This is a genomic window from Nostoc sp. DedQUE07, assembly GCF_034530975.2.
Classification (GTDB): Bacteria; Cyanobacteriota; Cyanobacteriia; order Cyanobacteriales; family Nostocaceae; genus Nostoc.
The window spans coordinates 57,672-115,342 of the sequence record NZ_JAVRCC020000004.1; the positions used below are offsets into that span (position 1 = coordinate 57,672).

49 protein-coding genes, 26 tRNA genes and 1 pseudogene (1 of these 76 only partly in view) are annotated in these 57,671 nt (G+C 41.5%); 52 read left to right on the plus strand and 24 right to left on the minus strand.

Annotation, left to right across the window (positions count from 1 at the left end):
• Window positions 1-783, plus strand: partial view of a serine hydrolase gene (locus RMZ95_RS04360; RefSeq protein WP_322686376.1) — the 3' portion only. 621 nt of this gene lie to the left of the window's left edge; the window shows 783 of its 1,404 coding nt (coding positions 622-1,404); its start codon lies beyond the left edge, outside the window; its stop codon occupies window positions 781-783.
• 801 nt (window positions 784-1,584) lie between these two features.
• Window positions 1,585-1,734, plus strand: coding sequence for a PsaJ protein (locus RMZ95_RS04365; protein WP_322671817.1), 150 nt, complete (start codon window positions 1,585-1,587; stop codon window positions 1,732-1,734).
• Window positions 1,735-1,795: 61 nt separating this feature from the next.
• Here the strand turns inward: RMZ95_RS04365 and purT are convergent, their stop codons facing one another.
• The 5 genes from purT to RMZ95_RS04390 form a co-directional block, all read right to left on the minus strand.
• Window positions 1,796-2,959 carry a formate-dependent phosphoribosylglycinamide formyltransferase gene (purT, locus tag RMZ95_RS04370; protein WP_322686375.1) on the minus strand — a complete coding sequence of 388 codons (1,164 nt, stop codon included), beginning with the start codon at window positions 2,957-2,959 and terminating at the stop codon, window positions 1,796-1,798.
• A 65-nt stretch (window positions 2,960-3,024) separates the two neighbouring features.
• Window positions 3,025-3,507, minus strand: a complete 483-nt coding sequence (locus tag RMZ95_RS04375; RefSeq protein ID WP_322686374.1) for a pentapeptide repeat-containing protein — start codon at window positions 3,505-3,507, stop codon at window positions 3,025-3,027.
• A 148-nt stretch (window positions 3,508-3,655) separates the two neighbouring features.
• Window positions 3,656-5,431 carry an ABC transporter permease subunit gene (locus RMZ95_RS04380; protein ID WP_322686373.1) on the minus strand — a complete coding sequence of 592 codons (1,776 nt, stop codon included), beginning with the start codon at window positions 5,429-5,431 and terminating at the stop codon, window positions 3,656-3,658.
• Window positions 5,432-5,478: 47 nt separating this feature from the next.
• Window positions 5,479-6,429 (minus strand): ABC transporter ATP-binding protein, encoded by a 951-nt coding sequence (locus tag RMZ95_RS04385; RefSeq protein ID WP_322686372.1) that lies wholly within the window; start codon window positions 6,427-6,429, stop codon window positions 5,479-5,481.
• A 385-nt stretch (window positions 6,430-6,814) separates the two neighbouring features.
• Window positions 6,815-7,669 (minus strand): mechanosensitive ion channel family protein, encoded by an 855-nt coding sequence (locus RMZ95_RS04390; protein WP_322686371.1) that lies wholly within the window; start codon window positions 7,667-7,669, stop codon window positions 6,815-6,817.
• A gap of 523 nt (window positions 7,670-8,192) precedes the next feature.
• Here RMZ95_RS04390 and RMZ95_RS04395 point away from each other — a divergent pair.
• Complete coding sequence (locus RMZ95_RS04395; RefSeq protein ID WP_322686370.1) at window positions 8,193-9,464, plus strand: APC family permease; 1,272 nt, start codon at window positions 8,193-8,195, stop codon at window positions 9,462-9,464.
• Window positions 9,465-9,603: 139 nt separating this feature from the next.
• Here the strand turns inward: RMZ95_RS04395 and RMZ95_RS04400 are convergent, their stop codons facing one another.
• The 5 genes from RMZ95_RS04400 to RMZ95_RS04420 form a co-directional block, all read right to left on the minus strand.
• Entirely contained in the window at window positions 9,604-10,884 is a 1,281-nt protein-coding gene (locus tag RMZ95_RS04400) for a HAMP domain-containing sensor histidine kinase (RefSeq protein WP_322686369.1), read from the minus strand.
• A 99-nt stretch (window positions 10,885-10,983) separates the two neighbouring features.
• A complete protein-coding gene (rppA, locus tag RMZ95_RS04405) occupies window positions 10,984-11,664 on the minus strand; it encodes a two-component system response regulator RppA (protein WP_322671844.1) in 681 nt (226 codons plus the stop codon).
• Window positions 11,665-12,134: 470 nt separating this feature from the next.
• Window positions 12,135-14,474 carry a TIR domain-containing protein gene (locus RMZ95_RS04410; RefSeq protein ID WP_322686368.1) on the minus strand — a complete coding sequence of 780 codons (2,340 nt, stop codon included), beginning with the start codon at window positions 14,472-14,474 and terminating at the stop codon, window positions 12,135-12,137.
• A gap of 286 nt (window positions 14,475-14,760) precedes the next feature.
• Window positions 14,761-15,225, minus strand: coding sequence for a hypothetical protein (locus RMZ95_RS04415; protein WP_322686367.1), 465 nt, complete (start codon window positions 15,223-15,225; stop codon window positions 14,761-14,763).
• 138 nt (window positions 15,226-15,363) lie between these two features.
• Complete coding sequence (locus RMZ95_RS04420) at window positions 15,364-15,915, minus strand: hypothetical protein (RefSeq protein WP_322686366.1); 552 nt, start codon at window positions 15,913-15,915, stop codon at window positions 15,364-15,366.
• Window positions 15,916-16,053: 138 nt separating this feature from the next.
• Between RMZ95_RS04420 and RMZ95_RS04425 the strand changes: the two genes are divergently transcribed.
• Together RMZ95_RS04425 and RMZ95_RS04430 are read left to right on the plus strand one after the other, a co-directional pair.
• The gene (locus tag RMZ95_RS04425) at window positions 16,054-16,539 is read left to right on the plus strand and encodes a TIR domain-containing protein (protein WP_322686365.1); all 486 of its coding nucleotides are present in this window, start codon (window positions 16,054-16,056) and stop codon (window positions 16,537-16,539) included.
• Between the two features lie 152 nt (window positions 16,540-16,691).
• Entirely contained in the window at window positions 16,692-17,078 is a 387-nt protein-coding gene (locus tag RMZ95_RS04430) for a hypothetical protein (RefSeq protein WP_322686364.1), read from the plus strand.
• 44 nt (window positions 17,079-17,122) lie between these two features.
• Here the strand turns inward: RMZ95_RS04430 and RMZ95_RS04435 are convergent, their stop codons facing one another.
• Both RMZ95_RS04435 and RMZ95_RS04440 read right to left on the minus strand, forming a co-directional pair.
• Window positions 17,123-17,608, minus strand: a complete 486-nt coding sequence (locus RMZ95_RS04435) for an SRPBCC domain-containing protein (RefSeq protein WP_322686363.1) — start codon at window positions 17,606-17,608, stop codon at window positions 17,123-17,125.
• A 301-nt stretch (window positions 17,609-17,909) separates the two neighbouring features.
• On the minus strand, window positions 17,910-18,335 hold the full coding sequence (locus tag RMZ95_RS04440) for a universal stress protein (RefSeq protein WP_322686362.1): 426 nt from the start codon (window positions 18,333-18,335) through the stop codon (window positions 17,910-17,912).
• Between the two features lie 291 nt (window positions 18,336-18,626).
• Here RMZ95_RS04440 and RMZ95_RS04445 point away from each other — a divergent pair, with 291 nt between their 5' ends.
• The 6 genes from RMZ95_RS04445 (at window position 18,627) to accD (ending at window position 26,095) form a co-directional block, all read left to right on the plus strand.
• Window positions 18,627-19,169, plus strand: a complete 543-nt coding sequence (locus tag RMZ95_RS04445; RefSeq protein ID WP_322686361.1) for a hypothetical protein — start codon at window positions 18,627-18,629, stop codon at window positions 19,167-19,169.
• A gap of 90 nt (window positions 19,170-19,259) precedes the next feature.
• Entirely contained in the window at window positions 19,260-22,010 is a 2,751-nt protein-coding gene (locus tag RMZ95_RS04450; protein ID WP_322686360.1) for an HAD-IC family P-type ATPase, read from the plus strand.
• A gap of 141 nt (window positions 22,011-22,151) precedes the next feature.
• Window positions 22,152-23,240, plus strand: a complete 1,089-nt coding sequence (gene leuB, locus RMZ95_RS04455; RefSeq protein WP_322686359.1) for a 3-isopropylmalate dehydrogenase — start codon at window positions 22,152-22,154, stop codon at window positions 23,238-23,240.
• A gap of 90 nt (window positions 23,241-23,330) precedes the next feature.
• On the plus strand, window positions 23,331-23,591 hold the full coding sequence (locus RMZ95_RS04460; RefSeq protein WP_094347451.1) for a hypothetical protein: 261 nt from the start codon (window positions 23,331-23,333) through the stop codon (window positions 23,589-23,591).
• 136 nt (window positions 23,592-23,727) lie between these two features.
• A complete protein-coding gene (locus RMZ95_RS04465; protein ID WP_322686358.1) occupies window positions 23,728-24,555 on the plus strand; it encodes a prepilin peptidase in 828 nt (275 codons plus the stop codon).
• A 589-nt stretch (window positions 24,556-25,144) separates the two neighbouring features.
• Window positions 25,145-26,095, plus strand: coding sequence for an acetyl-CoA carboxylase, carboxyltransferase subunit beta (gene accD, locus RMZ95_RS04470; RefSeq protein WP_292817165.1), 951 nt, complete (start codon window positions 25,145-25,147; stop codon window positions 26,093-26,095).
• A 205-nt stretch (window positions 26,096-26,300) separates the two neighbouring features.
• On the opposite strand, the gene RMZ95_RS04475 is transcribed toward accD, so the two are convergent.
• The gene (locus RMZ95_RS04475) at window positions 26,301-27,716 is read right to left on the minus strand and encodes an MFS transporter (RefSeq protein WP_322671800.1); all 1,416 of its coding nucleotides are present in this window, start codon (window positions 27,714-27,716) and stop codon (window positions 26,301-26,303) included.
• Between the two features lie 224 nt (window positions 27,717-27,940).
• Here RMZ95_RS04475 and RMZ95_RS04480 point away from each other — a divergent pair, with 224 nt between their 5' ends.
• Window positions 27,941-29,164, plus strand: a complete 1,224-nt coding sequence (locus RMZ95_RS04480) for an ABC transporter substrate-binding protein (protein WP_409882158.1) — start codon at window positions 27,941-27,943, stop codon at window positions 29,162-29,164.
• 16 nt (window positions 29,165-29,180) lie between these two features.
• On the opposite strand, the gene RMZ95_RS04485 is transcribed toward RMZ95_RS04480, so the two are convergent.
• Window positions 29,181-29,573: a type II toxin-antitoxin system VapC family toxin gene (locus RMZ95_RS04485; protein WP_322671798.1), complete on the minus strand. Its 393-nt coding sequence runs from the start codon at window positions 29,571-29,573 to the stop codon at window positions 29,181-29,183.
• On the minus strand, window positions 29,570-29,800 hold the full coding sequence (locus RMZ95_RS04490; RefSeq protein ID WP_322686356.1) for a type II toxin-antitoxin system prevent-host-death family antitoxin: 231 nt from the start codon (window positions 29,798-29,800) through the stop codon (window positions 29,570-29,572). Before RMZ95_RS04490 ends, RMZ95_RS04485 begins: the two co-directional genes overlap by 4 nt.
• Before the next feature lie 69 nt (window positions 29,801-29,869).
• Between RMZ95_RS04490 and RMZ95_RS04495 the strand changes: the two are divergent.
• Window positions 29,870-30,094, plus strand: a pseudogene (locus RMZ95_RS04495) (ABC transporter substrate-binding protein); the annotation flags it as partial.
• A 439-nt stretch (window positions 30,095-30,533) separates the two neighbouring features.
• Here the strand turns inward: RMZ95_RS04495 and RMZ95_RS04500 are convergent.
• Window positions 30,534-31,184 (minus strand): PEP-CTERM sorting domain-containing protein, encoded by a 651-nt coding sequence (locus RMZ95_RS04500; protein WP_322686355.1) that lies wholly within the window; start codon window positions 31,182-31,184, stop codon window positions 30,534-30,536.
• Between the two features lie 344 nt (window positions 31,185-31,528).
• On the opposite strand from RMZ95_RS04500, the gene RMZ95_RS04505 reads away from it, so the two are divergent.
• The 6 genes from RMZ95_RS04505 to petJ all read left to right on the plus strand — a co-directional run bounded on the left by RMZ95_RS04505 (window position 31,529) and on the right by petJ (window position 35,543).
• The gene (locus tag RMZ95_RS04505) at window positions 31,529-32,437 is read left to right on the plus strand and encodes a sugar ABC transporter permease (protein WP_322686354.1); all 909 of its coding nucleotides are present in this window, start codon (window positions 31,529-31,531) and stop codon (window positions 32,435-32,437) included.
• On the plus strand, window positions 32,434-33,270 hold the full coding sequence (locus RMZ95_RS04510; protein WP_322671794.1) for a carbohydrate ABC transporter permease: 837 nt from the start codon (window positions 32,434-32,436) through the stop codon (window positions 33,268-33,270). The genes RMZ95_RS04505 and RMZ95_RS04510 overlap by 4 nt, the downstream gene beginning before the upstream one ends.
• A gap of 181 nt (window positions 33,271-33,451) precedes the next feature.
• Window positions 33,452-33,667: a hypothetical protein gene (locus tag RMZ95_RS04515; protein ID WP_322671793.1), complete on the plus strand. Its 216-nt coding sequence runs from the start codon at window positions 33,452-33,454 to the stop codon at window positions 33,665-33,667.
• Between the two features lie 134 nt (window positions 33,668-33,801).
• Complete coding sequence (gene psbV, locus RMZ95_RS04520) at window positions 33,802-34,293, plus strand: photosystem II cytochrome c-550 (RefSeq protein ID WP_094347444.1); 492 nt, start codon at window positions 33,802-33,804, stop codon at window positions 34,291-34,293.
• Between the two features lie 241 nt (window positions 34,294-34,534).
• Window positions 34,535-34,954, plus strand: coding sequence for a plastocyanin (gene petE / locus RMZ95_RS04525; protein ID WP_322686353.1), 420 nt, complete (start codon window positions 34,535-34,537; stop codon window positions 34,952-34,954).
• Between the two features lie 244 nt (window positions 34,955-35,198).
• The gene (gene petJ, locus RMZ95_RS04530; protein ID WP_322671790.1) at window positions 35,199-35,543 is read left to right on the plus strand and encodes a cytochrome c6 PetJ; all 345 of its coding nucleotides are present in this window, start codon (window positions 35,199-35,201) and stop codon (window positions 35,541-35,543) included.
• A 357-nt stretch (window positions 35,544-35,900) separates the two neighbouring features.
• Here the strand turns inward: petJ and RMZ95_RS04535 are convergent, their stop codons facing one another.
• Window positions 35,901-37,418 (minus strand): hypothetical protein, encoded by a 1,518-nt coding sequence (locus RMZ95_RS04535; RefSeq protein WP_322686352.1) that lies wholly within the window; start codon window positions 37,416-37,418, stop codon window positions 35,901-35,903.
• 615 nt (window positions 37,419-38,033) lie between these two features.
• Here RMZ95_RS04535 and RMZ95_RS04540 point away from each other — a divergent pair.
• Together RMZ95_RS04540 and RMZ95_RS04545 are read left to right on the plus strand one after the other, a co-directional pair.
• Window positions 38,034-38,729, plus strand: a complete 696-nt coding sequence (locus RMZ95_RS04540; protein WP_322686351.1) for a lipase — start codon at window positions 38,034-38,036, stop codon at window positions 38,727-38,729.
• 100 nt (window positions 38,730-38,829) lie between these two features.
• Window positions 38,830-39,462: a cytochrome b N-terminal domain-containing protein gene (locus RMZ95_RS04545; RefSeq protein ID WP_322686350.1), complete on the plus strand. Its 633-nt coding sequence runs from the start codon at window positions 38,830-38,832 to the stop codon at window positions 39,460-39,462.
• A 156-nt stretch (window positions 39,463-39,618) separates the two neighbouring features.
• Here the strand turns inward: RMZ95_RS04545 and RMZ95_RS04550 are convergent, their stop codons facing one another.
• On the minus strand, window positions 39,619-41,538 hold the full coding sequence (locus tag RMZ95_RS04550) for a cation:proton antiporter (RefSeq protein WP_322671786.1): 1,920 nt from the start codon (window positions 41,536-41,538) through the stop codon (window positions 39,619-39,621).
• A 326-nt stretch (window positions 41,539-41,864) separates the two neighbouring features.
• Here RMZ95_RS04550 and RMZ95_RS04555 point away from each other — a divergent pair.
• A tRNA-Glu gene (locus RMZ95_RS04555) sits at window positions 41,865-41,937 on the plus strand.
• Window positions 41,938-42,030: 93 nt separating this feature from the next.
• On the opposite strand, the gene RMZ95_RS04560 is transcribed toward RMZ95_RS04555, so the two are convergent.
• The 3 genes from RMZ95_RS04560 to RMZ95_RS04570 form a co-directional block, all read right to left on the minus strand.
• On the minus strand, window positions 42,031-42,618 hold the full coding sequence (locus RMZ95_RS04560; RefSeq protein ID WP_322686349.1) for an SRPBCC family protein: 588 nt from the start codon (window positions 42,616-42,618) through the stop codon (window positions 42,031-42,033).
• Between the two features lie 8 nt (window positions 42,619-42,626).
• Window positions 42,627-44,645: a GAF domain-containing protein gene (locus tag RMZ95_RS04565; RefSeq protein ID WP_322686348.1), complete on the minus strand. Its 2,019-nt coding sequence runs from the start codon at window positions 44,643-44,645 to the stop codon at window positions 42,627-42,629.
• 858 nt (window positions 44,646-45,503) lie between these two features.
• Window positions 45,504-45,839 (minus strand): hypothetical protein, encoded by a 336-nt coding sequence (locus RMZ95_RS04570; protein WP_094347436.1) that lies wholly within the window; start codon window positions 45,837-45,839, stop codon window positions 45,504-45,506.
• A 437-nt stretch (window positions 45,840-46,276) separates the two neighbouring features.
• Here RMZ95_RS04570 and RMZ95_RS04575 point away from each other — a divergent pair, with 437 nt between their 5' ends.
• Window positions 46,277-46,783 (plus strand): HNH endonuclease, encoded by a 507-nt coding sequence (locus tag RMZ95_RS04575; protein WP_292785521.1) that lies wholly within the window; start codon window positions 46,277-46,279, stop codon window positions 46,781-46,783.
• 16 nt (window positions 46,784-46,799) lie between these two features.
• Window positions 46,800-47,189, plus strand: a complete 390-nt coding sequence (locus tag RMZ95_RS04580) for an alr0857 family protein (protein WP_322671782.1) — start codon at window positions 46,800-46,802, stop codon at window positions 47,187-47,189.
• A 181-nt stretch (window positions 47,190-47,370) separates the two neighbouring features.
• On the opposite strand, the gene RMZ95_RS04585 is transcribed toward RMZ95_RS04580, so the two are convergent.
• On the minus strand, window positions 47,371-48,216 hold the full coding sequence (locus RMZ95_RS04585; RefSeq protein ID WP_322686347.1) for a polysaccharide deacetylase family protein: 846 nt from the start codon (window positions 48,214-48,216) through the stop codon (window positions 47,371-47,373).
• Between the two features lie 496 nt (window positions 48,217-48,712).
• On the opposite strand from RMZ95_RS04585, the gene RMZ95_RS04590 reads away from it, so the two are divergent.
• From RMZ95_RS04590 to RMZ95_RS04705, 24 genes are all read left to right on the plus strand, one after another.
• A tRNA-Asp gene (locus RMZ95_RS04590) sits at window positions 48,713-48,786 on the plus strand.
• 4 nt (window positions 48,787-48,790) lie between these two features.
• Window positions 48,791-48,867 (plus strand) — tRNA-Glu (locus RMZ95_RS04595).
• Window positions 48,868-48,870: 3 nt separating this feature from the next.
• Window positions 48,871-48,943, plus strand: a tRNA-Cys gene (locus tag RMZ95_RS04600).
• Window positions 48,944-48,950: 7 nt separating this feature from the next.
• Window positions 48,951-49,024, plus strand: a tRNA-Ile gene (locus tag RMZ95_RS04605).
• 3 nt (window positions 49,025-49,027) lie between these two features.
• Window positions 49,028-49,099: transfer RNA gene (locus RMZ95_RS04610), tRNA-Trp, on the plus strand.
• A 91-nt stretch (window positions 49,100-49,190) separates the two neighbouring features.
• Window positions 49,191-49,261: transfer RNA gene (locus RMZ95_RS04615), tRNA-Glu, on the plus strand.
• Between the two features lie 7 nt (window positions 49,262-49,268).
• A tRNA-Tyr gene (locus RMZ95_RS04620) sits at window positions 49,269-49,351 on the plus strand.
• 4 nt (window positions 49,352-49,355) lie between these two features.
• Window positions 49,356-49,445: transfer RNA gene (locus RMZ95_RS04625), tRNA-Ser, on the plus strand.
• A gap of 4 nt (window positions 49,446-49,449) precedes the next feature.
• Window positions 49,450-49,524: transfer RNA gene (locus RMZ95_RS04630), tRNA-Arg, on the plus strand.
• A gap of 81 nt (window positions 49,525-49,605) precedes the next feature.
• Window positions 49,606-49,680: transfer RNA gene (locus tag RMZ95_RS04635), tRNA-Phe, on the plus strand.
• 6 nt (window positions 49,681-49,686) lie between these two features.
• Window positions 49,687-49,761 (plus strand) — tRNA-Asn (locus tag RMZ95_RS04640).
• Window positions 49,762-49,766: 5 nt separating this feature from the next.
• Window positions 49,767-49,839, plus strand: a tRNA-Gln gene (locus tag RMZ95_RS04645).
• Window positions 49,840-49,842: 3 nt separating this feature from the next.
• A tRNA-Gln gene (locus RMZ95_RS04650) sits at window positions 49,843-49,918 on the plus strand.
• Window positions 49,919-49,923: 5 nt separating this feature from the next.
• Window positions 49,924-50,000 (plus strand) — tRNA-Leu (locus RMZ95_RS04655).
• Window positions 50,001-50,006: 6 nt separating this feature from the next.
• A tRNA-Leu gene (locus RMZ95_RS04660) sits at window positions 50,007-50,084 on the plus strand.
• Between the two features lies 1 nt (window position 50,085).
• Window positions 50,086-50,159: transfer RNA gene (locus tag RMZ95_RS04665), tRNA-Pro, on the plus strand.
• 3 nt (window positions 50,160-50,162) lie between these two features.
• Window positions 50,163-50,236 (plus strand) — tRNA-Leu (locus RMZ95_RS04670).
• A gap of 4 nt (window positions 50,237-50,240) precedes the next feature.
• Window positions 50,241-50,317: transfer RNA gene (locus RMZ95_RS04675), tRNA-Leu, on the plus strand.
• A 9-nt stretch (window positions 50,318-50,326) separates the two neighbouring features.
• Window positions 50,327-50,399 (plus strand) — tRNA-Pro (locus RMZ95_RS04680).
• 6 nt (window positions 50,400-50,405) lie between these two features.
• A tRNA-Arg gene (locus tag RMZ95_RS04685) sits at window positions 50,406-50,479 on the plus strand.
• Window positions 50,480-50,524: 45 nt separating this feature from the next.
• A tRNA-Ala gene (locus RMZ95_RS04690) sits at window positions 50,525-50,598 on the plus strand.
• Window positions 50,599-50,604: 6 nt separating this feature from the next.
• Window positions 50,605-50,678: transfer RNA gene (locus tag RMZ95_RS04695), tRNA-His, on the plus strand.
• Window positions 50,679-50,685: 7 nt separating this feature from the next.
• Window positions 50,686-50,768 (plus strand) — tRNA-Ser (locus tag RMZ95_RS04700).
• A 136-nt stretch (window positions 50,769-50,904) separates the two neighbouring features.
• A tRNA-Lys gene (locus RMZ95_RS04705) sits at window positions 50,905-50,975 on the plus strand.
• A 100-nt stretch (window positions 50,976-51,075) separates the two neighbouring features.
• Here the strand turns inward: RMZ95_RS04705 and RMZ95_RS04710 are convergent.
• On the minus strand, window positions 51,076-52,164 hold the full coding sequence (locus RMZ95_RS04710) for a glycoside hydrolase family 3 protein (RefSeq protein WP_322686346.1): 1,089 nt from the start codon (window positions 52,162-52,164) through the stop codon (window positions 51,076-51,078).
• 437 nt (window positions 52,165-52,601) lie between these two features.
• Here RMZ95_RS04710 and pds point away from each other — a divergent pair, with 437 nt between their 5' ends.
• The 4 genes from pds (at window position 52,602) to RMZ95_RS04730 (ending at window position 56,690) form a co-directional block, all read left to right on the plus strand.
• The gene (gene pds, locus RMZ95_RS04715; RefSeq protein ID WP_322686345.1) at window positions 52,602-54,041 is read left to right on the plus strand and encodes a 15-cis-phytoene desaturase; all 1,440 of its coding nucleotides are present in this window, start codon (window positions 52,602-52,604) and stop codon (window positions 54,039-54,041) included.
• Window positions 54,025-54,957: a 15-cis-phytoene synthase CrtB gene (gene crtB / locus RMZ95_RS04720; RefSeq protein WP_322671778.1), complete on the plus strand. Its 933-nt coding sequence runs from the start codon at window positions 54,025-54,027 to the stop codon at window positions 54,955-54,957. Before pds ends, crtB begins: the two co-directional genes overlap by 17 nt.
• A 126-nt stretch (window positions 54,958-55,083) precedes the next feature.
• Window positions 55,084-55,175 (plus strand) — tRNA-Ser (locus tag RMZ95_RS04725).
• Between the two features lie 192 nt (window positions 55,176-55,367).
• Complete coding sequence (locus tag RMZ95_RS04730) at window positions 55,368-56,690, plus strand: ABC transporter substrate-binding protein (RefSeq protein ID WP_322671777.1); 1,323 nt, start codon at window positions 55,368-55,370, stop codon at window positions 56,688-56,690.
• A 139-nt stretch (window positions 56,691-56,829) separates the two neighbouring features.
• Here RMZ95_RS04730 and RMZ95_RS04735 read toward each other — a convergent pair whose 3' ends face one another.
• Window positions 56,830-57,651 (minus strand): hypothetical protein, encoded by an 822-nt coding sequence (locus RMZ95_RS04735; RefSeq protein WP_322686344.1) that lies wholly within the window; start codon window positions 57,649-57,651, stop codon window positions 56,830-56,832.
• Between the last annotated feature and the right edge of the window lie 20 nt (window positions 57,652-57,671).

Consider the following 57,671-nt stretch of genomic DNA (forward strand, 5'->3'; position numbering starts at 1 on the left):
AATCGCTACAGCTTTCTGAAAACAGGAATGTTTTTTCTGGATTTGGATACTGGGGATTATTTGGATATTGGAGGCGATCGCGTTTTCCCGGCTGCTAGTACAATTAAACTGCCAATACTTATCGCTTTTTTCCAAGATTTAGATGCTGGTAAAGTCACCCTTCAGGAAAACCTGACGATGCGGCGTGACTTAGTTACCAATGGTTCTGGAAGTATGCAATATGAGCGAGTTGGCAAGAAGTACACAGCTTTGGAAACCATCACTAAGATGATTACCATTAGTGATAATACTGCCACCAACATGATTATCGATCGCTTAGGTGGAGCGGCGAAACTAAATCAGCGTTTCCGTAGTTGGGGACTGAAAGACACGGTAATTCGCCATCTTTTAGCTGATTTGAGAGGAACCAACACCACAAGTTCTCAAGATATGGCGCGGGTGCTGGCTTTAGTTGTGAATAACAAGTTAGTTTCGCCCCAAAGTCGGGAGCAAGCCTTAGATATTCTGCGTCACACCACAATTCATACACTGCTTCCCGCCGGTTTGGGGAAAGGTGCAGTTATCGCCAACAAAACCGGAGATATTGGGTTTCTTATTGGCGATGCGGGATTTGTGACTATGCCCAATGGTAAGCGTTACCTGGCGGCTATCTTCGTTACCCGTCCTTATAAAGACACAAGAGGGAGAGACTTTATCCGTCAAGTTTCCCAATTAGTTTACAATTATCTGAATCAGCCGAATCCAGTTGCTGCGGTTGATTCGCTTAATAGTGTTGCGAAATAGCAGTTCAAAATAGATATTGCTAGGGGCGCATAGCTATCATAGGTGTCAACTTAACGTGAAACCTTTGCAATAGCCTTATATCAAGTCCACTCAATTACTAATTATACCCTTGCAACCCCATCCCACTTTTATCTAGCGACAAAATCTACTTTCACCGCGAACCTACGCTGTACACACAAGTCTGAAATGGCTGAAAAACCCAAGGTTTTACCCCACCCTAACCCTCCCCGTATGTATTGGGGAGAGAATTAGATTTCTTTCTTGCCTAAAATTTAAGTGTTTTGAGTTTCTGTTACAAAACTTGCAAAAGTGAGGGAACTAGATTTCTTTTTTTACCCCAATGCATCGGGGGGTTAAGGGGGGTAATTCGACTTGTGTGTACTACAATCAATTCATATTTTTCACACATAATTTACGTATTTAAAATAACAAATTAGCTTAATATCCTGTTATTTCTTTAGATAGAGGATAAAAATAATTCGCAAAGTTAAATTTAAATTAGGTGCTATTTCATACTCATGGTTTAATTTTTAAAGCTCCTAAAAATATTTTTTAGGAGCTTTTTTAAAATTAAAAACAAAGCAAGTATGTTGGAGATATTTTAGTTATTATCTAATTATCTTGCCAATACTTGAAAAAGAGATGAAAAGTGATATTTCAGATATAAATATCTCTTAAATGGTTATTATGGCATTGTCATTCCGTCCAAAGTGAGAAGTCTTGAAGTATCACAATATCTTTAGTAAGTGCAACAATGCAACCCCAAATAGTTGCAGTTCGGAAAGTTTTTAGGAGCATTATATGCAGAAATCAAACAACCAACAAACATATTTCCTTAAGTATCTTTCCCTAGCACCCGTTCTTGCTGTTCTTTCGATATCAATTGCCTTTTCTACCTGGGCGATTTTTAATTTCATTTTCCCAGACCTTCTCTTTCATCCTATGCCATAAGTCAGTCCGCCATAGGTTCAAACCTATGGCTAATAAACAATTGTGCTAAAGCAGGCTAAATTTAGATAATTGTGATTTTACTTGCAGCTCTAGTAGCCTTTTCCCTAGCCTCTTGGACATTCACACCTTTCGCCAAAGCTACGCCCATTCGCCGATATAGATGAGCATTAGGTTTACCAAATAATTTAATATCTACATCTTTTTCTGATAAAGCATCGGCGACACCACTAAAAGCAATAGAATCAGATTTTTCTGAGGCTAAAATTACTGCACTAGCTGATGCTCCTAGCTGTTCAATATGAGGAATTGGCAAGCCTAAAATAGCTCGCAGATGTAGTTCAAATTCGTTAAGATTTTGTGAGATTAATGTCACCATTCCCGTATCGTGGGGCCTGGGAGAAAGTTCGGAAAAAATCACTTCATCTTTAGTAATGAAAAATTCAACGCCAAAAATTCCGGCTCCTCCTAAAGCATCAGTGACTTTTATAGCTATTTCTTGGGATTTTAAGATTTTATCTTCAGAAATTTCTGCGGGTTGCCACGATTCTTGATAATCACCTCTTTCTTGACGATGACCAATGGGAGAACAGAAAATAGTTGGTGCATTCCACTGTTTAATTGTTAGTAAAGTTATCTCAATTTCAAAGTTAATAAATTCTTCTACGATCGCCTTTTGACTGTCTCCTCTAGAATTAGCGATCGCATAATTCCAAGCCTTCTCAACCTCAGTCTTATCCTGCACTACAGATTGACCTTTCCCAGATGATGACATCACCGGTTTAACAACATTAGGAAAGCCAATTTTATCCGAAACTGAAATCAATTCTTCTAGAGTTGTTGCATAACCATATTTAGCTGTTCTAATGCCCAATTCTTGATGCGCCAGTTCCCGAATTCGATCGCGGTTCATTGTATAGTTAGTAGCAGCCGCAGTCGGAATAACTGTAATCCCTCGTTGTTCAAATTCGATGAGTTTTTCTGTTCTGATTGCTTCAATTTCTGGTATAATAATATTTGGCTGATGTTTTGTCACTACAGCTTCTAAATCATCAGCACTGAGCATAGAAATAACTTCATAAGCATCAGCAACCTGCATCGCTGGAGCATTGGTATAGCGGTCAACGGCAATCACATAATTACCAAGACGTTGAGCAGCGATCGCAAATTCTTTGCCTAGTTCTCCTGAACCCAGCAACATCAATTTTTGGGGCAACTTAATACTCATTAACTTATCCAAGTCAATATCAATTCAATCATCTTATAATTTTTTGTGTTTTCATTACTAACTTTTCAAGAATTAAATATCGCTTTGCGTAATTCTAAATCTTGACGTTGTAGATGATTTAAACCAATACCTACGCCAAACTGACACTTATCTACTAGAGTCTCTAACCAAATAGTCTCGTTCAGAGTTGCACCTCGTAAATCTGCATTTCTCAAGTCGGCTTTCGTAAAATTTACAAATAAAAGGTCTGCATTTACTAAACTACTACCTTGGAGATTTGCTTCTGACAAATTTCCTCGGATGAAGTTGACACCATCTAAAATTAAACCAGATAAATCTGCTCCCATCAGATTAGGAAACTTTAGCTGACTTGGATATTTAAAAAATCGCATTATACAAATTATATTGGCTTCATTTAGTTGAATTTTAGTTAAAAATTCATAACGAGCGATGCCCAGTTGCTTAAGAATTTGTAGACGCTGTGAGGGACTTTGTTCTAAAAACTGGATGGCTGTGTAGCGTAGGTCTTGAGTAGAGATATTTAACATTATTTTCAGATTGTTGTGATACTTGTGCGAATAAAAAAATAACAAATAATAGATAATATAGCAGTCTTCAAGCATTCATAAAAAACAAAAACCCCAATTTCTTTGAGAAATTGAGGTTATAAGTTTATTGATAACTACCGAGCTAATGTTATGCTAATAATGCTTTCGTAGTAGATTCGCCTGCTAATCTCACTTGCCTTGTCAACTGCAAATTTAACCATCCTAGAAAAGTTAACTCAGCGAGGAATGCCATAAAAATTGTTGTTGTACTAGAGCCTTGTATACCAACCCAAGGAAAAGTTGAAAACAGCCAGACAGTAGACACCACAGTAGACACCTGTGATGTGATGCCGATAAATTCTAAAATTATCGGTGGTAGGAACACTGCTGCACCTATAATCCGAATTGCCCAGAAAGAACGTTTGGGAGTTTTCAGCAAAAGTAGCAATTGGGCGATAGTAGCGTAAATCATGATTACGCTGATAGACAAAGCTATAGCTAAAAGTACTTTAAACCTGTCAACATCTTTAACCAGCCAAGTTTGGTCATTGTTAGTATCAAAAACAGATGTAAATGAAATCCAGACTAGCCAGGGGATAGTAACAATTGTAAGATTAATTGCGATCGCCACGAGTGCAGGGCTTTTTTCGGCCCAAATTAGATCCTGCCAAATACTCTTGTGGCTAGAAACTCCCTGATGTCGATATCTTGCCCAATCTTGTACATCTTGACGGTGAGGGGAAAGAACTGCAATTAAACTTAAAATCAACACCAAGTTGTACGATGCTAGCAAAATGTAATTTCCCCCAAATTGTTGATCTAATGTGTAACTATTTTCACCAATTTGTAAAGTAAAACCCCAGATCATCAACTGGCAAAACGCTACTAATAAATAACTTTGCTTCTTGCTAATTATTGAGGCTTGAGGATTACGGAAGCAACGTTTAAGAATGTGCAAAATTCCGTAACTGCACAATCCCAAGTTTAATAAATGAAAGCCAAGAATACTAATAATATTTCTCCCTAATGGGAGATAGAAAAATTGCAGTTTTTTAATATCCGAGTCATTGGATAGATTAAACAAGTTAGGAAATAAATAATTAGTTGTATCCCAAGGATTAAAAAGTCTAAACCAAGCAGTTGAACTATTCAAACTGTGGTTATAAGACGATGCGAGTAACATCGTTATAAACAAAAACATAAAAATTACACCACTAACTAATAAACCCAACAAAGGCTGAGAACCACTAAATGAACGGCTAAGTAAGCTAAGTAGTAGTGCCGCACTGTAGAAGAAAATACAGCTAGTACCAAGAATTGTGTAGTAAGCCAAAATGTAACTAAAAGCAATTTTGGCAGAAAGCCCAGCCCATAAATGTAAAGGAACTGCTACTAAAATCAGGAGATAAATTAAACTCGGAACTCCTAGCAACTTGCCAGTCAATATACTTGTTTCTGATTGGGGACTAAGACGGATAAAGTTTAGTGTGCCGCGAGTTTCTTCTTTAGCGAAATCGTTAATTAGCAAATAAGTTCCTGCAACTAGTAGTGTAAATAGAAAAATTACACTAAATGTTAAGAATATATATTCCCAACGATCTCGCCACCACATTTGCCAATCAATTTGAATTTGGGGACAAAAATTCTTTGAGAAGAAATCATTTAATTCATCAATTTTAGTTTGATTTGATTCTTTGAGAACCTGTGTTTGTTGCGGTTCATATATTTGACGTAAACGACAGTATATACCAGTTAAGGAGTACTTATTATCAGGAGGATTACTTAAATGATATAAAATAACTACCAGTTGCAATAGGAAAGATGTCACAACTACGATCGCTACATTAAAAAATTTAAATTGCCCTTTGAGTTCGCGAAATAATTGCGGATTCCAATCGCCGATTTTGTCAATTAAATTAAGCATAGTCTGAAAAAATCCTTCCAAAATAGTGAGTGAGATTTATTGATGAATCAAGATGCTTGTTTGTGACCTAATTTTAAGAAAATACTTTCTAAGTCTTCTTGCGTGCAGTGAAAATCAGTTAAAGGAATGCCGATTTTGATCAGCGATCGCAATAACTCGGCACTATCTTCATCTTTGCCCGAAAAATTCACCCGCACGCTGTTTTTTCCTGATATCACCTCCCATTCTTCTACTAAAGGATGGTGTTTAAGCTCGTTCAAAAGTGTCTCTAAGTTCCCTAGAGTTGATAACACAATTTGCTGATGGGCTAGACGTTGATAAAGTTGCTGTAGGGAAGTACTTTCTACTAAAAAGCCAAGTTCCATAATTCCTACAGAAGTACAAATTTCCGCTAAATCGCTGAGAACGTGGGAGGAAATGATGACAGTCATTCCAGCTTCTTGCAAAGCCTTAATAATTTCGCGAAAGTGCATTCTTGCAATCGGATCGAGTCCAGAAACAGGCTCATCTAGTAATAGTAAAATTGGTTCGTGGATAATGGTTCGCGCTAAACTTAAACGCTGTTTCATTCCCCTCGACAGAGTAGAAATCTGACTATTGCGTTTATTACCAAGTTGAATAAGTTCTAAAACTTCATGTAAGCGTTTAGTGCGGCGCGGTTCTCGCAAACGATATAAACGCGCAAAGTAATCTAAGTAATCCCAGACTGTCAAATCTTCATATAGTGGGTAGTCATCGGGTAAATAGCCAAGATGACGCTTAAGTTTGAGATTACTGTTGTCACGGATGAGGCGATCGCCATTAATATAAATCTCACCTGTAGTTGCTTCCTCAGCAGTCGCCAACATTCGGATGAGAGTTGTTTTACCCGCGCCATTCGGCCCAATCAGTCCATATACTTCCCCCGCCTGGATTTCTAAATCAACATCATTGACAGCAACATGTCGGTCAAATTGCTTAGTGAGTCCACGGGTGCAAATTGTTAATTCTTTTACCATCGCTGCTAGAGTGCGGCTTGTGATTAACCGCTAACCTAACTTTTTTTACAGCTTTTGTCAGGATGGTTTCCAAAATTGAAACTAGCTTTATTTAAAGCTGCTTTGAGTTCTGGGCATTATTTACCCTATTCTCACTAAAGTTTTAAATAATACCAACTATTAATTTTTGCTAAGGGGAATACTAAAGCTAGAAATCTCTAGTACTAATATTGCAAACCTGATGATATTAGAGTCAACCGCTTGCTCAGTAGGCAATGGTATTTTCACTGGAATAGGTCATAAACTTAGCAAAAGTAGGTAAGACATACGCCCTACCTACTTATTAATTCTGATTCTGCTATTTATGAAATATTTGCAAATTAAGCCTTGACTTTTTTCTTTAGTGTCAAGTTATTTCTGATAGTGGTGGGATAACGTTATTAACCCCATTACCAGATGAGCCGCTAATTGCATAACGGTATTCGGGAACTGGATATCCAGCCTCACCAAAGGTTTCACGGATAGCTTTATTAGTGTCGAAGTAAACTTGCCAATAGTGATCGTTATTGCAATAAGGACGTACTGCTAGTACAGGCCCTGCAAAGTTGAAATTCTGAATTTCCACATCCGGTGCTGGATTTTGGAGAACATTAGGAATTTGGCTAATTTTCGCTTTCAAAAGTGCGATCGCTTCGTTGTGTTTCACATCATGATGAAGTTGAGCCACTAGATCAACCCGACGGTAAGGGTTGGCAGAATAATTCTGGATGTTATCAGCAAAGATTTTATTATTAGCGACAATTGTCAACACGTTATCAGGCGTATTGATATTTGTTGTGAACAGTCCAATTTCTGTAACAGTGCCTGTCACGCCTGCGGTGGTAATGAAATCACCAACTTTGAAAGGTCGAAAAACAATTAAAAATGCTCCGGCTGCAAAGTTGGCTAGTAAACCCCCCCATGCTGCACCAATTGCAATGCCTGCTCCTGCTAGCAATGCAGCAAAGGAAGTTGTTTCAACCCCAAAGAAGCCGAGAATTGCCACAACTAGAATAATTCTCAGTGTGACACCAATGATATTCAGAAGATAGTTAATGAGTGTTGGATCGACGTGTTGACCTCGGAAAGCACGTCGTACTAGCTTCAATCCAAAATCAATCAAGCGTTGAGCAATCAGCCACAGTGCGATCGCACCTAAAATTTTCAACCCAAACTGAGTTAAAAGTTGGCTAGCAACTAAGCTAATTTGTCTAAAATCCATAATTTTTGTCTGTGAATATTAAATACAATAAACATACAAGAAATTAAATCAAAATGATATATCAATACTTTTTTTTAATTTTTGCTGTAATGTGCAGCAGATAGGAAACTGTTCTCGGAGGATGTCTGAACAGTTTTGGGCAAATATAAATAAATCTTTTCTTGCGGGATTATCTACTTTTTGGCTTGTTGCTGTTTTTTTACTCCTTAATTCAAGTAAAGATGTCATAGATACTGGGATTTTCCAAGATTTAATCCTTGTCTGGCGTATCAATCTTTGCTCCCTATCTCAAATTTCTGCATAAATCGCGCTATGCCAGCAGGGCCAAGTTCTTTAGTCAAGGCTTTTATAGCGTTTCCTATGTTGGTGAAGTATAGCTAGACTTCATATATAAACCCTTTTAACTTTGAGGATGTGCCTCATTCGATCGAGAACCGCTATATTCCCAACCGCCTAATCTCAGCTTGATTATGTGCGTGTTGGTCAACGACTATGAGACTATCTATTCCTAAAGAGGTTACAGGTGTCAAGTAAAAAAATCGGTTTTTGGTCTGTGTGGGCATTGGGTGTAGGCGGCATTGTTGGTGGACTTTTTCCAGCACTGGGAGTTGTAATTCAAATAGCTGATGTAGGCGCACCACTAGCATTTGCGATCGCCGGGACAATAGCTTTGATAACTACTTATGCTTATGCAAAACTTTCGGTAGCTCATCCATGTCGAGGCGGGACAGTAACCTTCTTAAACCAGGCTTTTGGTTCAGGACTGTTTAGTGGGACACTGAATCTTCTACTATGGTTTAGCTATGTAGTCATGCTTTCCTTTTACTTGCAGGCTTTTGGTAGTTATGGAGTTAGCCTGTTTACATCTACTCAACCGATTTGGAAGCATTTACTGATTAGCTTGGCAATTTTAGGGACAACTGGATTAAATCTACTAACTGCCAATCATATTGGTAAATCTCAAATCTGGATTGTCAGCTTCAAATTGGGGATTTTGCTCCTGTTCATTACTATGGGAAGTAGTCATATCGACATTTCCCGTCTAGAACCAGTCTCAATATCGTCGCTACAGTCAATTTTCGCCGGAGCAATGGTAATCTTCTTATCTTATGAAGGCTTTGAGCTAATCGCCAATGCAGCAGAGGATCTTGTCAATCCCAAGCATACTTTGCCACGAGTTTATTACTCTGTAATCGGGTTCGTTATTTTGCTTTACGTTTTAATAGCACTGGTTACATTGGGAGCAGAACCAATAGAACAGATTTTGGCAGTAAAAGACTATGCTTTGGCTGAAGTTGCCAAACCAATTATGGGGCAATTTGGATCTGTTTTGATTACTGTTGCTGCTCTTTTCTCAACTATCTCGGCTAGTAACGCCACACTCTACGGTTCCGCTCGTTTTAGCACTGTGATTGCTAAATCTAGGGGGTTTGATGGCAGCCAAATAAATGGCATAGTTCAATCTTCAATTGGCTTATTTATTACTAGTGGTATTACTCTAATAATCGCCAATTTTTGTGATATAAGTCGGATTTCAACGATGGGTAGTGCTGGGTTTCTCCTAATATTTGCTGCGGTTAATTTAGCTAATGCTCGGATGTATCGTTATACGAAAAGCAAGCAATGGATTTCAATTCTAGGTACTGGAATATGTTTGGTGGCACTAGGGATGTTAATTTGGTTTGCTTTGCAAACAGATCCACAAACTGTCTGGGTTTTAGTGTTCATGGTAGGAGTAGCTATAGGCATCGAAGTAATCTACTACCTATCAAAAAACCGACAGCTACATCTTTGAAGAAGCTTTGTTCAACTCTAAAATGTTTTTGTAATAGTCTACCTTTGGATTAATTTAACTTGAATTCGCGAACAGTGCCTTCTTTGCTAGCGGGTCGTTTGCTTGAGATTTTCATTATGAATGATCTCTTAAAGGTGATTTAGGAATGGCTCATAAACGGTAACTTTATCTGGAAAGTTGAGCCTTTACCCTCATTGCTCATCACATGAATGTGACCGCCGTGAGCCTGGACAATTTGTTGAGCGATCGCTAATCCCAACCCAAATCCGCCGCTTTCTCTGGTACGTTCTGTGTCAACTCGGTAAAAGCGATCGAAAATGTAAGATAAATCTGCCTCTGGAATTCCAATTCCAGTATCAATAACCTGAATTACTGCCCGATCTGGGTGAGGTTCTAAGCGTAACCAGACAGTTCCACCAGATGGAGTGTAATTACAGGCGTTATTGAGCAAGTTTTCCACAGCTAACCGTAGCAAATCAGGGTCAGCCCACAACTCAATGGGTTGTTCTGGTAAATGACCGATCAACTTGAGCGACGCTTTTGCAGCAACATCATTGTAATAAATAGCTAAATTCTCTAGCAAGCTATTAAGATTAACCTTTTTGAGAGATTCGGGAGTTAATTTTCCCTGATGCCGAGCCAACAGCAGTAGGTTATTGACCAAGGTACTCATCGACTTGGCGCTATCGATGATGTTCTCTACAGAAGGATGGATTTGGGGATGGTCTGCTGCCATTATTAACCCAACTTGGGCATTGGTCAAAATCGCAGAAAGGGGCGATCGCAACTCATGAGAAGCATCTGATGTAAAGCGTTGTAGTTGATTATAGGCTTGCTGAACGGGTTGCATAGCTATGCCGCCAAGTACCCAACCTGTAAGTCCAATTAACCCCAGTGCTATAGGCACAGCAAGGGTCAACATTAACTGAAATTCTCTGAGATCGTTTTGAGTTTCTGTCAGTGGGATACCAACTTGCAGATAACCGATGACCGAATTTCCTCCTTGAACAGGTAGGGTGACTTGACGAAGCCAAAGCGTCTCACCTGTAAACTGGTCAACGGACTTAATCGTGAGAAACTCAGATGCTATTCCCAACTTTTCTGGAGGTGGAGTACCAAAAAACCGCTTGAGTTTGCCGTTGGGGTCATACCAGCGAACATAGACCAATTCAATATCAGCGGGGTGAGAACCACTACCCAATAGCGGTATATTGCTCAGATCGACTTCTTTTTGTCCTTGATACAGCCGATACTGCGAACTGGCTGCCATTAGCTCTGCTCTTTTATAAAGCAGTTGATCTAATGCTTTGAGCTTGTCTTTTACCTCAAGATGATAAATAACTCCTGCAAAGAGAATCAGAATGCACCCCATTGAAAGGGTAAACCAACGAGCTAAGTTACGACGACTGCGGTTAAACACAACTTATGCTAATTCGTAATTCGTAATTCGTAATTACAAGACTTTTCAAGTAATTGAACTACACTACTCCCTACTCTGCGTCTCAGTCATTATCAAGTTTCAAGATGGTTCTGGAGGGTTGAGGCGATAGCCCATACCGTAGACAGTTTCAATCCAATCGGCTGCTGCTAATGTTTGCAAACGTTGGCGAAGTTTACGAACTAAAACGGTGATTGCATTGCTTTCTGGCTCACTACCCCACTCCCATACGGCTTGCTCAATTTGGTGGCGAGTCAAAACTTGCTTAGGATGACGCATGAAATACTCTAGCAACTGAAATTCTTGGCTGGAAAGGGATACAGTCGCTCCTTGGCGCTCCAAAATTAGTGTATCAAGATGAAGTTCGAGGTCTGCCAAGCAGAGGGTGTCTCCTTGCCAAAGGGGCGATCGCCTTCTCAATGCCCGCACTCGCGCCATGAACTCCACGATATCAATCGGTTTGACGAGGTAATCATCTGCTCCGGCATCTAATCCTATGACTTTATCAGGTGTAGTATCTTTTGCCGTGATCATTAATACGGGGGCAGTTTTTCCCGCCGCCCGATACTGTTGACACAAACTCACTCCACTAATTCGAGGTAGCATCCAATCTAAAATCAGCAGATCGTATTCTTTTTCAGCTAAAAGCCATTGAGCGGTTTCACCATCCTTGACACCATCGACGCTGTGTCCAGCCTGAGAGAGAACCATTTGCAGCGGCATTAATTGCTTTGGATCATCCTCTACCAGTAAGATTTTCATCACCTTTATAAACTTGTGCTTGTTTAGAATAATCCATTGAAGCAATCTCAACGTCTTTCATCAGTAAGAATGAATATGTAATTACTCCCGGTTAGCTCATTTTTTTTGAAGTTAGAGAAATTGGTGAATAACATAGTCATAAAGGTTTGGGAGAAATCAGGTTTTTGGATAGTGGCAAGTGGTGAACCAATACCTAAGATTAATCCGCAACGCTTACGAAAACGGGCTTAACCCCTATTCTTCCGTTCCATCTTTTTTCTAACCGTCTAGAAAATGAGCGAACCAGGAGCTGTAACTCGGCTTTGGACGCTATGTGGTGGTTGTCGATGGTGGAAGTACTAACCAATGCAGAAACGGCTGACTGCGAAGAACTGCTAGACCGACCGTTTGATGAGTTGACAATCGAAGAATGGCAACGGTTCCGGGAGTATAAGCCACGATAAGCGATGCCAACAGTGTCTTCGCCAGTTCTACTTCAATCTCTGAGGAATGGTCTCTGCACGCCTAATTACAACAGAAGCAATTTCAGCTTGCTGGTAAAGTACATCTCTAACATATTTGCTGATTTGCTCACGGGTTTCCCTTCTATCAAGTACTTCTATTAATTCTTTCTTTATTTTTTCTTTTATCTCGCTATTTACTTTTTCTATAGCGTACTTTATTTTCACATCGTTAAGTAAACGTTTTCTATAATCAATGGGAATATTCCATTTTTTTAAATTGTTTGTTAATTTAGATATTGCTTGTAAAAGTTCCACTATAGCTCCTATAAATATTGTAGCTACTAATGCAGTTACTACATTCATAAATACAGAATTTATATTTAATTTATAAAAAATAGCTGAATAAATTATTTCCGTAATCTCTATTGTACCTAAGTAATCTAAATTCAAATTTTGATGATTTAAACTGATATTAAATGTTGTTCTTGATATTCGATACTTGTCACATATATCACTAGTTAAAGATTCAATTTGACTTCCTAAATATGCTAGCCAATCTTTTAAGTTAGCGTCAATAATATTTTGTGATTCATTATTAAAATATGTTAAGTTATTGATCTGAAATAATTTTTCTAATTCTTCTAATGTTTCAACATTGCCATCTCTCCAGTTTATGATGCATTTTTGTATATTTTTTAAAAATTCTACAGCAAGGCATGATGTTAGCTCTTCTAATAATTTGGGCAGGGCTTTATCTATAATGATATCTATATCTTCTTTATCTTCTATAAACTCATCCACCTCTGCTTTGAAACTTCTAATTTTGAAATCGATACGTCCTAATAATGCCAGTCCTTTAGCAACAGATAAAGCTGGCTCTAAACCAACAATAACTTTTGACTCAGGGAATACCCTTTTGCAAATTTCACTAGTAAATAACATCCGAGAACCACCACCAGTCATCAATATTAATTCAGGTAATTGGAACTCTTTTAAGTCTCTACATACTCTTAATGTATCTGCAAACATTTCTTTCCAAGTTTTATCTTGAAGTTTATTAAGAGGAGAATTTAATATTTCCTCCATATCTTTTTTATATATTTTAACTTCAAAATATATAGTTTCTATTTCGTTAGCTATATCAAGTATTTCTACACCTTTAACCGGAGACTTAATCCAACTATCCTCATTTTCTTTGGAAAAATATCTCTCTTTTACTTCACGGCATTTCAATAAGCACTTTGCTTTAAGAGCAAAACTTAATGAAAATAAATCATTCAACTTTTCCTGAACTTCAGATGATAGAGATTTTAATGCTCTGTCAAAAATTGCTATATCTAATAAACTACACCCTAAGTTATTTCCAAAGTCTAATGGACTTTCTTCAGAATTTTTGACAATAGTAAAATCAGTAGTTGAGGAACCAATATCGATGATTAATAGGCTATCAGGTAACTTAGTCAATGATTCACTTAAACGTCCAGTTTCCTTTGCTTCTAAAAAAGCAGCTCTTGATTCAGGTCTGACACATACATTACTCATTCCTGCTTCTTGCAAAACTTCTTCATAGCTTTTTATGTAACTTTCTGTCCATCCAGATGGACAACCCACAAAAAACCATGTATCTTGGTCTAGTTTAGCTTTTCCTTTTCGTAATAATTCTAAACATTTTTCTACGAATAATTTGATTGGTTTATTTACGTTAGGAGCATCTAATTTATAACTTTTAAAAAAAATATCAAGATTAACTGAGGTATCGGAACAATAAGCATCTTCACCTATTAAAATACCTTCAGAAGATAGAGAAACTGCTGTAATAGTACTTTTTTTGCCATTAATATCTACTATTTGAGGCTCTGCAATAGACGATAACTTTGTAACAGCGATAGCGGTTTCTCCATGCCCTAAGTCAAATCCAATTATCTCTAGATTTTTTTCCTTTTTATGTTTCCATATACTGATTATTACTTTTTTTAATCCTTTTTCATAACCATCATGATTAGGGAAAATATCAATTATATGAATTCTAGAAAGCTTTTCAGGAATATTACAATTATCAATACGAACTGGTAAAACAACAAACTCATCCCTTGTTTTTTGTGACAGCAGCTTAAGTGCCATATCTATTTCTTCTTGCACATAACCATCTTTTTTATTTACTGAAATAGATGAAACTAAGGTTATAAAAAAACTGGTTTGATTTATTTGTTCTCTAATTTTATTTCTCCATTTTTCACCACCAATTAGATTATCGTCATCCAGCCATACACTGACTCCGTTTTTTATTAAATCATCACGTAGCTTTAGAGCAATATTAAGGTTTTCACGAGCGTAGCTAAGGAATACCTCTTGTTGATTAAATGCCATAATATTTTCCTAATAATTTTAAAAAAAATGATAATTTTTCATCCTTAATCATCCCTATTCCCTGATACCTCACTTTTGAATAAACACTTTGTATAAGCTTATATAGCAAAATTTTAAGAAAAAATTGGCTTAATTTCATATTTTTGCAGTGAACATTACAACTAATAGTTGGTTGAGGCTTATACTAATACTAAAAAAATTAATTTCTACAAAAATATCAATACAACGATCATGAAAAAGCCAGTTTCATTTAAAGCATAAAAGGAAGCATCAAAATTTATTAGTGCTATAAGATGAGGTATCTTGCAATGATTACGGTAACTACCAATGTCAAGTAAAATGGATAAATGGAAAACGACAAACTAGAAGTCAATAATAAGTTGACAACATTCATGCCTTGAGGTGGTTTTAAAACAAAAAGTTTATCAATTGTAACTTCACCAGAAGAATGCAACTCTTTAATAAAATCATTGTATATCTTACGAAAACTGCGTTCTTGACCCAGATAGTAAGAATCTAGTAGAAAAAAAAGTCCTATTGGTATAAGCGATATCCAAGCGTAGTTAGGCTTATTCTTGTCTGCAATCACCACGAGAATTGCTGAAACCAAAGAAATACACCAAGTTTTGCAGTTAGCACTATTAGTTGCCATCCGCGTAACTACCCCCTGCAAAATATTCAGATAACTTTGCACAGCATCAGACTCAAACGTTACCTTGGGTGGTTGTGACTGTGGACTAGAGTTACTCACTGACTTTTTTAACGACTGCTATATGTTCAAAGCATTGACTAACTTTATTGTAACTGTGACTGTCTATTCAGTTACAAGCATTATGACTAATATCAAAAGATTTTCATTTTCATAATCATGATGAGTAAAATGGCATATCTAACTGATCGAACTCACTACTTTTTGGAGCGTTTTCTCATCCACAATCCAAAAATCATAGTAATGCCCAGTAAGCTTTAATCTTTTTTTATCATCCACTACTACGTAGCGTTTTATAGCTGGGATCAGGGCCATTCCTGCAAACTCAGAAGTTATCTCACTTTCGGGAAAAGTCAATGCTATGCCAGAAAGTTGTGAATGTCCTGTTTTTGAACGGGCTTGGTTCTCAGCAATAAAGTAGGACATCTCATACTTACAATAGGGCGAAGCAAACCAAGCCTTGGTTGCGACGAAAATCATACTATGCGCTACTGACACTGCATATTTGTAGTATTTATTCCAGCCTTCATTAAGAGAAGCAAGACCGCCGGCTGTAGGGCGTATTTCTTTCATAACATATTCAGTACCCGGAACATGCTCTAAGGCAAAGGTATCCAAATAGACACTAATAGACTGTGTGTACCCTTTACGCTGCACAATTTCGCGTTGCAACCACTGGGCAAACATCGCTCCTCCATCAGCAGACCCAAAACTTAGGATAACCTCTGTCATAGAAGATTTATTTACGCTCTGTTGAATGTTGTCCTTTTTATCTATAAAGAAAGCTTTTTCAGCAATTACATTTAAGAAAATAATTTATTTAAATTTTTATAGTTATTATATTTACAGTGGTTTATCCATTTCAAAAGTATGACACGTCATGCATTCTTTAGCTTTCATTTTCAACGAGACATTTTAAAAATTGGTCAAATTAGGAATACCTGGCTCATTCAAAGCCGCGATCGCGAAGCACAACCTTTTTTAGATAAAGCCGAATGGGAATCTATTAAGCGTCGCGGAAATCAAGCAATACAGAACTGGATAGACTCTCAGATGAAAGGGACATCCGTTACAGTGGTTTTGATTGGTGCAGAAACTTATCAGAGACCTTGGGTTCAATATGAAATCCAGCAAAGTCACAAGCTAGGAAAAGGTATGTTAGGAATTGATATGTACGGCATGAAAGATTTGAATGGAAATTATGACTCTCAAGGTATTAACCCTTTTAGTCAATATACTTTCACAAATTCAAAGGGCACTATCATAACTTATCCTGTGTATAGCTGGGCTTATGATGATGGTCGGAACAATATTGGCACATGGATTGAGCAAGCCGCTAAAGCAGCAGGAAGGTAGTTATAAACTACATTCCGCTTGCCACTATCCAAAAACCTGATTTCTCCCAGACTCTTTTAACTACCTTATTTATCAATTTCTCTAACTTCAAAAAGAATGGGCGAACCAGGAGTGATTAAGTATAACTTGGCAAAATCAGAAGCAGGTGTAGTGTGTGGCGTATTAGTAAACGTTGGCTGCAAGGGCTGGGATTAGAGTTTTGGTTGCCTCTACCACTGGTAGCGATCGTGTTTTGGCTTGGCTGTAATTTCATCGCGGCTCAAGAGTTAAGGCGACCTTACTCCACCGAGAAAAAACTTCAGTCAGATACTCAGCTTGAAGCACGGGTATCAGTCAATGTATTGCTCATTAACGCCACTGTCAATCGAACTAAAAAAATTACCAAGGTAGAAGTAGAAACAGCAGACCCCATCTTGAAGCGGTTGGAATTAGAACTTCCAACAATAGAATTCAGCCAAATAGAAGCGACAATTGCCCAAGAACTAGGTCTACCCCGTGAAGATGTTAGAAAGTTAGTGCGCTATGAGATTGTGGAATAACATCGATCCGATTTCAGGCTATTACTATAGTTGAAAAAAGCTGATTATATAAACTTTCTGACCTCCTGATTTTTATTTTCAATGCGTTCTGCCTTGGTTTTCAATGTTTGGTTCATAGCTTCAAACCCTTGGCGAACGTCAATATTTAATCGACGAGCTAGCAGAGGTACTAGTAAACCCTGGAAAGATTCTTGCTGAATGAAGCGGACGCGTAGGCGTAGTCCGTCGTAGACATCGCTTGCTAACGGTTCAATGATAAAGCTATGTTCAACGTCAAATAACCCTGGTATCAAAAAGTGCCATAACCAGCGCAGTTTGCGATTAGGTTCTACCGTAATCACCGTAGGTCGAAAGGTCATAATATCTCTACCCGGAGGCTGAAAGTGAACGGTTAGCTGTGCTCCTTTACTGAGCGAACCACTAATTTGACGAATAAACAGATTCCAATGTGGAAAACTGGCAAAATCAGTAAGTAAGTTCCAGACTTGCTTATCAGATGCCTGAATTTCAATTTCAGTGTAGATTTTCATGGGTAAGAGTTGATAGAAAAACCAGAATTAAAAGGGTTATTCCTGCTAAAAATAACCCAATGTATTGTCGTCCTAGTACTCGACCAATCCAAAAATTACGGGTGAAGACAGGCAGATAAAGCAGGGAGAGCAAAGGAAGAAAATAACTTGATTTGCTTACCATAAAATAAACTCCGCAAAGTCTCTTTGGTGGACTACGAGTAACCTAGATTGTTTCTTGTAAAGCATAATGAATACTATTCATAGAAAACTCGCGTTTTAACAGCAAAATCCTGGCGGTTGGTAGACAGTTGTCAAGAAACTACTGACCTTGAACAACCAAAACTGAACATGGAGCGTGATGAACTACGTGATTGCTCACACTTCCTGCTAAAAGTTCGGCAAATCCATTAAGTCCTCTACGACCAAGCACAATCAAATCTGCTCCCCAACTCCGGGCTAAATCACAGATGTTAGTGCCAGGATCTCCTGTTTGATAACTGGATTCTGCCATAATGCCTAGTATTTTCGCTTTCTGATAGTACAACTGAAGTAAACTTTGTGCCTGTTGTGTTTCTATTTCCAGGTCTACTAAATTTACAGTGAGTTGACTAGAAGCTGCTAGCTCAATGCTGTGACCAATCATTAACTGAGCAGCATCTTTTTGGGCTAACTCCAGCGCTTTTGCAAACACTGTTGCAGTAGCAGGTGAATCATCGACTGCCACCAAAATCTTCTTAAAGCTCATATCTAGCTCCAATAATCAATTACTTCATTTACATTTGTTGTCTTTTAGCTTGACGGACAAATGTGATTTAAAAGTGAAATGAAGTAGGATAAACGATTTATTCACTTTTCGTTCACATTCATCAGTAATCCTGGAAAAAAAGCAGAGAAACGAAACTAACCCAATTACAGTTTAAAACGAATCTCCTAGCTAATACGGTTTATGCTCACACTAAAAAACTATAGTTTTTTACTATTTGGAGATTAATAAAGCTTCGTTTTAAACTTACTGATTTTTATAGGAGATGTTGTGATGAATTTCAGTCCAGTTAAAAATGCAATCGGCATTATTTCTACCCGTCAGGCTGCAACACAGGTGCTTGATGAACTCAGAGCGATTGACTTTCCCATGCAGAAAATTTCTGTGTTCACTTTAGACTCTGAAGACGAAAAGTTGCACGAGGATGCTAATGCCGGGAAACTTCCCATAACTCCTATCGAAGGTGCTAAAGCAGGTGCAATTACAGGAGGAACAACCGGGGGCTTACTGGCACTAACAGCTGGACTTGGCGTATTAATTATTCCCGGTTTTGGCCCGGTATTAGCGGTTGAATCTGTGGTGGGTACACTGCTGGCGGGTGGAGCAAGTGCGATTTTTGGCAGTGTTTATGGTGCATTTCAAGGTTGGTTTGCTCCCGAAAGGCAAGCTAGACTCTGTGAGCCAAGCACCTGTCAAGAAAAATTTTTGGTGAAAGTAGAGGGAACAGCAGATGAAATCTGGCAAGCAGAATCGATTCTTCATTATTGGGGTGTGCGGGAATGGCATATTTATGAACTTAGCCAAAGATTCTTGTAAAAACATCAATTTGAAAAAAGAAAGGTACAGATTCCAACAGATAAATCCAGATTAAATCTGTTAATTACTAATTATTTTTTGGAGACAGAAATGACAGCAGATACGATCGCTACAAATACTTTTGCTCAGACAACAGAAGATTTACTCAACTATGAATGGCATACTCTGGGCGAACAAAAGGTTGTGCAAACCTTAGCCAGCCATCCTGAAGCGGGTTTGAGCCATGAAGAAGCTACCACCCGACACCAGCAGATGGGTGCAAATCAACTGACTGCTAAAAGTGGAAAAAGTCCTTGGCTACGATTTTTAGAGCAATTTAATCAACCACTACTATATATTTTGCTGACGGCGGGACTGGTGACACTGCTGCTCAAAGATTGGATAGATGCGGGAGTAATTTTTGGTGTCACCCTGATTAACGTTATCATTGGCTACATTCAAGAATCGAAAGCAGAAGGTGCGATCGCTGCTTTATCCAAAGCTGTCACCACTGAAGCAACTGTGATTCGCAATAGTCAAAAAACTCGTTTGGCTTCGACTGAACTTGTTCTGGGTGATTTGGTATTACTGGCATCTGGGGATAAAGTGCCTGCGGATCTGCGGCTATTAACTGTGCGTGGCTTGCAAGTTGACGAGTCTGCCTTAACAGGCGAATCCGTTCCGGTGGAGAAAGTAACCCAATTGTTGGATGTCGAGACACCGTTAGCCGAACGCAGCAATATGGTCTATGCCGGAAGTTTTGTTACTTTTGGACAGGCAGAAGGGATTGTAGTAGCGATCGCAGATGCCACTGAAACCGGTCGCATCTCACAGTTAATTGAAAGCAGCACAAATCTGAAAACACCGCTGACGCGAAATATTGACAAGTTTAGCAAAAGCTTGTTGTATGTCATTTTAGGTTTAGCTGCCCTGACATTTGCAGTCGGATTAGGACAAGGCGAATCTTGGATTGATGTTTTCAAAGCGAGTGTGGCTTTGGTAGTCAGCGCGATTCCCGAAGGATTACCTGCGATTGTAACAGTCACGTTGGCGATCGGAGTTTCCCGGATGGCACGACGTAAGGCGATTATTCGCAAGCTACCTGCTGTGGAAACCTTGGGAAGTACCACCGTTATTTGTTCTGACAAAACTGGGACGTTAACTGAAAATCAGATGACGGTTCAAAAGATTTATGCAGGTGGACAACACTACACCGTTAGCGGTATTGGTTATGCCCCAGACGGTGAAATCCTGATGAATGGACAGCCTGTTGATTTCGATGCAGATGGACATATTGCTCTTTGGGAATCCCTGGAAGCAGGATTGCTCTGCAATGATTCTCACATCGAATGGGGAGATGGACAGTGGGACTTAGTTGGAACCCCAACTGAGGCAGCATTGATTGCAGCTGCCAATAAAGTGGGATTGACGCAAGCAAATCTAGAGCAAGAATTACCCAGAATAGACACCATTCCCTTTGAGTCTCAATTCCAATACATGGCGACTTTGCATAAATTAGATGCAAAGCGATCGCTCAATGTCATTTATCTCAAAGGTTCTGTAGAGGCAATTCTCCAACGATGCGATCGCATGTTCGATGCTCAAGGAAAACTCGCTCGTCTCAATCCTGCCGCAGTGGAACAGGAAGTTGCTGACATGGCAAACCAAGGGTTACGAGTGCTAGCTTTTGCCAGCAAAGAAGTTGCCACTAAGCGATCCTTGGATCGCAATGATATTGATCGAGGACTGGTGTTTCTGGGACTTCAAGGCATAATCGATCCGCCGCGTGAGGAAGCGATCGCCGCAGTCAAAGCCTGTCAATCTGCTGGAATTCAGGTAAAAATGATCACTGGGGATCATGCACTAACAGCAGCTGCGATCGCCCGGAAAATGGGAATTTGCTCGACTGAAGCACAAGTTTTTACCGGACGGCAACTAGCTCAGATGGATGAAAATGAATTCACCCAAGCGGCTGAGGAAGGTATGGTTTTTGCGCGAGTTGCCCCAGAACAAAAATTGCATCTAGTAAAAGCATTGCAGTCTCAGGGTGAAATTGTTGCCATGACTGGAGATGGTGTCAACGATGCTCCCGCTCTCAAACAGGCAGATATTGGTGTAGCGATGGGCATAGCCGGGGCAGAGGTTGCCAAAGAATCGGCGGATATGCTTTTAACTGACGATAACTTCGCCTCAATCGAAGCTGCTGTGGAGGAAGGACGTGGTGTTTACCGCAACTTACGAAAAGCGATCGCCTTCTTGCTGCCGATTAACGTTGGCGAATCCATGACAATTTTGATTGCCATTCTCCTGGCAACTGTGCTTCCCATCTTACCAATCCAAATTCTTTGGTTGAACATGGTTAGTTCAGTAGGGTTGATTGTTCCCCTCGCTTTTGAGCCAAAATCTGGACAGGTGATGGAGCAACCACCACGCAACCCTAGAGAAAAGCTTTTATCAGGCAGTTTACTTAAACGCATATTAGCGATTTCTGTTTTCAATTGGGTGGTAATTTTTGGGGTGTTTCAATGGATACTGCAAACTACAGGCAATGAAGCCTTAGCTCGCACAATGGCGATTAATGGATTGGTGGCAGCAGAAGTCTTTTACCTGTTAAGCATTACCCAGTTTTTACCATCTCTAGTCGTGAGAATCCAAGGTAAACGCACACCTGTAGCCTATGCACCTGCGATCGGAATTGTGGCTGTGGTGATTTTACAATGTCTGTTTAGTCAGTGGAGCATGATGAATCAAGTGTTTGACACCACACCTTTGACATTTCTCCAAGCTCTTATTTGTATGGGTGTAGGTTTGCCAGTGGTATTTATAGCTCTGATCTTGCAGCGTTTCGATCCGCTCAACTAGGGATATAGGACTTTTTTGGTAGTTTCATCCAATGCCAGATGATTACGTTAGAGCTACACCCAAATAAATTAAAAACTCCATCAGTACATTTTACTAGGTATGATATTTGATCTGCAAGCATTTACTTAGTAATAATCAGCTATGACCCAGAACTACCGCATTACTCTACTCCCCGGCGATGGCATTGGCCCTGAAATTATGGCAGTGGCGGTAGATGTGCTGAAAGTCGTAGGGAAGCAATTCGATCTGAAGTTTGAATTCCAAGAAGCTCTCATCGGTGGTGCAGCAATTGATGCCACAGGCGAACCCCTACCATCTGCCACTCTAGAGACTTGCCGTAATAGTGATGCTGTATTACTCGCAGCGATTGGTGGTTATAAGTGGGATTCCCTGCCATCCGATTTACGCCCAGAAGCAGGTTTGTTAGGACTGCGTGCAGGTTTAGGATTATTTGCCAATTTGCGCCCAGCGAAAATTTTGCCCCAGCTAATCGATGCCTCGACTTTGAAACGCGAAATTGTCGAAGGCGTGGATATTATGGTGGTGCGCGAACTCACTGGTGGGATTTACTTTGGTAAACCTAAAGGGATTTTTGCTACAGAAAGCGGTGAGAAACGCGGTGTAAATACGATGGTTTACACCGAATCAGAAATTGAACGCATTGGGCGAGTGGCCTTTGAAACAGCTAAAAAACGCGGTGGAAAACTTTGTTCAGTAGATAAGGCGAACGTATTAGAAGTATCTCAGTTGTGGCGCGATCGCATCACCCAACTTTCTCAAGAATATCCAGATATCGAACTCTCTCATTTATATGTAGATAATGCTGCTATGCAGTTAGTACGCGCTCCCAAACAGTTCGACACTATTGTTACAGGCAACTTGTTTGGCGATATTCTCTCTGATGCTGCTGCCATGCTCACAGGTAGTATTGGGATGTTACCCTCAGCTAGTTTGGGTGCTTCTGGCCCTGGTGTATTTGAACCAGTTCATGGTTCCGCCCCAGATATTGCTGGACAGGATAAGGCAAATCCTTTAGCACAGGTTTTGAGTGTGGCGATGATGTTACGCTACGGTTTAGACCAACCAAAAGCAGCAGATCGCATTGAACAAGCCGTATTGCAAGTTTTAGAACAAGGCGATCGCACCGGGGATATAATTTCTCCAGGAAAAAATCTCCTTGGTTGCCGCACTATGGGAGACTCACTCATCAAAGCTATGGAACAAAAATAATTTTATATAGCAACTTGGGCAATTTGGCAACCTTTGCTATAAGTTTCGGGTAGACTAAAGGGAAATCTAGCAATCAAATAACAGTCGATAGTGTACGCATTACGACAAGGTCAAGTAAATTTTACCGCCCCCAAGAACCAATCGCCTTTGATTGATCCCTCTGTAATCAGAGCTGCTGGGCAGATATACTATACTCACTGTGAAGTCCATCCCGAAATAGCAGGGCAACCTTCCGGTGTAGCAATTAATCGTGTGACTCATCGAGGCAAGGTTATTTTTACTAACCAGCCAGTTCTTTTACCTCAAGAGTGTTTTGTGCCCTTAAGTCAAATTGAATCCCACATGTATTAGTCATGGTCATTGGTCATTGGTCATTGGTCATTGGTCATTGGTCATTGGTTATTAGTTATTGACAAAGGACAAATGACAAAGGACAAATGACAAAGGACAAATGACAAAGGACAAATGACAAAGGACAAATGACTGTATGGACATTTTGTTCGCCATCCCGGCGAGTGTAATGGTCTTTGCTTTGGGTGCATCTATTGGTAGTTTTCTCAATGTTATTGTTTATCGCCTACCTGCTGGGTTGTCAATTCTTTGGCCGCCTTCCCGTTGTCCTAAATGCTTAAACCAGCTAAAAGCTTACGACAACGTACCAGTATTTGGCTGGATTTCCTTAAGAGGGCGGTGTCGATATTGCAAAAGCAAAATTTCTGTCCGTTATCCTGTGGTAGAAGGGGTAACGGGCATAATTTTTTTACTAATTTTTTTGGTATTTCAAGTTTCGACTTTAACAATAGGCTATTGGGCTTTTTGCAGTTGGTTATTAGCGCTATCACTCATCGACTTAGATACAATGACCCTACCCAATCCACTTATTAAGTCGGGTTTAGTGGTGGGAATTTTGTTTCAAATGGTAGTTGGTTTTCTACCAGAGGGTAGTTTTGTGGCACTAGTAAATCACCTTATGATCGCTATAGTTGGCGCAGTATTAGGCTTATGGCTGTTTGAGGCGATCGCCCTATTGAGTTCAATTGCCTTTGGTAAAGAAGCAATGGGTACAGGTGATCCCAAGTTAGCAGCCATGATGGGAGCCTGGTTAGGCTGGAAATATTTGCTCTTAGCTAGTTTTATTGCCTGTGCGTTGGGAGCAGTAATTGGTATCGGTATTTTGATTATGCAGCGATCGCGACAAAAATTAGGACAAAAGATACCTTTCGGCCCTTTTCTGGCTTTAGGATCTGTGATTACGCTGTTTAGCGGCGAAGCCATTTTGTCTAGCTACCTGCGGTTATTTTTTCCAGCGTCTTGAATTGAAGTAGGGAGCAGAGGAGCAGAGGAGCAGGGAAGATGAGGAAGACAAGGGGATAAAGGGAATAACCATGCCCAATGCCCCATGCCCCGTGCCCAATGAATGCCCCATGCCCCATGCCCTTTCATAAAAAATATTTATAATTCGTGACTGTAACCAACATTACCCCATCCGCCCTTCACATTTTGATAATATTCAGCTTGTGACTTGTATTACCCTCTTAACGACGATTAACCGTTGGCAAGTACAACTAGTGCAACAGATGCTGATTGTTCAGAACCCAGCAATACAAATAATTGATTAGGGTGGGAGGGAGAGAGCATCTTATTTGGAGGTTGGTATTCTCATGGTTTTGTCACTACGTCCATATAATTAAGTCTGCTGAAAAAAAGAGCAAGAGACTTGTATTGGTATAAGTATTTTCGTTAAGCTGGCAACCAAAGACAAAAATTAAGGTCTGAATTGCTTAAAAACGTAGTTTAACGATGTATTCATAAGTCATTTGTCTTTACTAATGACTTATGACTAAGCACAACCAATACGGTTTGATATGTTTTCGACCTCATACCCACTTAAAATAAAATAAAAAATGGCTAACAACGAAGAATCACGTGGTTTAAAGTCTCTATTTGATTGGTTTGCAAATCGAAGGAAGTCAGGATCTACCAGCCTCGAACGCCAAGAGCGTGAAATTGCTGATGGTTTGTGGCATAAATGTTCCAAGTGTGGCGTGTTGGCATATACAAAAGACCTGAAAGCCAATCAGATGGTTTGTGTCGAATGTGGTCATCACAATCGGGTAGATAGTGATGAGCGCATCCGTCAATTGATAGATAACAATACGTGGAAACCGCTGGATGAGCATTTGCGTCCAACTGACCCGCTAGAATTTCGCGATCGCAAACTCTACAGCGATCGCTTGCGGGAAACACAAGATAAAATTGGCTTAATAGATGCAGTTAGAACTGGTTTAGGTCAAATCAATAGTTTGCCCATTGCCCTTGGGGTTATGGACTTCCGCTTCATGGGTGGTAGTATGGGTTCGGTCGTGGGAGAAAGACTCACCCGGATGATTGAGCAAGCCACTCAACGACGCTATCCTGTAGTTATCGTTTGTACCTCCGGTGGCGCGAGAATGCAAGAAGGTATGCTCTCTTTGATGCAGATGGCGAAAATCTCCGCAGCCTTACAGCGCCATAAAGACGCCCGATTATTATATATTCCAGTTTTGACCAATCCGACAACGGGCGGCGTTACCGCTAGTTTTGCAATGTTGGGCGATATAATTTTGGCAGAACCCAAGGCAACCATTGGTTTTGCTGGTCGGCGAGTGATTGAGCAAACCCTGCGGGAAAAACTACCCGAAAATTTCCAGACTGCTGAAGATTTGCTCCAGCATGGTTTTGTTGATGATATCGTACCCCGTACCCAATTAAAGAACACCCTAGCCCAGCTGATTGCTCTACATCAGCCTGTATTAACAACACCTCACATGGTCTTGTGGGAAACAATGTCCTTGACTTCTACCGCGGCAGAATAAAGTTTGGGGCATTGGGGATTGGGCATTGGGCATTAGGAGTGCTGTTAGCGGAAAGTTAAGGTTTAGCCCGTGCTGAGTTAGGAGTTAGGAGTTAAGAGTTAAGAGTTAAGAGTTAGGAAGGAGTTTTGTTTATCTCCTTGTCCCCTTGTCCCCTCATCTCCCTGCTCCCCTGCTCCTTCACTCCCGACTCCCCACTCCCCACTCCCTAACCTCTTTGCTCTTGGAGAAACATGAGCGGAACAAGGGCTACTAGTCGGAATACACCAGAGAGGACAAACAAGCTTAGTAAACCTCCAGACTGGGAAAATTGGACGATGAAACTGCCTATAGTTGTGCCCAAAGCGCCACTTACTCCAGCAACGGCAGCTGCGATCGCAAAATAGATAGACTGATTTTTAGTTGGTGCGATCGCCAATTGTATATTGTTGTTGCACAAGTCAATTGCCGCCCAAGTCCCTCCAATCAAGATGTGTAACAGTGGCAACCACAGCCAGATGTCAAGGCGATTAACACTAATCCCCAGCCACAGAAATGGTGTAGCTGCAACCAAAATCCCAATAGAGATGAGGATGGGACGATTGCCTATCTTGTCTGCTAATTTTCCCCAGAGGATAAACATCAGCAAAGTCGCCCCCGCCTGAAAGCTGTTGTAGATAGTCACGTAGCTTACATTCAAATCCAGCGTATCGAGCATATAAAGGTTAAAAAAAGGACTGCTGAGGTTAACAGCAAGCGTCCAAAAGCTGAAATACAGCAGAAAAATCAAAAAGTTAGAGTTTTTCCAGATGCTGTTAATTGACTGGTCTTGTGGTGGATGAATTGATTGAAGGACTTTAGAAGATTCATCTTTTGCAACCTCTGATTGAATCTCACTTGGGGTTAACTGGCCATAATAAGTGTTTTGCGATCGCGGATTCATATCCACCTGGAAATACTGACATCCTAATCCTATAATCCCAAACACAACGCTTACCAGTAGAACTATCCCATAACCTTGTAGAGATCCCCCATACCAATGTGATACAACTAGACCGGCAATTGGTACGCAAACTAAAGTGCTAAGGTTAGCAGCACTATTGCGTGTCCCAAAAAACCTGCCTCGTAATTGCCGGGGAACTATCATTGCTACCCAACTGAGCCACGATGCGCTTCCTAGTCCTCCCAAAAGATTGCTGAATAGAACAATCAAGAGTGTCAATATGACTAACTGGTGAGCATCAATCACTCCCAAGCTGGCGCTGACAATACCAATTACTAAAATCAGCCATATCAGCCGACCAATTCCGTGTGTCCGAAGCAAATATTGAAAGCGGCTGGTGCTGCGTTCCGACAAGTAAGCACCCAACGGCTGAATGAGATTGACCAACATGGGAATAGAAGACAGCATCCCAAATACCACTGGACTAGCACCCAACTCCACTAATAAATTGCTGAGTAAAATCCCGCCAGTTCCAAGAGAGTAAACCGATGCTAAGACAGCATCCCCAGTGGAGGCTTTTAAACTGGTGCGAATAGTATCCTTAGAAATTCGAGAGTTTGAAGAGATTGCTGTTGGTGGTAAGGCAATCTGGGTAAATTCCAGAGTCAGTGGCGCAGTTGTTTCAATCTGAACAGAATCCATCAACATAAATTATGGGTGAAGTATCCTCGGACAAATCAGGTTGGAAAGGAACTCAGTATGCTTGAATTAGCATTGCTGATAATTTTTCGTTATTTTAGCTTGCAATTTTCAGCCAAAATTTCAAATAAGTAAAATATCATTCCTTAATAACACAAGGTATAAGCGGGGAAAGAGAATATTATTTGTTTGTGAACACTAAAGGATTATTTAATTTTTTGGCATTGGTGATAGCGATCGCGATCGCTATTATTGCTTGTCAAAGCCTACAATTGCCAAGCAAACCGTTAGTATCTACCGCAGTCACCATCAAACTTAGTGGATGGGGAGGCTCTCCCATTGAGCAAAAACTATTAAGACAAGTACTGCAAGACTTTGAAGCACAACATCCAACTATTAAGGTCAAATATGAGGTAATTTCCGACCAATACATGGATGTAATCAAAACTCGTTTGGTTGGGGAAGCTGCGCCCGATGTTTTTTATCTGGATGCGCTCGAAGCTCCTTTCTTAATGAGTCAGAATGTCTTAGAACCGTTAGAAGGTTATATTACCCCCAAATTTGACCTCGCGGATTTTGAGGATACCCTACTCGACAGTTTCAAATACCAGAATCATATTTACGGTCTTCCCAAAGACTATTCCACCCTTGCCCTGTTTTATAACAAAAAAGCCTTCGCTGCCGCCGGCTTAAGTAATCCGCCAGCGACTTGGGAGGAATTACGTAACTACTCGAAGCAACTGACAGGCAAACTTAACAAATACGGGTTTGGCGAAATTCCTGAATTGGCGCGTCAAGCTTATAAAATTAAAGCCTTTGGTGGACAACTCGTAGATAAAAATGGTTATGCTACTTTTGCCAGTGAGTCAGGTTTACAGGGTTTAGAGTTGGTAGTAAACCAATATCAAAAAGACCGCTCCTCTGCCCAAAAATCTGATGTAGGGACAAACTCAGGTAGTGAAATGTTTGGTCAGAGTAAAGTAGCAATGGCGATTGAAGGTAACTGGGCAATTCCCTATCTAACTGAAACCTTTCCCCAAGTAGAGTTTGCTACTGCACCAGTACCTACAATTAATGATAAAAAAGGCACGATGGTGTTTACAGTTGCCTACGTGATGAATAAGCAAGCACAACACAAAGCCGAAGCTTGGAAATTGATTTCTTATCTCACGGGTAAAGAAGGAATGCAAAAGTGGACAGGAACAGGGTTTGCTTTGGCAACACGTAAATCAGTGGCAAAGAATTTGGGTTATGACCAAGATCCGTTGCGATCGCCATTAGTCGCGGGAGTTAGTTATGCTACACCGTGGCAGGTGGGTCAATATCCAAGTGCGATCGTGAATAATTTTGATAACCAGTTTGTCAGCGCCTTGTTGGGACAACAACCATTAAAGCAAGCGATGCTGAAGGCAGAGAATGAAGCTAATCAGCAGATTAAGACGATGGAGTAAGCGATCTTTCTTAACTTCACCAAATCACGTTTGAGTAAAAATTTGCTATTTCTTTATCTGAGGTAATTATTGCAGCTTGATTACTTCTGGCTAGTGCAACGACAACTCGATCTACTGGATCTCGATGACCCCATTCTAAATTGACACTTTCCATCCAAATATTTTCATCAATAGGTACAATCTGAACAGTACTAGACTTTTTTAGCGTTACTACGTACTCGTTAAGATTGACTCCTAAATCTAGTTTTTTATTTTTGATTTTTATAGCAATTTCCCATATAGCTATGGACGGGACAAGACCATTTTTATCCCTTTCCATGTAGTTGCACGCTTCTTTGGCTGGTTCAGAAAGTTTGGTTGGATCTAAACTCCACCAGATTAGGGCACAAGTGTCAAGGACTATCTTCACAATTGCGCCCATTCCTCAGTGGTTGGTGTAGTTAAATCCTCAAAGTACTTCACTTTACCGCGCATTTCTCCAAATAACTCTTCTGTTGAAGGTGCTTGTGCGTATTTGGAAATTTTCACGACTGGTTTACCGCGATCGGTAACTACAATTTCTTCACCTTCTGACTCTACCAGTCGCAAGAACTCAAGAAGTTGAGATTTGAGTTTACTTTTGGAAATTGATTTCATAATAACCATAGTCATGACTATAGTCATATTGTAATAGGGTATAGCATTGGTTTTCACTTGCTATTTCCCGGCTATGACCAAGACCCACTGCGATCGCCATTAGTTGCAGGAGTTAATTATGCTACACCGTGGCAAGTTGGTCAATATCCAGGTGCGTAGGCGTAGCCCGCCGTAGGCATCGTCAATAACTTTGATAACCAGTTTGTCAGCGCCTTGTTGGGACAACAACCATTAAAGCAAGCGATGCTGAAGGCAGAAAATGAAGCTAATCAGCAGATTAAGACGATGGAGTAAGTAATCTTTCTTACCTCTACCAAATCACTTCTGAGTAGAAATTTCCTATCTCTTTATCAGATGTAATTATTTGTCTACGTATAGTCGATTATTATAATGTCAAATAATTTTTGTGCCATGTCTAATACTTCTGCCCTCGAAAAACAGTTCATCAGGGTATTTCTGACTCCGAGTGGGTACTATTTGAAAACAGTTCACACATGCTTCATCTAGAAGAGACAGAAAGATTTTTACAAGTCTTAGACGACTTTTTAAATCGTGTCGAAACAGCCTTATAAAGTTGAGATTGTAAATTGAGTCTCATATTCCTTAAACCTAACTCTTCACTTATTCTCGAATTCTCAAAGTTCCGAGTTCTGAGTACGAAGTTCCGATATTGTAAACATTAAAGCATCCATAATAAGAATTAAAGCGTTTATGAATACTTTAATGTTTGCCACTAATGTTGTTTTCTAGCAGTTCTCTTTCGCTTTGCAAACGAACTAACAGCTAATCCCCCAAACGCTACTACTGTCCCCATGATGGTTGTTGGTTCTGGAACTTCTTGAGGAACTTCGATAGAACCACTTACTAAAGCCAGACCATTCAAGGTAATAATTGATCCCAAATTAACTATGTCTTCTTCGGAGAACAATAGTGTGCTTATACCATTTTTGAATATGCCCTTACCGCCAGTGATATTCACAATGCCAGAACCTTTCGCTGTCAGATTATCAAAATTAACTGAAGCACTGGCATCACTAGTTCCAAATAACTTGTTATCACCGTTGCCAAACACGATGTAGCCTAATGGGAAACCTTGAACACCAAATACTTCTGGATTATTGTTAAAAGTGAGATTTCCTTTGTCATCAATCACGGAGTATGTCAAACCTTTGTATAATTCTAAATCATAGGGGGCATCATCACTCAAACCAACCTCAAATACCTGCGAAACGTTGCCTGAAATAGGCGTAATATTGACTGTTGTCCGATAATTGCCAATGAATGGATAAATGGTCTTTGCTGTTGCTCTGCTTACATTTGAGCAAAGACTAACTGAGGTCAAAACTAGTGGAACAATCCACATTCTGAGTGAATGAAGCATCATTTAAAATCTCCACTTTTACAAAGTACCTATTTTCACAGGGAGTTTACAATACCTAAGAAGCAGTTACAATGAATAATCCTTTGATCAAATTGGCATTTTTTTATCAGATGATATATAGAAACCTCCTCTAAAGATAAAAATTCCACTCCAGTGCATAGCCCAAAAAGAGAACAAGAGCTAAGTTAAGCAATTTTTTCAACAATTTTCTAACCTTTTCCCAAAGCAGAATAATTTTTTCTTTACAAAATGAGGATTGAATGCTTTTGTGACAGAAGTACGATAAATAATCATGCACAACCCATCGCTACAGTCGGGTTAGTGCGGGATTAAGTGGAGGTTCAGTAGTGTTTGAAATTAACAGGCGGCGCAGAAACTCCAGGTGGAACATCACTGAAGACTTGGCTGGGTATATGTTCATGATGCCCACCATTCTAGTTTTGGGAACTTTTGTAGTCTTACCCATTCTCTACGCCGTTTTTCTTTCCCTGCAAAAAGTCCAACTTCTCGGCGGTATTGAGTACGAATTCATCGGTTTTCGCAACTTCGCGCGACTAGCTGAAGATGAAAGAGTTTGGATTGCTTTGAGAAACACAGCCGAATATGTAGTTATTGTTGTGCCAACTCAAACTATTCTGGCTTTAATTCTGGCAGTAACTCTGAATTCTGGGATTCGCGGTAAAAACTGGTGGCGAATTCTCTATTTTTTGCCGACAGTCACTTCTTCAGCAGTGCTGACGCTCATCTTTATGTGGATTTATAACACTGATGGGCTACTAAACGATTTTCTCGATTTTGTGGGGCTACCTACTTATAACTGGTTGGGTGATCCAGCAGTTGCGCTCAAAGGCATTATGATCATGAACATTTGGTCAACCGCACCGTTTTTCATGGTGATTTATCTGGCGGCGTTGCAAGATATACCCCAAACACTTTACGAGGCCGCGGAACTTGATGGCGCAAATGGATGGCAGCAATTTATCCACATTACTCTTCCTTTGCTTAAGCCTGTAACCTTCTTTGTGGCGACAGTGGGGGTAATTGGCACTTTTCAACTTTTTGACCAGTCTTACATCTTCTCTGGCGGTACTGGCGGGCCAAACAACGCTACCTTAACTGTGGTGCTGCTAATTTATCAAGCTGTATTTCGGAATTTACAAATGGGATATGCCGCTGCGATCGCATTTTTGTTAACAGCAGTAATCATTGCTATCACTTTGATTCAGCGGCGACTTTTCGGAGGCGAACGAATTTGACTAACACCTCTGGCTTATCCTGGCTCAAAGCCCTGTTGTACGTCTTACTGACACTCTATGCCATCATTACCCTAATTCCCTTTCTCTGGGCACTTTCAGCATCATTTAAGCCACTAACAGAGATTGTCAGTGGTGAACCCAACTTTCTCCCCAAGAATTTTACTCTTGACAACTACAGGCAAATCTTTCTCCAAGAACCGCTATTTTGGCGCTGGTTGTTCAACAGTGTAGCGATCGCACTCAGCGTCACGCTTTTAAACTTGTTGTTAAATTCAATGGCTGGTTATGCCTTGGCAAGATTGCGCTTTGTAGGCAAGCGCTTTTGGTTCTTCCTCATTTTGGCAGTACTAGCAGTACCGACGCAAATCACCCTGATTCCGACATTTTTGATTTTAAAAGCGATCGGCTGGCTGAATTCTTATCAAGGCATGATTGTTCCTAGCATGGTTAATGCCACTTTCATCTTTATGATGCGGCAATTTTTTGTTAATTTTCCTAAAGAACTAGAAGAAGCAGCTCAACTCGATGGCTTAAATACCTTTGGAATTTTTCGACACATTGTCTTACCTTTGGCAAAACCAGCACTAGCAGCGCAGGCAGTTTTTGTGTTCATGGGGAGTTGGAATAATTTTTTACTGCCTATAGTTATCCTATTTGATCCAGAAATGTTTACCCTTCCTTTGGGACTGAACACCTTCAAAGGTCAATACATCAGCTATTGGAACTACATTATGGCGGCTTCTATGGTCTTTACCCTGCCAGCTTTAGGCATTTATGCCTTTTTTAATCGTTATTTTATTCAAAGCGTCACCTTTACCGGGGGAAAAGGTTAATAGGCATTGGGCATTGGGCATTGGGCATTGGGCGTTAATTATTCTCCTTTGCTCTCTCTGTTTCCCATGCCCGATTCCCCATACCCTATTCCCCAAACAGTATTTTGGGCAACAAATTGCACTCCTAACGTGATATTGGTATTACAGCGACTCAATCTCTATCTATCAGTAAACAAGCATTATGGGTTTTGCAGACCTATCGATCGCAGAGATAGCAGCCGACTACAGCATTCCTGTAGAACAAGTGTTTTCTCTGTGCAACCAACTGGGAATCGCCTACAAACACCAAAAGACCCGTTTGGCGTTAGAAGATGCAAGGGCAATTATTTCCCAAATATCCTCTGAAATACGCCCCAAAGGTACTAACGACTTGGTGAGCGATCGCGAAGTCCCCTGAAGGGTTATCTCAGAACTTTCGCTAATAACTGATAGCTAATGATAAAAAACTAATAAGTCATTAGCAATTAGCAGCTTGGAGATTGAGAATCGCGTTTTTAGCTGTGTTGAGCGTCAAAATCTTTAAGGGGAAACATGTTTATAAGACTAATTGGCGTTGTTGTGGCTACTGTTTTACTCTCGTTTCAGTTGATTGTCGGTAGCGCGACAGCAGTGGAACTAGACGAAGCTACCCGAACAGTGCCATTAAATACTCAAGGTGATACTGTTGTACTCAGCCTTAAACAAGTCAAAGAAGGCAAACGCTTATTTAATTACGCTTGCGCCCAATGTCATGCTGGTGGAGTTACCAAGACAAACCAAAACGTGGGACTCACTCCAGAGGACTTGGCACTGGCAACACCTAACCGTAACAACATTGAAGGTTTAGTAGATTACCTGAAAAATCCCACTACTTACGACGGTGAAGAAGAGATTTCCGAAATACACCCCAGTCTCAAAAGCGCAGATATTTTCACAGCAGTGCGAAATCTGACGGATGATGACTTGGAAGCGATCGCCGGTCATATTCTCTTACAACCCAAAATCGTTGGTACTAAGTGGGGAGGCGGAAAAATCTATTACTAAATCCTGGAGTTGAGTCATTGGGAATAGGGTATTGGGCATTGGGAATAGGGAATTGGGAAGAATTCAGTCCCTACTCTTAACTCCCCGTTCCCCATTCCCCATTGACTAATTATTGGACAGCTTTTTGCAATAAATTGCTCTCCATTCTTAAAAAAAAATTGATCTATGACAGATTGTCATATTTGGTGTTGATTTTATTTAAAATGAGAAAGGGAAAAAAATTGTTTGTTAGGAGAGAGCTATGAAATTAATTTCGGCAAGCTGGCGACGCCTTAGTTTAGCTGTGTTGACAATCCTTTTAGTTGTTAGCAGCTTTGCTGTTTTTACTCCCAGTGCTTCGGCTGAAACCTACCAGGTGAAATTGGGTAGCGATAAAGGACTGCTAGCATTTGAACCGAAAAAGTTGACCGTCAAACCAGGTGACACTATTGAATGGGTGAACAATAAAGTTCCTCCCCATAATGTTGTGTTTGATGCGGTCAAAAACCCCACTAAGAGCGCTGATTTAGCTAAATCTCTGTCTCATAAGAAGTTGCTTATGAGTCCTGGTCAAAAGGAAACAACCACCTTTGCAGCAGATGCTCCTGCTGGTGACTACACCTTCTACTGTGAACCTCATCGTGGTGCTGGCATGGTTGGTACAATTACTATCCAAGGCTAGAAACACCAGCGTTTGACACGAGATGATTACTCAATGAAATTAGCTCATCGCCACACGCTACACTCCTAGAGTGACGCATAAAATGCAGAAATGGCGGTAACGAGTTCTATCCTTACCTAAGACGCTAAACAATCTGTAGCGATCGAGGAGTGAACTTGTTACCGCCAATTTTGATCAAATTTGACTTAATCAGGGATTAATCGCGTTTATACTCTTGCTGGAGGCTTGTTGCGAGGAAATACTGTTGAGAATACTTTTATTAATTCTACTGTCGGCGATCGCCCTATTCAAATTCACATTCATTAGTCCAGCACTAGCTGCCGAAACATCCAACGGTGCTAAAATTTTCGAGGCTAACTGCGCTTCTTGCCATATAGGTGGCGGTAACATCCTTATCAACCAGAAAACTTTAAAAAAGGAAGCATTGTCAAAGTACCTAGAAAATTACAATCAAGACTCAATCGAGGCGATTATCCACCAAGTGCAAAATGGTAAAAATGCTATGCCTGCCTTTAAAAGCAAGTTAAGTTCTGAGGAAATCGTGGAGGTAGCTGCTTACGTTTTTCAAAATGCAGAACAAGGTTGGTAAAGTAGCTATACCGTATAGTTTTTTTGGGGTGAGCGTTTGCCTATCTTTAGTTACATAGCTAGACGCTCACCCCCAAAACATTGGAGAATTTATTTGTTGGAAATCCCTCAGTACATTTCCTTCTTGGAACCTTTTAACGAACTTCTAAGTTAAGTGTTATGTATGACGAACTAGCGATCGCTAATTTGTCAACTACCAAAAACAATATTTTAAATCCAAAATCCTGATGTAGAGACGCAATTTATCGCGTCTCTACATCAATAACCCTTAACTCAAACGGATTGTATTTTAAACAAGACGCTGCAAATGCGTCTAGATAAATTATCCCTACCTGAATCCGAAATTATCAACGGGCAATTATTTTTCTGGATTAGACTTTTGTCTGTTTTCCTTGACTTCGCGCAACCGTTCTACTAATTTTTTATCCGATTCAGGAGCAGATGTAGACTGACCCTGATTGATTTTCGGCAACAATAAAGGTTCAGAAGTAGTAGCTGCCGATGAAGGCGTAGACTGATTATTTTTAATTTGCAATTCAGATAATGGTTTGGGAGTAGCTGCTGGTGTAGTTAATGGTTTGAGAGTACCTGTTGGTGAGGATGTAGGCGGGTTATTTCTGATTTGTAAATTAGGTAATGGTTTAAAAGTAGCTGCTGGTGAGGGAGTAAGCTGATTGTTATTGATTCCCGGTGTAGATAATGACGAGGGGTTTTGCTCTTGAGTAGTCCCAGTAAGATTGCTCGTGCTGTTTTGGAAACGTAGGTTAAATGGATAGGAACTAATCTGTTTATCACCCTTGGGGGATTGCTTGTTGAAGTATTGTCTTGCTTTTAATTGCAATTCTGGGGAAATTAACTTGTCTTGAAATTTGATATCTAAGACTTTACCATCAGGATCTATAACCAATACTCCCAAAACAGCACCTTCAAGATTTGACTTATTCGTGGATAATGTTTGGCGGATGACTGGTTTTTGTTCAGCGTTGGGGTATTGTCGCTGGACTTCCTTTCTCAGGTTGGCGTAAGAGTCTAGCTGTGCAATTGCCTGTTGAGTTCCCTTCGTTGATAAATCCGTTGCTTGTAATGTGCTTCCCCTAGTTCCAATTAAAGTACCCCCATTCGTTGGAGCTTGTTTTAGAGAATTTATTAGCGGATTTTGAGCAATTGTAGACGACGCATTTGGAATTGGTTGCGTCATTTGCGAAGTCGTATTTAGCTGTGCTGTATTTACCTGTGCTGTTGCAATGGGTGTACTGTCAGATAAGATTGGAGGCTGGGGATTCCGCAGAAGATCGGCAGGTATTTGCTGTGACTGCAATTCTGGCAACCTATTTACAGGTAGCGGCTTAGGTGGCTCGTATTTGGCGACGCTCTCACTTACATTCACCCGAGGAACTGGTCGAGAGAATCTGGCGCTGGTATTAAATTTAGAACTATCAAATTTAGACGCGTCAAACCGCAAATTATCACTCGGAATCATCCGCAAAGACTGCTTTGTAGGCAAGGAAGAGACTCGATAGTTATTCGATGATGCTGGTAGCGGAGGTAATACTAGCTGACTGGATGGTGATGGCGCTAATGGGGTTAATCCCGGTTGGAGGCTAAAGTTTGGCGCCGCAAGTGGGGCGACTGGAGGTAATTGTTGTAAACCAATTTTGGGTGTGCTTTGCGGCAAACGGTTTTGGTCGGCTTGGCTCAATTCCAAAAGTCCAACTGTTTTGGATGATGCTGTTTCTTTAGGCTTGTCAGACTCCATCGGCATCAATGGTACGATCATGGCGATCGCACCGTGGATACCAAGGGAGGCTATAGCTGCTATCCCAATTGGCTGGCTTAAGATTTCTGGTATATTTTTCAGCAGGGAGACGTAAGACATGGCTGTTATCGTTCACTCACTCAGTTACAGTTGACTAGCGATTTTATCTTTCCGACATTGCAATATCTTGCAATATATGCGTTATTCATAAGGAAATGATAACTTCCTCTGCTGGCAATCAAAACGCCAAAATTGCCATTTATTCAAGTTTTTAATTAATCAATGACGCTGCATCATATTTTCAAAATTCGAGCTTGCTAAAGAGTTATTTGAAAAATTACTACTTTTGATTTTTTATTCTTATGACGCACACAATTAAAATTAATATCTGGGAGTTTTATTAAAGTTTAAGTAAATGCACAAGTTTGAATACATCAAAACATCTGCCGAAGTGACCTTGTTTTTTCAACTGTTTTTCAGTCAACTACACTTCTGTAACAGATGACACATGTGTTTGTCCGAGACTGGGCCCTATTTAAGAATACTACCACATTAGCAGCTCCTCAAACTGTTGCAAATTGTACAATTTTATTGACATTTTAGCCTTAAATGTCACCAAGGCTATTGCTTTTTTCTTCAAGGAGTGAGTCAGGCGATCGCAATTCTAGCTCTTGAATATGACTACTTCTTCGTCAAAAAAGTTCAAACCCTCAATCATTGCATCCAAAATTTAAAATGCCGTTACCGACAGTTATTTTGCCTGGATATCTAGAAAGTGCGATCGCTTATCGCCAACTAGAACAATCCCTACAGCAGTTAGATTTTCCCACGGTTACAGTCCCACTGCGGCGGCTTGACTGGCTCCCCACTCTGGGAGTAAAACCCGTAATATCGATTTTGCAACAACTCGATTACACGATCAAGCATATATTACGTGAACATAATGCTACTCAAATTAATTTAATTGGTCACTCAGCCGGAGGTTGGATATCCCGCATTTATATGGGAGAAAAGCCCTATTTAGCGCGCGGTGATGTCAAACCATTTCTCTGGCAAGGGCATCCCTTGGTTGCTACTTTCGTCACCTTGGGTACACCCCATATTAGCCAAGAACGCTGGACACGCTCCAATCTGGATTTTGTTACCAATAACTACCCTGGAGCTTTTTACAAAAACGTTCGTTACGTTTGTGTGGCTGGCAAAACTATCTTTGGGAAAAGGCAGCCTGGTAGTTGGTTAGCTTACAGTAGTTACCAATTAACCTGTGGTAAGGGTAACACTTGGGGAGATGGGATTACGCCCATTGAAGCTGCTCATTTAGAGGGAGCGGAAAATCTGGTGATTGAAGGTGTCAAGCATTCTCCCAGAAGTCCTGGGATTTGGTATGGCTCACCAGAAGCCTTAAAAACTTGGGTACAGTATTTGATTTAAAAAACTTTATTTTTATATAAGAAAAGTAAAAACTATTAAAATTTCTTAGCTAAAATCGTAATAAGAATAAATACTTAGTTAAGAACAGGAGGGGTGAGCTATGCAAAGCACCCAGTTCGATAAGATTTTGCGAAGAATAGCGACGATATTATCAGTCGTGATTTTGACTCTGTGTTTAATTTATATCTCTACCGGAATTTTGCTTTCTTTTTACTATGAACCGACAGCAGGCGGAGCTTATAACTCCTTAAAGATGATTAATACACAACTGCCATACGGTTGGTTGTTTTGGAGAGCGCATGATATTGCTGGTAACGCGGTAATTGCGATCGCTCTAATTCAAATTGTGGTGATGTTTTTGGGTCGGCAGTTTCGCAAGAGTTGGCTGGCTGCTTGGATTAGTGCGATTTTGTTAACCCTAAGTGCGATCGGGCTGGATTGGACAGCAATGATTTTAGATTGGACTCAGGAAGGGTACTGGCGTTTTAGCATTGAGCTAGGAACCATCGAAGCCATTCCTTTGATTGGTGGGCAACTGCGCGAAATCCTGACTGGTGGTGGAGCCATTAACACAATTACCGTCGAACACCTTTACACAATCCACAGTTATCTGATTTCGGTAACGACGCTAATTCTCGCCATAGTACATTTGTCTGCTTTACTCTGGCAGGAATGGCAAATGTATCAAGAAGCGCCAAAACCAGAAAGCGAATTTATTCCTTCTCAAGGCTAATAAAGAGTCAAAGAAGAGTAAAAGGGGCAGTGGGTATAAGGAAGAGACAAGGTAAATGGGGGAGACTTGTTCAATAATTTCCCCTTGTCCCCCTTGTCCCCTTACTTCCCCTGCTCCTCTGCTCCCCCGCTCCCCTGCCCCTCTGCCCCAATCCCCTCATCCCCCAGAAGCCTCACTAGTAGAAAGTTGAGATAATTGAGCAAGGGATAGGTCTTCAACCTCTGGTAACTTTTCTAGAGAGAGGGGAGTGGATTGGGTGGCACCAGATAAGCGTTTTAAAAGGCTAGGTCTGGGGTCATGCAATAGATAAATAATGCGATCGCCAATTTCCCAATCTTGGTTTGCTGGCATTACTTGTAAGCGTTCTGCTCGTTCTACCAATAGCGGTATCAAATCCCCAGTCCGAATCTTTTCTTGGATGCGATCGTATTGAGTCGAAAACTCTAACTCATCTAGCGTAGTTGTCCCTAACTTCACTCGTCCATCATTCAAATATTCATTCCAAGTTTTAATTGCTAAGTCTGGAATAAAAGCTTGATTAACTTTATTACTAGTCGAGGTACTCGCTTGCGGATCGCGGGGAAAAACAGCTAAGACGCGTGGGGGTTTAAACTCCTCAGCTGCTCGTTGAGCCAAAACAAAATTCACCTCGCCATTACTTGTCATAGCCAAAAAAGTACCTATAGAGGCAAGTCCGGCCTCTTCTAAAACCGCAGCATCTAGAGCACTACTGGCAATAACCCGGAGATTTTGCGCCTCGGCTTGTACAAGACATTCGGGGTCAGTATCAATCATGACCACGTTTTCTCCCCGCTCTTGAAAGAAGCGGGCAATCAGAAGACTCAAGGGATTACAACCCACAATCACTGCCCCAGTTACGTCCTTGGAGGTGATTTGCAGCCATTTGGCAACCCAGCCAGCTGTTAGCCCTTGGCAGACAACAGTCATGATAATTGTCAGGAATACTAAAGCTTTGATGGAATCACCGCCGTTAATGCCGCGCTGTGTCAGTGAAATCGCAAAAAAAGAAGCTACAGAGGCAGCAACAATTCCTCTCGGAGCAACCCAGCTTAAAAACAGTTTTTGTCGCCAGTTGAGGTCACTGTTCCAGGTACACAAGAGAATATTGATCGGGCGAACGACAAACATTAGTACCAAAACGGTGAATAAACTACCCCAACCCAAAGCAAACACACTGGCAATGGATAGGTCAGCAGCTAATAAGATAAATAGCACCGAGACGCTGAGAATTGTCAGCTGACCTTTAAAGCTGCGTAACAGACGTTCTTCCGGGACTGAGGAGTTAGCAAAGACTGCTCCTGCAACTACTGTTGTCATGACTCCCGATTCACTGCGGATCATCTGCGATAAGGTAAACAAGCTCCAAAGTATCGCCAACACTACTAAGTTTTTTAGCTCAAATGACAGAAAACTGGCGCGTTTGAAAATCAAACTCATCAGATAACCGCCAGCACCACCAATTGCTGCTCCCACACCCAGACGCATCAGTAAGCCAACGATCGCATTAATCGGGTCAGCATCGCCGTTCAAAATCGTATCGAGGACAACGAAGGCGAGGATAGCCCCTACAGGGTCAATTAAAACCCCTTCTCCTTCCAAAAGTGTTGCCACTTGTCGATCTACATTGATTTGTTTGAGCAATGGCCCAACGACGGTTGGCCCTGTCACCACGACTATGGAAGCATAGAGAAAGGCTATGTTCCAGGGAAATTCACCCAGCCAGTGAGCAGCCATACTCCCGCCAAGCAGGGTAATTAGCGTTCCTTGAGTGACGAGCAATTGTAAGCTGACTGAAACTCTACCTAACTCACGCAGATCCAAGTTAAGTCCGCCTTCAAACAAAATGATTGCCGTTGCGAGGGCGACTATAACTTCCAGTCCAGTGCCTAGCGAATGGGGATGCAATAGCCCTATACCATCGGAGCCAAACAAAATGCCCAACAGCAATAACAAGACGATGCTGGGTACACGAAGGTATGCAGCCAGCACTTGGGCGCTAATGCCTGCAAAGACAGCGATCGCCATCTGTATGGTGATTTCAAAAGATGCTTCCATATTGTAGATTTTGAGCGATTTATTTCAAAATCTCTTGTAAAAAACCGTAGATATTAACTCTACAGGGTACAACATCATACCCTTTGTTCCTTGCTGTCTTCAGTGTTTTTTAGAGATGTGTATGCTCCGAAATTCCCGGCGCCCAATGCTGAGACACCCTGCGGCTGACCGCAGAAGCATCTACGAACTTTTTTATCTGTCTCCATATCTTTGTATCTTCTTCAAGCTTTTGCTTCCACCCAGTTTAGCTGCCACAAACTTTTTTTGGCAAAACCTGTTGACAACGGCAAGGAAATTGGTTACCTTATAAAAGGTCTGAGTCCGATGCCCCCATCGTCTAGAGGCCTAGGACACCTCCCTTTCACGGAGGTAACGGGGATTCGAATTCCCCTGGGGGTACTTAAAAAGAATAAAAAGCAAAAGCTTTTTTATTTGAAATTTAGCAATAAAAACCATCATTCAGAAATACATCTGAATGATGGTTTATTGTTGTTATGCATACGGTTCTTTGCTAGCTAGTTCTTCTACACGTTGGTGAATAGCCAAAAGATTTAACCGCAAATCTTTGCTCAGACGATTTTCAATAATTCCCACTGGCATAGTGAGTTTAGGCCAAACTTGAATTGTGTAGGACAGATTTGTTCCTAAAGACTCACCGAAAGAATAAGGCTCTAAGCACCAGCTACCAGAAAAGCCTTTAAAATCTCCCTCTACCATGCGGAAATTAATTGTTTTAGGGAAGCATTCTTCCAAATCTAGAACTACCCGCGCACAAAAGTTGAAATTCAGTAAGCGTTGGGAGCCTACTTGCTCCAGTCGAATTCCACCATCGGGATGCTCGATTAAACAACTCTTGGCCAGGTTGGGGAGGAAGTCTGGTAAGGCTTCATAATTTGTCAAAACCTTCCAGATTTGCTCCACTGGATGGGGAATTTGGACTTTAGCGCTGATTTGCCGCTGCCGCTCTGCTATTTTCTCAATTTGAACTTCTACCTGAGCAAGCAAATCCTCTTCTAGGTTAATGTCATCAGTAGAAGACTGCAAATCAGGGTTCTCTGTTGTGTTCTGTTTTTTAGTCACTTTCAGAATTATGGTTTGCTTTCGTCAGAAAATTGGGGCAGAGTCAAGGTGAAGCAAATTTCGCTCTGTTCAGAATCCGAGATTGGGAGACTTTCAACAGCGATCGCTCCATCTAAATGCTGCACTAAAGACTTGACTAAAGCAAGTCCCAAGCCAGTCCCTGGAGTCCAGCGACCTTTCCCACGGCGGAACTTATCAAAGATGTAGGTCGCTTCTTCTTCAGAGATGGCACGTCCTGTATTCGTCACCTTCATGATAACTTGATCGATTTGCTGATCGACTCGGTGAGACGCTTCAAGCCGAACTATTGTATCAGACTCTGAATATTTACAGGCATTAGTTAATAATTCTTGCAGGATACGGTCAAAACTCTCCAGTTCAGTTTGCAGTTTGAGCGATTCCTCCGGCAAATCTATAGAAATTTTTAATCCTTTTTCGCCAAGTTTTTTCTCAAAAGATGCTGCTATATCCTGAATTCTAGTATTTAAATCTATAGATTCTAATTGTGGGGCTTCGTGAGGCGATTCTAGCTTTTGGAGTGTCAACAAGTCATTAATCAAGTTGATTTCTTTTGAACATTCCTGCTCAAGAATATCCAGATATCTACCCTGACGCTCTGGCGCTATTCCTGGCAAACGCAAGTTTTTTATTGACATCAGCATATTTGTCAAAGGATAGCGTAGGCGATCGCTCATATTACTCAAAAATTCATCTTTGAGTTCATTAAGTTTCCGCAGCTGCTCGACATACTGCCGGGTTCTTTCATGCAATTTCGCTTGGAGTTCTATACTACTCTGGAGTTTCGCCGTCCGATCGTCTACCAAAGTTTGCACTTGACGCAATGTCTGTGACTGAATGATGGCGTTACTCATTTGAGCGCAAACCATTTCCACAAGATTTAATTCTTCTGGTTGCCAATTGCGAATCACAGCTTGCTGTAGCACCAAGAAGCCTAAAATTTTACCTTGACTTTCCAATGGCACTAAAAGTACCGCAGGCAATTTCTCTATCGCAAATAATGGAGCAGCTGTTAAGGTATCGTTTTGATCTGTATAGTCATCGAAGATAACTGGTTTTCCAGAATCCATGAAGGCACGTTGGCATAAACCACAGTCTGAAATCAAGAAAGACTCAGCTAAGGTGTCTGGTTTACTAGTACCAGAATTTTGTGTTTCTCTAGCCCATTGGGCGATTACACTAGCTTTCGCTTTGGGGATTTGTTTTTTAGCTTGAGTCTTAAATAGTGGATCTGTATATTTTAGTAAGATGAGCAAACCCCGATCTGCCTGTAGAGATTCGGCTGTTGAAGCGATAACTAACTGAAGCATTTGATTTAGCTCCAAGTTGCTACGACTCAATATGGTTAATTGCTTGATCAAGCTTTGATGGTGCTTGCTTTTTTGCAGGGACTGCTCTTGATGAGTAATTTGTTGAGCTTGTGCCACTCCAGAAAAAGCGATCGCGCAAGCCGACTCCACTTCTTTGAGCAATTGTTTTTCTGATTCACTCCATTCATAAGGTTGGAATTTAATCAGATTAATCACTCCATTATTATTGCCACCAAACCGAGTCGGAATTGCCAAAACCGCTTTTATCGGTAGTGGTAAATATTGACACCCAACTACCAGACTATTTTGAATTATGGAAATGTCTTCAATAGTCAATGGTTGGGCAGCACATTGTAGCACTGGCGAGTGCATAAGCAACTGTTCCATCGAAAACATTTCTTCTGGGTGTGGCAACCCTAGATACTCATCAGCACACCAATTAGTCGTAGTTGTTTCGTCTGATGTCTCACCCGCCACAGAAACCAAGCAGCAGCAATCCACTTGAAAAGCAACTCCTAGCAATTGGGCAATCTCTTGCAGCATCAAAGCCGTAGCAGAGTTATTAGCAATGATTTGGTTAATCTTTTGTACCAACTCGCGGGCAGGTTCTTCCTGATGCTGCATCAGCTTGACTTGATAAGGTTGTAGTCGATCTATGTCATCTACGTAATGTGGCAGCGATGATAAAGGCTTTTTCATTTCTAGCACGCCCTCGGATAGTAACCCCATTGTTCTTGCACCCAACCTCTTGGCATATTCTTCACCGTTAGTTGTGTTGCTATACCCTGATAATTGACAAATTTTGTGTGAATACTTTCTCTCACCTGTTATAGCCCTTTTCTATATCAGATGGCCAAATTTCCACCACATCAAGCAAATTGCTACATTGGAACATAAGTAATAAAATACTCAAAATATCCTATAAATGCTTAAGTTAGCTTATTTTTAACTGCACTGTCTGGAAATAATTTACTAACTTTATCCTGTCTGTAAGTATACATAAACCGTAATTTCTCTGGAATTACAGCAAAATTCCCCTTTTAAGCGCGTAAAATTACGTAACTTGCTTTATAAAGCTTTATTACATTCCTTGAAAAAACTGGTAGGTTTAACAAGCTACTCCTCGATCTCCGTAACTCTCAGTAAAATATCAACAAAAGTAAAGGAGGCACGAGGAGCTTGTTCTTGCAGTGTAGGCTTCTCTTCTCTAAAAAAGGCTGCATCAACGAGACGCACTCGTGTTCAGACCCGATCTACACTGATAGCGTAACTATGGTAGCGAGTTCATAAGCGTCTTGTTCCCAACTTATGGCAGAAATTTGGAGTAGAGCTTAAATATAAATAAATTCTTGCTCGCTAGAGATTGCAGCTGTTCTGGCTAAATGGTGAATGCAGCCCAGTTATTAGTAAAAATAACTAGGCTGCATTCGTCTGAATATAAAAAACTACATCTATTTTCAGAACTATATTTTTTAAAGTAGTAACAGCATTTTGTACTCCCTGCTGGTAGGGCGGGCTAGATGCCCTCCCCACACCAGGTTTCAAAATAGACGAAGTTTATCCAGCCAAGCTCTCGACACTCAGAGGAACCATATCGCCATTCCTCGTTAGTCCTAACAACATCGGTTCTTGGGGTTGAATTAGTTGACCTGTAAGCACACAGCGTTCTTCTTGTTGAGCTGTGGCAGCTATGCTAGCTCGAATGTCGGATCGCGAAAATCGAGGCTTCCACTCACCTGATTTTTGCTGGACATAATTCCAAAGGATATCTCGGATCAGAGCTTGATATCCCTGATTCCCAGCTATTTCTTTGAGTTTATCTTTGAGTTCCCGTTCTAGGCGAATGCTGGTAACTTCCATATCGGTGGTTGGGGTGCGAGCGATCGTATGCATCAGTTTTTCTCCTTAAAGGTATAGACAGGATAGTAATACAAGTGTAGTATGTTTAAAGGAATGTTCAATAGGTGAAATTTTCTGTGAAATCAATCTACCCCATCTCTACTTCAATTTTGTGTGCCACCAATTGCCGAACCAATTGGGAATCAGCTGCTATGGAAGTGGAGTATTTATTTATGGGCGATAGTAGCCGAAATCATAGGCAAATCACAGAAGGTAATGATGATTATAAGTATGTAGCCATTAGTGCACTATTTGCAAAACCACAACTAAATCAAAAAAGCGGGGGGTACGGGCGAAGGAATCCTGTACCGATATGAGACCAGAAAATTTTCCGGTCAATTCTAACCCCCGCTTCACCGAAAACTTGAAGCGGGGGTTTTTTTATAAGGAGTTAAGCTGTGACGATATCTCCCATGCGCGGCGCGAACGCAATGCAAGTGTTAGAGCAATCTGTGGTGGTGTTTTCTCAAAATTACTTGCCACTATGTCGGGTCAATATCAAGCGGGCGATTGTGCTGTTAGTAACCAACAAGGCGCAACCGTTGGGTTTTACCACAGAAAGCGGATGGCAAGTTCACTCACCCAGTTTGGTAATTGATGTGCCAAAACATATTCGCTTGACAATCACTTCTAATGAGCGGATGTGGAAAGTTCCGCCAGTGAATCGGCGAGAAGTATTGCGACGAGACCATCACAGTTGCCAATATTGTGGCAGCAGCAAACATCTAACACTAGATCATGTGATGCCACGTTCTAAAGGCGGTTCTCACACTTGGGATAACGTAGTCGCAGCTTGTGAAAGATGTAACTCCTGTAAAGGCGATCGCACCCTGTTTGAAGCTGGTATGCAACTGCGTACCAAACCAAAAGCGCCAATCCACCCCGCGATTTCTTTTGCTGAACAGTTTTGGATAGATATGCAAGCAAACCTGGAATAACAGGAGAGCATAAGGAATGCTGAAATTAACTTACACTGAAAGCAGTTTTGATTTGGAATGTGTCACTCTGTCGCTAGAAGAATGGGTAGCGCAACGAGTGATTTTAGCCCTGCGAGTTGGGCAAAGTTTGTGCATTGAACCCAGTACCGCTTCCTTTTTGCTTCCTGTTGATTTACCAGGAGTAGAAGTACTCAGGGCTGAGGTAAAAAGAGATGACAGAGAAATCATTGCCCTCTGTGCGTGCGATGCCGAATATATGGAAGTCACCCTGCGGGGTTCTTGGCTATCAGCTAGTTCTAAGGATTCTGTCGGTGTGTTTGTCACCACTATGAGCGATCGCGCTGAGTTCTTTTTGCACAAACTTTGGCAGGAAGCTCAATCTTGTGCTTCTGTCATGAGCGAATAAACCAAATAGTCGGGTGACTCAATTTTGGATTTTGGATTTTAGATTTTAGATTTGTTCTCACGTTGAAATTCGGGGGTAACTCTTGGAGACCTGCGAGAACAAACATTTTGGGATTTCGGATTACTCAATCCAAAATCCCAAATTTAAAATCTAAAATCAGGTGAGGAGAATTTCTCACCCTTTATTGCGTCATTTTTAGTAGTTCAGGAATTGTCACAAATCGGTAACCTTGCTGTTTGAGTCCGCTGATGATTTGTGGCAAAGCTTCTACAGTTCTTTGGCGATCGCCACCACCATCATGCATTAAAACAATAAAACCAGGTTTCGCGCCTTTGAGGACATTATTTACAAATGCCTGCGGTTTGGCATGAGGATCGGTATCAGCGGAAGTTAGCGACCACATAATTACAGTATCTTTCTGGCTTTTGGCGTAAGCGGCTAGTCCATTATTTAAAAAGCCTCCAGGAGGACGAAACAGAGAAGTTTTGACTCCTGTAATTTTGTATATCAGATCGGCTGTGCGATCGATTTCACTTTTAGCTGTGGCTTCATCCATTCGCCGATACCAATGATGCCAAGTATGGTTGCCAATGGCGTGTCCCTCAGCTACTTCACGCTTGGCTAAGTCTGGATTTGCTTGTAAAGCTTGTCCTACCCAAAAGAATGTGGCTTTAACATCATTTTGCTTCAAGATATCCAGCATTTCTAGGGTTGTCTTTGGCCATGGCCCATCATCAATGCTGAGAGCAATAACCTTTTCGTTGTTGCTGGGTTGCACCTTATAAACTGTTTTTCCCTGAAATTTATCTGGGACTGTAAAAGTAGGGTTTTCTACTTTGGCTGATGGCGGTAATTGGGCATTCATTTGGCCCTTTGCTGGATCTTGAAGTGCAGTATGGATTTTGCTTAGTGGCTGGTTCAATCCCGATTGTGGGGAGATACCTGGAGCAATACTACAAGCTGTAATACTAGAGGCGATCGCGACAAAACTAATTATCTGTTGTCGCTTGAAGGAGTTGTCTGTCACGTCAGGCTTTTAAAGATTCACCCAATCATAAGCTGTAGTTTGATTTTTCAGAGGGTTTAGCAAGCTCAAATATAAGTGCAGCAGCTTTTATAGACAATTTCAAAAAAACTTTCTGAAACCCCTTGACACCTCTTGTAGTATTTTGTAGTATATTTGTAGTGAGTCGAAAGACAAAGCTTCTCAAAAGTTAAATTTATGTTCTACATCCAACTAAAGGACAGGCGTTGGAATAAACCAAAGTCTCCAAATAACAAAGCTGCTACTTGCAAACCATCGGAAGTAGAGGCAATAAACGAAAAAAGTTCTAAGTTTGCACTCATCAAAACCACTGAATACATCCGTAATACACAACAGGTTTGCTACCTAGAGTTTCGGTTGTTTTCCTAACAGTAAAAAGTCAATTTTCTGAACCTTGAAAACTGAATAAGAAATGGGCAAGTTCACCAACAAAACATGTGCCTAAAAACCTAAAATTTTAGGCACAGATTCTCAAAATCGGGGTGTAGCTCAATTGGCTAGAGCGTTCCGTTGTCTGCGGAAATGTTGCGGGTTCAAGTCCCGTCACCCTGGTTGCAGTCCCGTAGGCGAATAGTTTAAGCCGTCAGCCTCTCAAGCTGAAGATTGCGAGTGCAAATCTCGTCGGGACTCCCAAATGGCTGAGTAGCCAAGTGGTCGAAGGCGTCGGTCTGCAAAACCGACATCGTGAGTTCAAATCTCACCTCAGCCTTTGGTGCCGCAGTGTAGCTTAACGTAAAGCCCCCGGCTCATAACCGGGTCGATGCGGGTTCAAGTCCCGCCACTGCTACCAAATGCAGGGATGGTGTAACGGTAACACCTCGTGACTCCAAATCCGATGTTCTAGGTTCAAATCCTAGTCCCTGCGTCAGAGAATTTTAGATTTTGGATTATAGATTTTGGATTAAATTTTTTAATCTAAAATTCAAAATTTAAAATCTAAAATTCTCTCAATTCTGCCCTCGTGGACAAATGGTTAAGTCAGTGTTCTTTCAAAGCACAGATGCGAGTTCAATTCTCGTCGAGGGAATGATTATGGGTCGGTGGCCGAGTCTGGTTGAAGGCGACAGTCTGTAAAACTGTTCTTATTTGCACGCAGGTTCAAATCCTGCTCGACCCACTGGGGAGAGGTGGCTGAGTGGCTCAAAGCGTCCTCCTGCTAAGAGGAAACGGGTAGTTAATATCCGTCGCAGGTTCAAATCCTGTTCTCTCCGTTTTGAGAGTGTGGTGTAACTGGATAACATCTCAGTCTACGAAACTGAAGACGTGAGGGTTCAAATCCCTCCACTCTCGTTACATGGGAGAGATGATGGAGTGGCTGATTCGAGTTGAATTAAACCAGTCCAATGGGTAAAACCTATCTCTCCTTCTTATCCCTCGGTAGCTCAGTTGGTAGTTAGCGCCTGTCTGAAGAACAGGAGGTCGTCGGTTCGATTCCGACCTGGGGGGCTTCGTTGCCTCATAGCTCAATGGTAGAGCAAGCGGCTGTTAACCGCGCGGTTGTAGGTTCGAGTCCTACTGAGGCAGCCATTCATTGCCGGGTGGACGAATTGGTAAGTCGCATTGCTCTGAACGATGAGGTTGCAGGTTCAAACCCTGCCCTGGCAATAAAGCCCTGTGGTGTAATTGGCAACATAGCGCCCTTTGAAGGCGAAGATTCCAGGTTCGAGTCCTGGTGGGGCTGCCAAACTTGCTCTTGTAGCCCAACTGGAAGAGGCTGCCGTCTCAAAAACGGTATGTTGTGGGTTCGATTCCCACCAAGAGTACCAAAATTTGCTCCTGTAGCCCAATTGGAAGAGGTGGCAGACTTAAAATCTGTTTAGTTGTGGGTTCGACTCCCACCAGGAGTACCAACGGGGTGTAGCGCAGCTTGGTAGCGCGTCTGCTTTGGGAGCAGGATGTCGCAGGTTCAAATCCTGTCACCCCGATATGCCCTTGTGACGGAACTGGCATACGTGCTGGAATCAGAGTCCAGATTTTACAGGTTCAAATCCTGTCAGGGGTACTAAGCTCTCGTGGCGGAATGGAAGACGCACTAGACCGAGGATCTAGTTTTTTGCAGGTTCAAATCCTGTCGAGAGTACCAAAATATCTGGGTGTGGCGCAGTTGGGAGCGCGGGAGTTTCGGGAACTCCAGGTCGTAGGTTCAAATCCTGCCAGGACTACCAAATCTTGGGAGTGTAGCTCAATGGAATAGAGCTTCGAGCTTCTACCTCGAAAGTTGTGGGTTCAAGTCCTACCACTCCCGCTTGAAAATGTCTTTAATTTTGAATTTTGAATTTTGAATTTTTATGGGGTCATAGCTCAAATGGCTAGAGCGCCTGCCTTGCAAGCAGGAGGTTATGGGTTCAATTCCCATTGATTCCACTGATGGTGTCTGAAGCCAAAGTGGTCGAGGCGCTGGTTTGTGGAACCAGTCAAAGCGGGTTCAAGCCCCGTCAGACACCCTTGAATGGAAGATGCTGCTGAATGGACGGCAACTGGTCTTGAAAACCAGGGTATGGGCAACTGTAGGGGTTCGATTCCTCCATCTTCCACCTATCCACCTGGAGCCGAAAAGCGAGGCGCTGTGCTGATAACACAGAAATAGGAGGGGCAGTACCTCCCTGGTGGATTTATATCTAATGTTGGTATTACAAATCGCACTTGCTCATTTCTTTTTCAAATTAACTAGGGTGGTTGGCATACCGGCTGTGCAGCGGGCTTTTAACCCGCAGAAATAGGTTCGACCCCTATACCACCCACTAAACAATTAAAAATTTAAAATTTAAAATTCAAAATTAAGAAATGCAATCTTAGTTAGCCTTTTGGCAATCGCTAACATGCAACTTGAATGTACTTGGGTTATGAATAGCAACTAGCGATCGCTAGTTGAGCATGTTGCAATAATACATCTTTATCCAAAGTATGTACGGGATATTGCGGTGTTACTGCCAGTAGTTTCTCAATTCTTTCTCTGGCTGCTTCTACGACTGCTTCATCTAAGCTACCGTTACTGAGCGAATCAGCAAAATCTTCAGCAATCCGATAAGTTCTTTCTATAGATGATGAATTAATATTACGCGACACAATAAACAGATCGCAGCCTGCATTAAATGACCGCGCCACAGTACCAGCTTTCATAAACATATCTGAGATCGCTTTCATATCCAAATCATCAGATACAACTACTCCTTCAAAGCCAAGTTCCTCTCTAAGTATGGTTTTGAGGATAGCCTGAGAAAGCGTTCCTGGGACATCAGGATCTATTCTGGGAAATAAGATATGGACAGTCATAATCAAAGGAATTTGTACTTCGATTAAGGCTTTGAAAGGTATAAGTTCTCGAAGTCGCAGGTCTTCTAGAGTTAAATTCAGTATTGGTAGCTCAATGTGAGAGTCTTTACTGGTGTCCCCATGTCCGGGAAAGTGTTTAGCACATCCCAAAATTCCTGAATCTCGAAGTCCAAGGTAATAGTCACGCGCACCTTGAGTAGCAGTTTCGGGTGTGTTACCAAAGGCGCGAGACCCAATCACGGGGTTATCGGGATGGGAAAAAATATCTGCTACAGGTGCCCAAGATAAATTGATTCCCAGTGATTTTAGTTCTACTGCCGTGGCTTTTGCTACTTCGTAAGCGTGCGATCGCAGCAATAAAGCATGAGGAAAGCGGGTAATCGGCGGTGGTGTACGAATTACACGACCTCCTTCATGATCGAGAGTGAAGAACATGGAATCACGTTCAGTATATTCTCGGATTTGCCTGTTTAAATCTTTAAAGCTTTCCAGCCAAATCTGATATGGGGTGCCATCCAAAAAGTTCTTAGCAAAAAAGATCGCCCCAATCGGCTTTAATTCATTGAGTGCGCGTTTATCGTCATCGCTTAATGTAGTGCCGGAAATACCTAAAATTAAGTGATGTCCAAAGCGCCTTAGCTCCTGCGATACACCCATAATCTTTTACCTATTAAGTTGTGCAGTAAACAACTTGGTTGTTCAATCTAGAGGACATAAACATTTATCCTACACCCTTATCGGGAGAGGAAAGTTTTCTTTAAGTAATGCCCCAGATGTTTATTAATAGCAAATACACAAATTAGCCAATAAATCAACTCCTTTCAGACAACTTTTAAAATTAGCTATTTTCAGTCAAAGGAAATACTTTTGTTTCCCTAAATCACTTGCATGTAAATATAGATAAAGTGCGCGCCACAAAGCCATTGCCAACAATGGTATTGGCAATTTGCTTGGGCAAGTGCGCGTAGGTAAAATTCCCTTTGGCAAAAGTTTTTTGGGGAAGCGATCGCACAATAACTGCCAAATGTAACGGATTGCAACGTATAATGAAAACGATAAAACGGTTAAGAAATATTGAAGAGCAGTAGGGTTACATGCGAGTAGCGATCGCGGGAGCGGGACTAGCAGGACTTTCCTGCGCGAAATATCTTACAGACGCAGGTCACACACCCATTGTCTTGGAACGTCGAAACGTTCTAGGCGGTAAAGTGGCCGCGTGGAAAGATGCTGATGGAGACTGGTACGAAACAGGTCTGCACATCTTTTTTGGCGCATATCCGAATATGTTGCAGTTATTCAAAGAACTGGACATTGAAGATCGATTGCAGTGGAAAGAACACACAATGATCTTCAACCAGCCAGATGCACCAGGTACTTACAGTCGCTTCGATTTCCCAGATTTGCCAGCACCAATTAATGGTATAGTGGCGATTCTGCGAAACAACGACATGCTGACATGGCCAGAAAAAATCCGCTTTGGCATCGGATTATTGCCGGCCATGATTCAGGGGCAAAAGTACGTTGAAGAAATGGACAAATATTCCTGGACAGATTGGCTGCGTAAACACAACATACCAGAACGGGTCAATAAAGAAGTTTTTATTGCTATGGCCAAGTCGCTGAACTTCATCGGGCCAGATGAAATTTCGGCAACCATTCTTTTAACTGCCCTCAATCGTTTCCTCCAGGAAAAAAAAGGCTCGAAAATGGCCTTTCTGGATGGTTCGCCAACAGAACGATTGTGTCAGCCTCTAGTGGATTACATCACCGAACGCGGTGGAGAAGTCCGTTTGAATGCCCCTTTAAAAGAGATTTTGCTAAACGCCGATGGTAGCGTCAAAGGTTACTTGATGCGGGGGTTGAATGGAGACGAAGATGAAGTTTTCACGGCGGATTTGTATGTATCTGCCATGCCGGTTGACCCTCTGAAGGTGATTTTGCCAGCACCTTGGAAAGAAATGGAGTTTTTCCAAAAGCTAGACGGGTTGGAAGGCGTACCTGTGATTAACGTGCATTTGTGGTTCGATCGTAAACTTACGCAAATTGATCACTTGCTATTCTCGCGATCGCCCCTCCTAAGCGTTTATGCTGATATGAGCAATACCTGCCGTGAATACGCCAACCCCGAACGCTCAATGCTGGAATTAGTTCTAGCCCCGGCAAAAGATTGGATTGCCAAATCCGATGAGGAGATTGTGGCTGCAACTATTGCCGAGTTAGAAAAACTCTTCCCCGACCACTTTGGGGGAGACAATCCAGCAACATTGCTGAAATCTCATGTGGTGAAAACGCCCCGTTCAGTTTACAAAGCGACCCCTGGTCGTCAACAGTACCGTCCCTCGCAAACAACCCCCATCAGTAACTTTTATCTCTCAGGGGATTACACCATGCAACGCTACTTAGCCAGTATGGAAGGTGCCGTACTTTCTGGTAAGCTGACAGCGCAGGCGATTTCTGAGGCCCTCCCGGTAGCAAATTCCTCAAACCTGCAAACGCTCACCCGACCGCCCGCAACGAATGCTGCAACTGCCTGATTCCCCGCCGCGCATGAAAACGCTGGTCTCTGTAGACGAGTCATACAAACTTTGTCGGCATCTCACAGCAAAGTATGCCAAGACTTTTTACCTGGGTACTTTGCTTATGAGTCCGGTAAAACGTCAATCTATTTGGTCAATTTACGCTTGGTGTCGCCGTACAGATGAATTGGTGGATGGCCCCGCATCTGCTATTACCACGCCAGAAACCCTAGACCTATGGGAACAGCAGCTGGAATCGATTTTTGCGGGGCGTCCATTAGAAAATTACGATGTAGCTTTAGTTGATACCCTCCAGCGCTTTCCGATGGACATTCAGCCATTTCGGGATATGATTGCCGGTCAGCGCATGGACTTATATCGCAGTCGTTATGAAACCTTTGAGGATTTATACCTCTACTGTTACCGCGTTGCTGGCACTGTTGGCTTAATGTCAACATCAGTTATGGGTGTGGATAACACCATATATGCAGCACCGTGGCAACAGAACAAACAACCTTATATTCCCATAGAAGAAGCGATCGCTCTCGGAATTGCCAATCAACTCACCAACATCTTGCGGGATGTGGGAGAAGATGCCAAACGCGGACGGATTTACATTCCCCTAGAAGACTTGGCAAAATTCAACTATACCGAGCAAGACTTCTTCAAAGGTGTGGTAGATGAGCGTTGGCGGGCATTGATGCGCTTTCAAATTGATCGCGCCCGTCAATTTTACACCACATCCGACCAGGGAATTACTTATTTAGCATCCGATGCCCGTTGGCCTGTATGGGCAGCATCAATGCTGTACGGTCAAATTTTGGAGGCGATTGAAGGTAACGATTACGATGTATTCAGTCAGCGGGCTTTCGTTCCCCAGTGGAAAAAGTTACGCACCTTGCCCATAGCTTGGATGCGATCGCAAGTCCTTTAAAAAATTAGTCATTTGTCCCTAGTCTTTAGTCATCAGTGTTTTATAGATAACCAACGACGAATGACCAATGACAAATGACTATTGACTCTTAAGAGCAAGTCTGGTAACATTGATATTCGTGAGTCAGGAGAGGTGGCTGAGTGGTCGAAAGCGGCAGATTGCTAATCTGTTGTACGGCAGGCAACTCCGTACCGAGGGTTCGAATCCCTCCCTCTCCGTTTTTCAGCTTTTGATACACAGAGTATATTCTGTGTAAAAAAGAAATACTAATATCGGCGTAAATATTTCTACTCCTAAAGATAGATGATATGATCTATCTTTTGGAATCTTGATAAGATCCAGCTAAGTTACAAATCTAGTTTGGATTTTATTTTTAGGCTCCTAAGTGTTTTGAGGAGTGAAAGTAATTTATGAGAAAAATTAGTGCCGCCTTAAGTTTAAGTATAGCTACCCTTGCGGCTGGGTTTCTACTTGGGGCTTGTGGTGATAACAGTAACCCCAACGGCACAGCTAACAACGGAAGTACCGCAACTCCAGCGGCAAACTCAACTACTACAAGCAGTGCTAAAGGACTAAAAATTGGTTCCCTGTTACCGACGACAGGCGATTTGGCTTCTGTAGGACAGCAAATGTTAGGTTCCATACCTTTACTGGTGGATACGGTCAACGCTTGCGGTGGGGTAAATGGCGAACCTGTTACTTTAGTGCAAGTAGATGACCAAACCGACCCAAAAGCTGGAGCTGCCGGTATGACCAAACTAGCAACTTTAGATAAAGTAGCAGGTGTAGTTGGCTCCTTTGCCAGTAGCGTTTCTAGTGCAGCAGTCTCCATTGCCACACCAAATAAAGTCATGCTGGTTTCTCCTGGTAGTACCAGTACCGTGTTTACCGAAAAGGCACAAAAAGGCGACTATAAAGGCTTTTGGGCACGTACAGCTCCTCCCGATACCTACCAAGCACTAGCCTTAGCCCAACTTGCTAACAAAAAAGGTTTCAAGCGAGTTTCTACAGTCGTGATTAATAACGATTATGGCGTAGGGTTTGAAAAAGCATTCGTGCAAACTTTTGAAAAATTGGGTGGAACTATAGTTAATAAAGATAAGCCTGTCCGCTACGATCCAAAAGCCCAGACATTTGATACAGAAGCGGCTGCTGCTTTTGCTGGGAAGCCAGATGCAGTCCTAGCTGTAATGTATGCGGAAACTGGTAGTCTGTTCTTGAAAGCCGCCTATCAGCAAGGTGTGGCGAAGGGAGTACAGATTCTGCTGACAGATGGGGTAAAATCACCTACTTTTCCCGAACAAGTTGGCAAGGGCGATGATGGTAAATATATTTTAACTGGAGCGATCGGTACAGTACCGGGTTCCGATGGTAAAGCACTAGAAGCTTTCAACAAACTGTGGAAGGATAAAAAAGGTGGTGCGCCAGGGGAATACGCTCCTCAAGCTTGGGATGCAGCTGCTTTATTAACATTGGCGGCGCAAGCTGCTAAGGAAAATACAGGCGTTGGTATAGCCAGCAAAATTCGGGAAGTTGCTGATGGCCCTGGCACAGAAGTTACCGATGTCTGCGAGGGACTAAAGTTACTTAAAGATGGTAAAAAGATTAACTACCAAGGAGCTAGCGGCAATGTAGATGTTGATGCTAACGGCGATGTCGTTGGTGTATACGATGTTTGGACAGTAGGAGACGATGGCACAATTAAGGTGATTGACAAAGTTACCCCTAAGTAGAAGTTAGGAGTCAAGAGTCAAGAGTGAAGAGTTATGAGTTATGAATTAAGAATTAGGAGTTAGGAGTGAAGAGTTATGAGTTATAAGTGAAACATTACGAACTCTTAACTTCTAACTCATAACTCCTAACTCTTAACTTTTAAAGCCCACTGAAGTTGTAACCAACTCCTAATAACAAGCCCACATCAGTTTGATCGAAGAATCCGGCATTGATAGCAGCTGTTGCCGTAAATTGAGAAGTTAGAGGCACATCTATCCCACCAGACACCAAAAAGGCAAATTGCGAATCATCACCAGTTTTATAAGCTGCACCTACTCCGACGTAAGGTGCGATCGCTAATGGTTCGCTAAAAGCATCTGCTGGTTTAAAGGTAAAATCGTAGGTGATCGGAAGTAGAACTGTGGTGTTATCCCCAAATATGGCTGAGGGTCGTATTGATATAGAATTTGTCAGTCCGATTTTACTGACTACGGCAAAGTTACCATCGCCTAAAGACGTGTCACCACCACTCAAACCAATGTTAGCAGCGACGCCCAGATAGCTACTACCACCACTGGTAGTTCTACCTAAATCAATATCTGATTGCGCCACTTTGGTAGCAGATGGTTGAGCAGGAGTTTGAGAAGTCGGTTGTACAGGTTCAGAGGTTAGCGTTGCAGATGAGGTCGCCACTGTGCCTGGAACAGGTGTAGGTGTTAAACTAGCGTTTTTCTGTATCGCAGCGTTAGGCGATTGCTCTACCTTAGTTAAATTTGTGACTGTAAAAGTTTCAGTTGTTTCTGTAGAGAGGTTTTGGCTAAACTCGTTGGGAGACGCTACGGTTGCGGAAGGTTCAGTTAATGGCTGATTGCTCAACTTGTTTACTGTCTGGGCGCTTGCAGATAAACCGCTACTGAGAAATGTAAGAGCAGCTATACTTGGCAACCAAAAAACACCTTTACGAAGAAAAATAGTATTCACGTTCACTCCTAAAACAATGT

Coding starts and splice junctions, on each gene's coding strand:
- RMZ95_RS04515 (WP_322671793.1), top strand. CDS start 33,452: ATGGGTTTTGCAGACCTATCGATCGCAGAGATAGCAGCCGACTACAGC.
- RMZ95_RS04490 (WP_322686356.1), bottom strand. CDS start 29,800: ATGAAATCAATTTCCAAAAGTAAACTCAAATCTCAACTTCTTGAGTTC.
- rppA (WP_322671844.1), bottom strand. CDS start 11,664: ATGAAAATCTTACTGGTAGAGGATGATCCAAAGCAATTAATGCCGCTG.
- RMZ95_RS04580 (WP_322671782.1), top strand. CDS start 46,800: ATGCTGAAATTAACTTACACTGAAAGCAGTTTTGATTTGGAATGTGTC.
- RMZ95_RS04380 (WP_322686373.1), bottom strand. CDS start 5,431: ATGCTTAATTTAATTGACAAAATCGGCGATTGGAATCCGCAATTATTT.
- RMZ95_RS04465 (WP_322686358.1), top strand. CDS start 23,728: ATGGACATTTTGTTCGCCATCCCGGCGAGTGTAATGGTCTTTGCTTTG.
- RMZ95_RS04365 (WP_322671817.1), top strand. CDS start 1,585: ATGCAGAAATCAAACAACCAACAAACATATTTCCTTAAGTATCTTTCC.
- RMZ95_RS04450 (WP_322686360.1), top strand. CDS start 19,260: ATGACAGCAGATACGATCGCTACAAATACTTTTGCTCAGACAACAGAA.
- RMZ95_RS04375 (WP_322686374.1), bottom strand. CDS start 3,507: ATGTTAAATATCTCTACTCAAGACCTACGCTACACAGCCATCCAGTTT.
- RMZ95_RS04545 (WP_322686350.1), top strand. CDS start 38,830: ATGCAAAGCACCCAGTTCGATAAGATTTTGCGAAGAATAGCGACGATA.
- RMZ95_RS04575 (WP_292785521.1), top strand. CDS start 46,277: ATGCAAGTGTTAGAGCAATCTGTGGTGGTGTTTTCTCAAAATTACTTG.
- RMZ95_RS04500 (WP_322686355.1), bottom strand. CDS start 31,184: ATGATGCTTCATTCACTCAGAATGTGGATTGTTCCACTAGTTTTGACC.
- RMZ95_RS04535 (WP_322686352.1), bottom strand. CDS start 37,418: ATGTCTTACGTCTCCCTGCTGAAAAATATACCAGAAATCTTAAGCCAG.
- RMZ95_RS04540 (WP_322686351.1), top strand. CDS start 38,034: ATGCCGTTACCGACAGTTATTTTGCCTGGATATCTAGAAAGTGCGATC.
- RMZ95_RS04475 (WP_322671800.1), bottom strand. CDS start 27,716: ATGGATTCTGTTCAGATTGAAACAACTGCGCCACTGACTCTGGAATTT.
- RMZ95_RS04390 (WP_322686371.1), bottom strand. CDS start 7,669: ATGGATTTTAGACAAATTAGCTTAGTTGCTAGCCAACTTTTAACTCAG.
- accD (WP_292817165.1), top strand. CDS start 25,145: ATGGCTAACAACGAAGAATCACGTGGTTTAAAGTCTCTATTTGATTGG.
- RMZ95_RS04425 (WP_322686365.1), top strand. CDS start 16,054: ATGACACGTCATGCATTCTTTAGCTTTCATTTTCAACGAGACATTTTA.
- purT (WP_322686375.1), bottom strand. CDS start 2,959: ATGAGTATTAAGTTGCCCCAAAAATTGATGTTGCTGGGTTCAGGAGAA.
- RMZ95_RS04710 (WP_322686346.1), bottom strand. CDS start 52,164: ATGGGTGTATCGCAGGAGCTAAGGCGCTTTGGACATCACTTAATTTTA.
- RMZ95_RS04410 (WP_322686368.1), bottom strand. CDS start 14,474: ATGGCATTTAATCAACAAGAGGTATTCCTTAGCTACGCTCGTGAAAAC.
- RMZ95_RS04385 (WP_322686372.1), bottom strand. CDS start 6,429: ATGGTAAAAGAATTAACAATTTGCACCCGTGGACTCACTAAGCAATTT.
- crtB (WP_322671778.1), top strand. CDS start 54,025: ATGCTGCAACTGCCTGATTCCCCGCCGCGCATGAAAACGCTGGTCTCT.
- psbV (WP_094347444.1), top strand. CDS start 33,802: ATGTTTATAAGACTAATTGGCGTTGTTGTGGCTACTGTTTTACTCTCG.
- petE (WP_322686353.1), top strand. CDS start 34,535: ATGAAATTAATTTCGGCAAGCTGGCGACGCCTTAGTTTAGCTGTGTTG.
- pds (WP_322686345.1), top strand. CDS start 52,602: ATGCGAGTAGCGATCGCGGGAGCGGGACTAGCAGGACTTTCCTGCGCG.
- RMZ95_RS04550 (WP_322671786.1), bottom strand. CDS start 41,538: ATGGAAGCATCTTTTGAAATCACCATACAGATGGCGATCGCTGTCTTT.
- RMZ95_RS04570 (WP_094347436.1), bottom strand. CDS start 45,839: ATGCATACGATCGCTCGCACCCCAACCACCGATATGGAAGTTACCAGC.
- RMZ95_RS04565 (WP_322686348.1), bottom strand. CDS start 44,645: ATGAAAAAGCCTTTATCATCGCTGCCACATTACGTAGATGACATAGAT.
- leuB (WP_322686359.1), top strand. CDS start 22,152: ATGACCCAGAACTACCGCATTACTCTACTCCCCGGCGATGGCATTGGC.
- RMZ95_RS04435 (WP_322686363.1), bottom strand. CDS start 17,608: ATGAAAATCTACACTGAAATTGAAATTCAGGCATCTGATAAGCAAGTC.
- RMZ95_RS04420 (WP_322686366.1), bottom strand. CDS start 15,915: ATGACAGAGGTTATCCTAAGTTTTGGGTCTGCTGATGGAGGAGCGATG.
- RMZ95_RS04440 (WP_322686362.1), bottom strand. CDS start 18,335: ATGAGCTTTAAGAAGATTTTGGTGGCAGTCGATGATTCACCTGCTACT.
- RMZ95_RS04730 (WP_322671777.1), top strand. CDS start 55,368: ATGAGAAAAATTAGTGCCGCCTTAAGTTTAAGTATAGCTACCCTTGCG.
- RMZ95_RS04445 (WP_322686361.1), top strand. CDS start 18,627: ATGAATTTCAGTCCAGTTAAAAATGCAATCGGCATTATTTCTACCCGT.